50 protein-coding genes and 7 pseudogenes (1 of these 57 cut by a window edge) are annotated in these 55,492 nt (G+C 69.5%); 34 read left to right on the forward strand and 23 right to left on the reverse strand.

Annotated features, from left to right (window positions below; translation table 11 throughout):
• Positions 1-121: 121 nt before the first annotated feature.
• The 3 genes and pseudogenes from ACIQ9G_RS08730 (at position 122) to ACIQ9G_RS08740 (ending at position 3,910) form a co-directional block, all read left to right on the forward strand.
• A complete protein-coding gene (locus tag ACIQ9G_RS08730) occupies positions 122-901 on the forward strand; it encodes a D-Ala-D-Ala carboxypeptidase family metallohydrolase (protein WP_403607596.1) in 780 nt (259 codons plus the stop codon).
• A gap of 889 nt (positions 902-1,790) precedes the next feature.
• Positions 1,791-3,025, forward strand: a pseudogene (locus ACIQ9G_RS08735) (PP2C family protein-serine/threonine phosphatase).
• Between the two features lie 255 nt (positions 3,026-3,280).
• On the forward strand, positions 3,281-3,910 hold the full coding sequence (locus tag ACIQ9G_RS08740) for a class I SAM-dependent methyltransferase (RefSeq protein ID WP_403607597.1): 630 nt from the start codon (positions 3,281-3,283) through the stop codon (positions 3,908-3,910).
• A gap of 153 nt (positions 3,911-4,063) precedes the next feature.
• Here the strand turns inward: ACIQ9G_RS08740 and ACIQ9G_RS08745 are convergent, their stop codons facing one another.
• The gene (locus ACIQ9G_RS08745; protein ID WP_403607598.1) at positions 4,064-4,675 is read right to left on the reverse strand and encodes a DUF2269 domain-containing protein; all 612 of its coding nucleotides are present in this window, start codon (positions 4,673-4,675) and stop codon (positions 4,064-4,066) included.
• A gap of 122 nt (positions 4,676-4,797) precedes the next feature.
• Here ACIQ9G_RS08745 and ACIQ9G_RS08750 point away from each other — a divergent pair.
• Positions 4,798-4,887: pseudogene (locus ACIQ9G_RS08750) on the forward strand (repressor LexA); the annotation flags it as partial.
• Positions 4,888-5,032: 145 nt separating this feature from the next.
• A pseudogene (locus ACIQ9G_RS08755) lies at positions 5,033-5,284 on the forward strand (acetoacetate decarboxylase family protein); the annotation flags it as partial.
• 234 nt (positions 5,285-5,518) lie between these two features.
• On the opposite strand, the gene ACIQ9G_RS08760 reads toward ACIQ9G_RS08755, so the two are convergent.
• The 3 genes and pseudogenes from ACIQ9G_RS08760 to ACIQ9G_RS08770 all read right to left on the reverse strand — a co-directional run bounded on the left by ACIQ9G_RS08760 (position 5,519) and on the right by ACIQ9G_RS08770 (position 10,275).
• Positions 5,519-6,934 carry a phytoene desaturase family protein gene (locus ACIQ9G_RS08760; protein ID WP_403607599.1) on the reverse strand — a complete coding sequence of 472 codons (1,416 nt, stop codon included), beginning with the start codon at positions 6,932-6,934 and terminating at the stop codon, positions 5,519-5,521.
• A 29-nt stretch (positions 6,935-6,963) separates the two neighbouring features.
• Positions 6,964-8,729 (reverse strand): annotated as a pseudogene (locus ACIQ9G_RS08765) (DUF3556 domain-containing protein).
• A gap of 94 nt (positions 8,730-8,823) precedes the next feature.
• Positions 8,824-10,275 carry a class I adenylate-forming enzyme family protein gene (locus tag ACIQ9G_RS08770; protein ID WP_403607600.1) on the reverse strand — a complete coding sequence of 484 codons (1,452 nt, stop codon included), beginning with the start codon at positions 10,273-10,275 and terminating at the stop codon, positions 8,824-8,826.
• Between the two features lie 225 nt (positions 10,276-10,500).
• Here ACIQ9G_RS08770 and ACIQ9G_RS08775 point away from each other — a divergent pair, with 225 nt between their 5' ends.
• Positions 10,501-11,730: a PucR family transcriptional regulator gene (locus ACIQ9G_RS08775; RefSeq protein ID WP_403607601.1), complete on the forward strand. Its 1,230-nt coding sequence runs from the start codon at positions 10,501-10,503 to the stop codon at positions 11,728-11,730.
• A 127-nt stretch (positions 11,731-11,857) separates the two neighbouring features.
• On the opposite strand, the gene ACIQ9G_RS08780 is transcribed toward ACIQ9G_RS08775, so the two are convergent.
• Positions 11,858-12,376, reverse strand: a complete 519-nt coding sequence (locus ACIQ9G_RS08780) for a hypothetical protein (RefSeq protein WP_403607602.1) — start codon at positions 12,374-12,376, stop codon at positions 11,858-11,860.
• 616 nt (positions 12,377-12,992) lie between these two features.
• Between ACIQ9G_RS08780 and ACIQ9G_RS08785 the strand changes: the two genes are divergently transcribed.
• Positions 12,993-13,163, forward strand: coding sequence for a hypothetical protein (locus tag ACIQ9G_RS08785; protein ID WP_037661814.1), 171 nt, complete (start codon positions 12,993-12,995; stop codon positions 13,161-13,163).
• Between the two features lie 721 nt (positions 13,164-13,884).
• On the opposite strand, the gene ACIQ9G_RS08790 is transcribed toward ACIQ9G_RS08785, so the two are convergent.
• A complete protein-coding gene (locus ACIQ9G_RS08790; protein ID WP_403607603.1) occupies positions 13,885-14,850 on the reverse strand; it encodes a helix-turn-helix transcriptional regulator in 966 nt (321 codons plus the stop codon).
• A 63-nt stretch (positions 14,851-14,913) separates the two neighbouring features.
• Between ACIQ9G_RS08790 and ACIQ9G_RS08795 the strand changes: the two genes are divergently transcribed.
• The 6 genes from ACIQ9G_RS08795 (at position 14,914) to ACIQ9G_RS08820 (ending at position 18,340) form a co-directional block, all read left to right on the forward strand.
• Positions 14,914-15,300, forward strand: a complete 387-nt coding sequence (locus ACIQ9G_RS08795) for a VOC family protein (protein WP_403607604.1) — start codon at positions 14,914-14,916, stop codon at positions 15,298-15,300.
• A gap of 17 nt (positions 15,301-15,317) precedes the next feature.
• A complete protein-coding gene (locus tag ACIQ9G_RS08800) occupies positions 15,318-15,803 on the forward strand; it encodes a putative quinol monooxygenase (RefSeq protein WP_403607605.1) in 486 nt (161 codons plus the stop codon).
• On the forward strand, positions 15,707-16,282 hold the full coding sequence (locus ACIQ9G_RS08805) for a YdeI family protein (protein WP_403607606.1): 576 nt from the start codon (positions 15,707-15,709) through the stop codon (positions 16,280-16,282). The genes ACIQ9G_RS08800 and ACIQ9G_RS08805 overlap by 97 nt, the downstream gene beginning before the upstream one ends.
• Positions 16,283-16,452: 170 nt before the next feature.
• Positions 16,453-16,836 carry an ester cyclase gene (locus ACIQ9G_RS08810; protein ID WP_403607607.1) on the forward strand — a complete coding sequence of 128 codons (384 nt, stop codon included), beginning with the start codon at positions 16,453-16,455 and terminating at the stop codon, positions 16,834-16,836.
• A 141-nt stretch (positions 16,837-16,977) separates the two neighbouring features.
• Positions 16,978-17,766 (forward strand): ArsR/SmtB family transcription factor, encoded by a 789-nt coding sequence (locus ACIQ9G_RS08815; RefSeq protein WP_403607934.1) that lies wholly within the window; start codon positions 16,978-16,980, stop codon positions 17,764-17,766.
• Between the two features lie 61 nt (positions 17,767-17,827).
• Entirely contained in the window at positions 17,828-18,340 is a 513-nt protein-coding gene (locus tag ACIQ9G_RS08820; protein WP_403607608.1) for a hypothetical protein, read from the forward strand.
• Between the two features lie 490 nt (positions 18,341-18,830).
• On the opposite strand, the gene ACIQ9G_RS08825 is transcribed toward ACIQ9G_RS08820, so the two are convergent.
• Complete coding sequence (locus ACIQ9G_RS08825; RefSeq protein ID WP_403607609.1) at positions 18,831-19,238, reverse strand: DUF6223 family protein; 408 nt, start codon at positions 19,236-19,238, stop codon at positions 18,831-18,833.
• 197 nt (positions 19,239-19,435) lie between these two features.
• On the opposite strand from ACIQ9G_RS08825, the gene ACIQ9G_RS08830 reads away from it, so the two are divergent.
• The 3 genes from ACIQ9G_RS08830 (at position 19,436) to ACIQ9G_RS08840 (ending at position 21,881) form a co-directional block, all read left to right on the forward strand.
• Entirely contained in the window at positions 19,436-20,563 is a 1,128-nt protein-coding gene (locus ACIQ9G_RS08830; RefSeq protein WP_403607610.1) for a sensor histidine kinase, read from the forward strand.
• Positions 20,560-21,222 (forward strand): response regulator, encoded by a 663-nt coding sequence (locus ACIQ9G_RS08835; protein WP_403607611.1) that lies wholly within the window; start codon positions 20,560-20,562, stop codon positions 21,220-21,222. The genes ACIQ9G_RS08830 and ACIQ9G_RS08835 overlap by 4 nt, the downstream gene beginning before the upstream one ends.
• Positions 21,223-21,569: 347 nt before the next feature.
• The gene (locus ACIQ9G_RS08840; protein ID WP_403607612.1) at positions 21,570-21,881 is read left to right on the forward strand and encodes an ArsR/SmtB family transcription factor; all 312 of its coding nucleotides are present in this window, start codon (positions 21,570-21,572) and stop codon (positions 21,879-21,881) included.
• Between the two features lie 17 nt (positions 21,882-21,898).
• On the opposite strand, the pseudogene ACIQ9G_RS08845 reads toward ACIQ9G_RS08840, so the two are convergent.
• Positions 21,899-22,061, reverse strand: a pseudogene (locus ACIQ9G_RS08845) (IS5/IS1182 family transposase); the annotation flags it as partial.
• Between the two features lie 113 nt (positions 22,062-22,174).
• Here ACIQ9G_RS08845 and ACIQ9G_RS08850 point away from each other — a divergent pair.
• Positions 22,175-25,186, forward strand: coding sequence for a trypsin-like peptidase domain-containing protein (locus ACIQ9G_RS08850; protein WP_403607613.1), 3,012 nt, complete (start codon positions 22,175-22,177; stop codon positions 25,184-25,186).
• A gap of 16 nt (positions 25,187-25,202) precedes the next feature.
• On the forward strand, positions 25,203-25,814 hold the full coding sequence (locus ACIQ9G_RS08855) for an NUDIX hydrolase (protein WP_403607614.1): 612 nt from the start codon (positions 25,203-25,205) through the stop codon (positions 25,812-25,814).
• Positions 25,815-25,826: 12 nt separating this feature from the next.
• Here ACIQ9G_RS08855 and ACIQ9G_RS08860 read toward each other — a convergent pair whose 3' ends face one another.
• Positions 25,827-26,030 (reverse strand): hypothetical protein, encoded by a 204-nt coding sequence (locus ACIQ9G_RS08860; protein WP_403607615.1) that lies wholly within the window; start codon positions 26,028-26,030, stop codon positions 25,827-25,829.
• A gap of 6 nt (positions 26,031-26,036) precedes the next feature.
• On the opposite strand from ACIQ9G_RS08860, the gene ACIQ9G_RS08865 reads away from it, so the two are divergent.
• The 5 genes and pseudogenes from ACIQ9G_RS08865 to ACIQ9G_RS08885 form a co-directional block, all read left to right on the forward strand.
• Entirely contained in the window at positions 26,037-26,177 is a 141-nt protein-coding gene (locus ACIQ9G_RS08865) for a hypothetical protein (protein ID WP_403607616.1), read from the forward strand.
• 960 nt (positions 26,178-27,137) lie between these two features.
• Positions 27,138-27,506: a CU044_2847 family protein gene (locus ACIQ9G_RS08870; RefSeq protein ID WP_403607617.1), complete on the forward strand. Its 369-nt coding sequence runs from the start codon at positions 27,138-27,140 to the stop codon at positions 27,504-27,506.
• Between the two features lie 567 nt (positions 27,507-28,073).
• On the forward strand, positions 28,074-28,310 hold the full coding sequence (locus tag ACIQ9G_RS08875) for a hypothetical protein (protein ID WP_403607618.1): 237 nt from the start codon (positions 28,074-28,076) through the stop codon (positions 28,308-28,310).
• Entirely contained in the window at positions 28,310-28,687 is a 378-nt protein-coding gene (locus ACIQ9G_RS08880; RefSeq protein WP_403607619.1) for a toxin Doc, read from the forward strand. The genes ACIQ9G_RS08875 and ACIQ9G_RS08880 overlap by 1 nt, the downstream gene beginning before the upstream one ends.
• Before the next feature lie 189 nt (positions 28,688-28,876).
• Positions 28,877-29,213: pseudogene (locus tag ACIQ9G_RS08885) on the forward strand (LD-carboxypeptidase); the annotation flags it as partial.
• Between the two features lie 471 nt (positions 29,214-29,684).
• On the opposite strand, the gene ACIQ9G_RS08890 reads toward ACIQ9G_RS08885, so the two are convergent.
• Positions 29,685-30,032: a CoA transferase gene (locus tag ACIQ9G_RS08890; protein WP_403607620.1), complete on the reverse strand. Its 348-nt coding sequence runs from the start codon at positions 30,030-30,032 to the stop codon at positions 29,685-29,687.
• 441 nt (positions 30,033-30,473) lie between these two features.
• Complete coding sequence (locus tag ACIQ9G_RS08895; protein ID WP_403607621.1) at positions 30,474-30,896, reverse strand: PPOX class F420-dependent oxidoreductase; 423 nt, start codon at positions 30,894-30,896, stop codon at positions 30,474-30,476.
• A 389-nt stretch (positions 30,897-31,285) separates the two neighbouring features.
• On the opposite strand from ACIQ9G_RS08895, the gene ACIQ9G_RS08900 reads away from it, so the two are divergent.
• The 4 genes from ACIQ9G_RS08900 (at position 31,286) to ACIQ9G_RS08915 (ending at position 33,552) form a co-directional block, all read left to right on the forward strand.
• Positions 31,286-31,849: a dihydrofolate reductase family protein gene (locus ACIQ9G_RS08900; RefSeq protein WP_403607622.1), complete on the forward strand. Its 564-nt coding sequence runs from the start codon at positions 31,286-31,288 to the stop codon at positions 31,847-31,849.
• Positions 31,850-31,925: 76 nt separating this feature from the next.
• A complete protein-coding gene (locus ACIQ9G_RS08905) occupies positions 31,926-32,342 on the forward strand; it encodes a helix-turn-helix transcriptional regulator (protein WP_403607935.1) in 417 nt (138 codons plus the stop codon).
• A 4-nt stretch (positions 32,343-32,346) separates the two neighbouring features.
• Positions 32,347-33,012 carry a glyoxalase gene (locus tag ACIQ9G_RS08910; protein WP_403607623.1) on the forward strand — a complete coding sequence of 222 codons (666 nt, stop codon included), beginning with the start codon at positions 32,347-32,349 and terminating at the stop codon, positions 33,010-33,012.
• A gap of 138 nt (positions 33,013-33,150) precedes the next feature.
• Positions 33,151-33,552, forward strand: coding sequence for an iron chaperone (locus ACIQ9G_RS08915; RefSeq protein ID WP_403607624.1), 402 nt, complete (start codon positions 33,151-33,153; stop codon positions 33,550-33,552).
• Between the two features lie 749 nt (positions 33,553-34,301).
• Here the strand turns inward: ACIQ9G_RS08915 and ACIQ9G_RS08920 are convergent.
• Both ACIQ9G_RS08920 and ACIQ9G_RS08925 read right to left on the reverse strand, forming a co-directional pair.
• Positions 34,302-35,018, reverse strand: coding sequence for a GNAT family N-acetyltransferase (locus ACIQ9G_RS08920; protein WP_403607625.1), 717 nt, complete (start codon positions 35,016-35,018; stop codon positions 34,302-34,304).
• 7 nt (positions 35,019-35,025) lie between these two features.
• Complete coding sequence (locus tag ACIQ9G_RS08925; RefSeq protein WP_403607626.1) at positions 35,026-35,433, reverse strand: hypothetical protein; 408 nt, start codon at positions 35,431-35,433, stop codon at positions 35,026-35,028.
• A gap of 176 nt (positions 35,434-35,609) precedes the next feature.
• On the opposite strand from ACIQ9G_RS08925, the gene ACIQ9G_RS08930 reads away from it, so the two are divergent.
• The gene (locus tag ACIQ9G_RS08930) at positions 35,610-35,993 is read left to right on the forward strand and encodes a hypothetical protein (protein WP_403607627.1); all 384 of its coding nucleotides are present in this window, start codon (positions 35,610-35,612) and stop codon (positions 35,991-35,993) included.
• Between the two features lie 34 nt (positions 35,994-36,027).
• Here the strand turns inward: ACIQ9G_RS08930 and mgtA are convergent, their stop codons facing one another.
• Entirely contained in the window at positions 36,028-38,754 is a 2,727-nt protein-coding gene (gene mgtA / locus ACIQ9G_RS08935) for a magnesium-translocating P-type ATPase (protein WP_403607628.1), read from the reverse strand.
• Between the two features lie 675 nt (positions 38,755-39,429).
• On the opposite strand from mgtA, the gene ACIQ9G_RS08940 reads away from it, so the two are divergent.
• Positions 39,430-39,960 (forward strand): phosphate-starvation-inducible PsiE family protein, encoded by a 531-nt coding sequence (locus ACIQ9G_RS08940; RefSeq protein ID WP_403607629.1) that lies wholly within the window; start codon positions 39,430-39,432, stop codon positions 39,958-39,960.
• Here ACIQ9G_RS08940 and ACIQ9G_RS08945 read toward each other — a convergent pair.
• The 3 genes from ACIQ9G_RS08945 to ACIQ9G_RS08955 all read right to left on the reverse strand — a co-directional run bounded on the left by ACIQ9G_RS08945 (position 39,934) and on the right by ACIQ9G_RS08955 (position 45,079).
• A complete protein-coding gene (locus ACIQ9G_RS08945) occupies positions 39,934-42,111 on the reverse strand; it encodes an FUSC family protein (RefSeq protein WP_403607630.1) in 2,178 nt (725 codons plus the stop codon). The genes ACIQ9G_RS08940 and ACIQ9G_RS08945 overlap by 27 nt on opposite strands.
• Before the next feature lie 353 nt (positions 42,112-42,464).
• Entirely contained in the window at positions 42,465-43,640 is a 1,176-nt protein-coding gene (locus ACIQ9G_RS08950) for a glutathione-independent formaldehyde dehydrogenase (protein ID WP_403607631.1), read from the reverse strand.
• Positions 43,641-43,945: 305 nt separating this feature from the next.
• The gene (locus ACIQ9G_RS08955; RefSeq protein WP_403607632.1) at positions 43,946-45,079 is read right to left on the reverse strand and encodes a hypothetical protein; all 1,134 of its coding nucleotides are present in this window, start codon (positions 45,077-45,079) and stop codon (positions 43,946-43,948) included.
• 424 nt (positions 45,080-45,503) lie between these two features.
• Here ACIQ9G_RS08955 and uvrA point away from each other — a divergent pair, with 424 nt between their 5' ends.
• Positions 45,504-47,972, forward strand: a complete 2,469-nt coding sequence (gene uvrA, locus ACIQ9G_RS08960) for an excinuclease ABC subunit UvrA (protein ID WP_403607633.1) — start codon at positions 45,504-45,506, stop codon at positions 47,970-47,972.
• Between the two features lie 26 nt (positions 47,973-47,998).
• On the opposite strand, the gene ACIQ9G_RS08965 is transcribed toward uvrA, so the two are convergent.
• From ACIQ9G_RS08965 to ACIQ9G_RS08975, 3 genes are all read right to left on the reverse strand, one after another.
• On the reverse strand, positions 47,999-48,133 hold the full coding sequence (locus ACIQ9G_RS08965) for a hypothetical protein (protein ID WP_403607634.1): 135 nt from the start codon (positions 48,131-48,133) through the stop codon (positions 47,999-48,001).
• A gap of 159 nt (positions 48,134-48,292) precedes the next feature.
• Positions 48,293-48,859 (reverse strand): type 1 glutamine amidotransferase domain-containing protein, encoded by a 567-nt coding sequence (locus ACIQ9G_RS08970; protein WP_403607635.1) that lies wholly within the window; start codon positions 48,857-48,859, stop codon positions 48,293-48,295.
• A gap of 184 nt (positions 48,860-49,043) precedes the next feature.
• A complete protein-coding gene (locus tag ACIQ9G_RS08975; RefSeq protein ID WP_403607636.1) occupies positions 49,044-49,493 on the reverse strand; it encodes a DUF1931 family protein in 450 nt (149 codons plus the stop codon).
• A gap of 775 nt (positions 49,494-50,268) precedes the next feature.
• Between ACIQ9G_RS08975 and ACIQ9G_RS08980 the strand changes: the two genes are divergently transcribed.
• From ACIQ9G_RS08980 to ACIQ9G_RS08990, 3 genes and pseudogenes are all read left to right on the forward strand, one after another.
• Entirely contained in the window at positions 50,269-50,646 is a 378-nt protein-coding gene (locus tag ACIQ9G_RS08980; RefSeq protein ID WP_403607637.1) for a DUF2267 domain-containing protein, read from the forward strand.
• A gap of 94 nt (positions 50,647-50,740) precedes the next feature.
• A pseudogene (locus tag ACIQ9G_RS08985) lies at positions 50,741-51,007 on the forward strand (glycogen debranching N-terminal domain-containing protein); the annotation flags it as partial.
• A gap of 43 nt (positions 51,008-51,050) precedes the next feature.
• Positions 51,051-52,133 carry an LLM class oxidoreductase gene (locus ACIQ9G_RS08990; RefSeq protein WP_403607638.1) on the forward strand — a complete coding sequence of 361 codons (1,083 nt, stop codon included), beginning with the start codon at positions 51,051-51,053 and terminating at the stop codon, positions 52,131-52,133.
• 11 nt (positions 52,134-52,144) lie between these two features.
• On the opposite strand, the gene ACIQ9G_RS08995 is transcribed toward ACIQ9G_RS08990, so the two are convergent.
• From ACIQ9G_RS08995 to ACIQ9G_RS09005, 3 genes are all read right to left on the reverse strand, one after another.
• The gene (locus tag ACIQ9G_RS08995) at positions 52,145-52,756 is read right to left on the reverse strand and encodes an NADPH-dependent FMN reductase (RefSeq protein WP_403607639.1); all 612 of its coding nucleotides are present in this window, start codon (positions 52,754-52,756) and stop codon (positions 52,145-52,147) included.
• Positions 52,757-52,769: 13 nt separating this feature from the next.
• A complete protein-coding gene (locus tag ACIQ9G_RS09000; RefSeq protein WP_403607640.1) occupies positions 52,770-53,615 on the reverse strand; it encodes an aldo/keto reductase in 846 nt (281 codons plus the stop codon).
• 102 nt (positions 53,616-53,717) lie between these two features.
• Entirely contained in the window at positions 53,718-54,905 is a 1,188-nt protein-coding gene (locus ACIQ9G_RS09005) for an MFS transporter (protein ID WP_403607641.1), read from the reverse strand.
• Between the two features lie 290 nt (positions 54,906-55,195).
• Between ACIQ9G_RS09005 and ACIQ9G_RS09010 the strand changes: the two genes are divergently transcribed.
• On the forward strand, positions 55,196-55,492 hold the start of the coding sequence (locus ACIQ9G_RS09010; RefSeq protein WP_403607642.1) for a LysR family transcriptional regulator. 594 nt of this gene lie beyond the right edge of the window; only the first 297 of its 891 coding nucleotides appear in the window; the start codon lies at positions 55,196-55,198; the stop codon falls past the right edge of the window.

The raw sequence follows: 55,492 nt of genomic DNA on the forward strand, positions 1-55,492 counted from the left end.
ACCGTCGACGGCATCGTCGGCTCCAACACCTGGCAGGCGCTGGTCGCCTGACGCGGACCGCCCGCACCGGCAGGCCGGGAGAGGGCGTCGAACGGACCGGACGTCGAGACAAGGAGAACTCATGAATCCAGCAGGACACCCGGGCCGCCCCGTCGGCCGACGCACCCTGTTCCGGGGCGCCGCGGGCGTGGCGGCCGCGCTCGGTCTGGCGGTCGCGGCCGACCTCGGCTCGGCCGGACCGGCCTCGGCCTACGGGTGGAGCCGTACCCTCCAGCAGGGCGATTCCGGCTCCGATGTGGTGGAGTTGCAGATCCGCGTGGGCGGCTGGGCCGCCTCCACCGCCCAGCAGACGTATGTGGCCTGGGACGGCGCGTTCGGCCCGGCTACGACTGCCGCCGTGCAGCGCTTTCAGTCGGCCTACGGCCTGACCGCGGACGGCGTCGTCGGCCCGCAGACCCAGAGCGTGCTCAACAGCCTGGAGAGCAGCGACGGTTCGACCGCCCACTTCGACTGGAGCGAGTTCTACTCCGCCGACGGCTCGGGCTTCAGCGGCGGCAAGGTCGGGTCCACCGAGGTCAAGGAGAACGTGCGCCGGCTGATGTACAAGCTGGAAGCCGTGCGCAAGAAGGCGGGCAACAGCGCCATCACCATCAACTCCGGCTTCCGCAGCGTCTCCCACAACGCGGCCGTGGGGGGCGCGTCCAACAGCATGCACGTGTACGGCGTCGCCGCCGACATCGTGGTCTCCGGTTACACCACCCTGCAGACCTACCGGATCGCCGAGACCTGCGGCTTCTCCGGCCTGGAGGCGTACACGCACTCGTGGCAGCACGTCGACAGCCGCGTCCAGTACCCCTCGTACGGCTCGGGCTCGTGGTGGTGGGAGAGCGGCGTGGTGTGATCCGCGGTTCGCGAACCGCCGCCCCTGCGGTCCGCCGCGGCGGGTCCGGCGGTTCGCGCCGCCGCGGCGGGCTGCGGTCCGAGGTGTGCGACGGCCATCCGTCCCGGACCAGGCACCCCGTGATGCCGGCAGGAGCTCGACCACGGCCGCCCGACGGCTGAGGCGTCAACCGCTGCGGGGGCGCACGGCAGCCGTCCGGCAGCTCAACCACCAGAGCCCGCGGCCGCGCCGGCGGGTCTGTGTAGCCGACCACTGCGGCACCTATCGGCTCAGCGTGCCGGACCTTCCCCCATATCCTCGACGGCCGGTGGGTCGACCGCGCGCTTGGCGACCACCCCCTTCTCCCCGCTGTGCGCAGGAGTCGTTCCACTCACGCCGCGTGGCGATCTCGTCGGATGTCGGTACGGCCTGAATGGGCGGCCCGACGCCCGAGGGGACGTCGAGCCTCAGCGTGCGCCGCTCGACTGACGGCAGCACCCGTTGATTACCAGCTCGCTGACCACGAAGTGCATCCGGCCCATCGCACGGACGGATACCGGCAGCCCGTGCACGGTCTGGACATGGTCGAGGAAGCTACGCCCACATCAGGGGCGACGGCGATCTCCTCGCTGACCTCGAACGCCCCGCGACACCGATACGAGGCTCTGCACCAGCGACTGGCCACGCCCTCACCACCCGGTGTCCGCTCCATGCCTCAGCCCCCTCGGGTGCCCAAACGTGCTTCGGCCCGTATCCCCCCAACTTGACCTCAGGCGTGCGGGGGTCAGGCAGGAATTTGGCGTCTCTGGGCCCTTCTCGTCCTGGCGGTACGGGCTGAGGCATGTCTCACAGATGTGCCGTACCTGGCGGTTCGGCGGGAAAGCGAATGCGTAACCGCAGGGAGGCTGACGTGTCACGCGATCGGATGGGACTCGCCGAGGTTCTGGCCGCGGCCGAGGATGCCGCGCCGGTGGGTTCCCTCGGCGTCGTGGCGCGCAATCTGCACGACCGGTTCGGCGCACGATACGTGTCTTTCCTGTTCGTCGATGTCGTCGGCCGGCGCCTGCTGCGGGTCAGCGAGGAGGCGGCAACGCAACAGGAGCGCCGCGCCGAACACGTTCCCTTCGACGACAGCGTCTACGACGAGGTTCTGCGCACCCAGAAGCTGGTGCAGGTCCCGGAGGACGATCGCGTCCGGCGGGTGCTCGCCCCCGTCACCAACCGAGGCGACACCATAGGCGTCCTGGAGCTGTTCCTCACCCAGGTCACGCCCGACGTGCTGGAACAGGTCGAAGAGGCCGCGCATGCCTGGCGTACATCATCGTCACCGACCGCCGGTTCACCGACCTCTACCACTGGGGCAACCGCACCACCTCGGTCAGCCTGGCCGCGGAGATCCAGCGCCAACTCCTGCCCTCGGCCCCTTCCTGCCAGGCCCCCGAGTTCGCCCTCGCCGGCTCCCTGGTCCCGGCCGCCGACATCGCCGGTGACACCTTCGACTACACCCTTGACCACGACACCCTGCACCTGTCCGTCACCGACGCCATGGGCCATGACGTCGACGCCGCCCTTATGGCCACCCTCCTGGTCAACGCCTCCCGCGGCGCCCGCCGCGCCGGTTGCGACCTCGTCGAACAGGCCCGCCAGACCCACCAGGCCCTCCTCGACCACGGCCGACATACCTTCGCCACCGGCCAGTTGCTGCGCATCGCCCTGGATGGGACCAGCGCCCAAGTCGTCAATGCCGGCCACCCTTGGCCCCTACGGCTGCGCGACGGCACGGTGACCGAACTTCGTCTGGCCGTGAACCTGCCTTTCGGCGTCGCCGCGCACAAGGGCCCGTACCAGGCGCAACACCTCGACCTGCGCCCTGGTGACCGCCTCGTGCTCTACACCGATGGAATGCAAGATCGCCAGGCGGGAAAAGTCGACCTGCCCGGTCTCATCCGTGACACCGCCGCCGAGCACCCGCGCGAGGTCGTGCGCACTCTGGCCGCCGCGGTCACCGACGCCTGCAACGGTCACCCGTCAGACGACGCCACCGTCCTGTGCCTGGACTGGCACGGCCCGCAGTATCCGCAGGCCGTCGCGCGAACCCCGACGCGGGGCCCCGGGCGAGGGCCGGCCAACGGAACAGGAGGCTGATACTGGTGTGATCGCCTGATCGCCTGATCGCCTGATCGCCTGATCGCCCGATCGGCTTCGCCGGTGTGCTGAGGAACCCAGCCAGCTGGTGACCGACTGTGGTCGCCGGCGCCGTATCGCTCCAGGTCCTACTGGCCTCGTGGCGGGCCCGGGTGGGGGGCTTGTCGTGGTGGCCGAGCGAGTCCACTACGACGGCGCGGTATTCGGCACGGGGTCGGAGGACTGCTGCGAATGGAGGGTGTTAGCTTCCTTCCCGTGGCGGAGCACCAGGATGAGACCAGGGCGGCCTATGACGGGGTCGTCGAGCTGTATGCGTCGCTGTTCGCCAATGGGCTGGAGACGCGGCCGTTCGCGCGGAACATGATCGGCACTTTCGCCGAGCTGGTGGGTGGGACGGGGAATTCGCGGGTGGCCGACGTCGGCTGCGGGCCCGGACATCTGACGGCCATGCTGCACGATCTGGGGCTGGATGCCTTCGGGCTCGACCTCTCCCCAGCCATGGTCGACCACGCCCGGCGGGCCCATCCGGCGCTGCGGTTCGACGAGGCGCGGATGGAGGCCCTCCCGGTCGAGGACGGCACGCTCGGCGGAGTGCTGGCCCACTACTCGATGATCCACACGCCTCCTGGGGAACTACCCGCGCTGCTCGCCGAACAGGCGCGTGTCCTGGCACCAGGGGGCCTGCTCCTGGTCTCGTTCTTCGCGACCGACGCACCGGAGCCGGTCCGCTTCGACCACAAGGTGACGCCCGCCTATAGCTGGCCGGCGGACCGGTTCGCCGAGCTGCTGGCCGGGGCCGGGCTCGTCACATTCGCCAGGCTGCTCCACGACCCGGCCTCCGAGCGGGGCTTCCTCGACGCCCACTTGCTGGCCCGCCTCCCCTAGAGCATGGCTTCTACTGGCGGGCTCTCGTCGTCAACCGTCGCTGGCTCCCTGAGCGAACCAGCCTGTTGGTGACCTTGCGGGATCTCCTAGGGGCGTCTTGCGGGATCTCCTAGGGGCGTGGGGCGTGGGTGCGGAAGAGTAATTTGTCCGAGTTCACCTCGGGGTGGGCCTGCGGCCCCATGGTTTGAAGACGGACAGGGTGACGTTGATGAGATAGAGCAGGAGCGCGACGGCCGGGACGATCACCATGTTGTAGCGGATGAATCCCAGATCCATGCCGGAGATGGGGCCCACCGGATGCCGGGCGACCGCGTCCGCCGCGTCGTGCAGTCTGGCGGTGAGGGCGAAGATCGAGGCCGCCGTCGCCGCGAGGGTCAGCCAGAACTTGGCGCTGACCCAGTAGTAGCGAAACAGCCCCCAGGGCGTGCCGAGCGCCAGTGCCACGCCGCTGGCCAGCGTGAGCAGGCTCAGCGGGATGATCAGAACGTCTCCCAGCATCTCCATCGCCCGGTAGGCGGTCCGCAGTGTGTCGGCATCGTCCGTCGCCAGCGCCCACGTCCCCAGGGTGAGCAAGCAGAGCATCAACGCCAACCAGCTGACGGAGACGACCACATGCACGACGACCAGGCTCTTACGGGCCTTCTGAGACAGCCGGGGGCCTGAACGCCGCCGCGAGCCGTCGCCGGCGGGCGTGGCCACCGGCCGCGATCCGGCGGAGGGAGGCATGCGCACCTCAATCAGTTCGGGGGACAGGTGCCCGGCCATGTTCTCCCGCCCGGCCGCTTGGGTCATCCGCCGGCGGAAGTAACTCCCGCTGCTCCGAGGTGAGTACGGTCGGCGCTCCCAGCAGCTCAGCGGATGGACCCTTCGGGTCCCCGAAGCCGGAGATGGTCGACCGGCAGGGCTACCCGGCGTGGATGCGGGAGGTCGGCCAGGCCTTGAAGCTCGCCGGTACGTCCTCGGTCGCCCACCAGCTGCCGGCCCTCGAGCTCAGTACAAGAACGTCCGCCCCGGCTACTTCACCAAGCTGCGGGACCTGGTCAGATGGGAAGACGTCACCGCCCGCCACACCGCGGCCGCCGGCACCTGACTACCTTGTCGCCGCAGGGCCGGGAAGCCTCCCCCACCATCGCGGTCAAGATCGTTCCCGGCCTCGACGGGCCGCTCGCAGACCTGCCGGCTGGTCCGCACCGAGATCAGCGACGTCACGGTCAAGGAGGCCTACGCCGGCCCCGCCCGCCTCCAGTTGTCCGCCCACGTCATAGCCCCCTTGGCCGACCTCCCCGTCCTTGACATCGTCTCCGCCAGCCACATCGTCACGGACCTCACCCTGGCCCCATGACGCCCGTGCACGACTACCTCGACGCCCAGTAGTACTTCGCTACTCTCGGTCATACCTCCGGATGGCGGGCGGCCCTCTTCCTGTGAGGTGTGGAAAGACGAACACCTTCCGGGGGAGTCGGCGGAGCCCGCCGTGGCGTGAGCTCCCCAGCTTGCCCGCGGTCGCGCTCACCGTCATCCGCCCGGCCCGGTGAAGCAGGCGCGACGCCCCCAGCACCGCGCGTGCCGCGTTGACGGCGCCGGAGACGGAGTGCTGTGCGGGTCTGGTCAGCGGCGGAGGTGGGCGAGTGCGCGTGCGGCGGCGTGGGCTCCGCACATCCCGTGGGCTCCGGGGCCCGGCGGTGTCGCCGCCGAGCAGAGGAAGTGGCCCGGGAGCCCCGTGTCGTACGGGTTGAGCGTCGGGCGGGGACCGAACACGAGCTGAGAAATGGTCTTGGCTCCGGTCATGATGTCGCCGCCGACGTAGTTCGGATTGTGCTCGGCGAATTCCGTGGTGGTACGCACGGAGGTCCCGACGATCCGGTCCCGGAAGCCGGGGGCGAACCTCTCGATCTGGGCGGTGATCGCCTCCGTGGCGTCGCCGGTGTACCCGTAGGGCACGTGGGCGTAGCTCCACACCGGGTGGATGTCACCGACCGAGCGCTGCGGGTCGGCCAGGTACTGCTGTCCGACGAGCACGAACGGCCGGGCGGGCATGTGGCCGTCGTTGATCGCCCGTTCGTTCGCTGTGATCTCGGCGAAGCCGCCGCCGAGATGGACGGTGCCGGCACGGCGGGCGGGCTCGGCGGTCCAGGGGACGCCGCCCTCGACGGCGAAGTCGACCTTGAACGCGCCGGGCCCGCGCCGGAAGCGCCGGTAGGCGCGCGCGATTCGTGGGGGCAGGTGGTCGCCGAGGATGTCGGCGACGGCCGACGGCGCCAGGTCGTACACGGTCACGTCGGTCCGCGGGAGCTCCGACACCGACCGCACCCGTACCCCGGTTTCGATCTTCCCTCCCAGGTCGACGATGAGGGCGGCCAGCGCGTCGGTGATCCGTCGGGAGCCGCCCTCTGCGACCGCCCAGCCGTGCCGGTGCCCGGCGGTGAGGATGCCGAGCCCGATGCTGGCGCTGAGCGGATGGTGCAGCGGCCGGAACCCGTGGGCGGCGACGCCGCCGAAGAGAGCCCTCGTCTGCTCCCTGGTGAACGTCCTCGCCAGGACCGTCGCCGGGACGAGGGCCGGGATGCCGAAGCGCGCCAGCCGGATCGGGTGTCGCGGGACGCGCAGCAGCGGCCCGAGGATGTCCTCGCTGAGCGTGTCGTAGGCCGTCGACGGCCCTGCGAAGAGCTGTCGCCATCGCCGACCGTCGGCGCCGAGACCGACTGCGGTGTCGGTCACCGAGCGGTGCAGCACACCCGCCGAGCCGTCGTCGAGCGGGTGTACGCAGTCGATCTCGGGCAGCCGCCAGCGGAGTCCGTACCGCTGCAGGTCCAGGCTCTGCAGGAAGCCCGATCCGACGGCCATCGGGTGGATGGCCGAGCAGTGGTCGTGAAGGAGGCCGGGCAGGATCGCCTCGCCGGACCGGGTGCCCCCGCCGATCTCGTCGGCCGCCTCAAGGACGGTGACGTCGACCCCGGCCCGGGCCAGGGCGGCACCGGCGGCGAGCCCGTTGGGCCCGGCGCCGACCACGACCGCTGTGCTCATCTGCTCGACCCTCCGTTCCTGCGCGTCGCTCAGACCTGGGTGCCGACGGGTGCGTCGGTTTCGTCGTCCCGCGTGTCCGAGGTCGTCCGTACGGAGGGCGAAGCCTGCCAGGTGACGTTCAGCGGGATCGGGCCGTCGGGCAGCCAGGGCTGGGCGGCGACCGCGTCGGAGACCTTCCAGGTGCCACGCTCCACGACCCCGAGAGCGGCGTCGATGACCTTGTAGTGCTGGACCTTGGAGTGGATGGCCTGCGACTCGACCCAGACGACCACGAGCTCACCGGGGGCGAACCCGACCCGGCGCTGGACGGCCTGGACAAGGGTCTCGTCGTGGAGGTGGCCGTCGCCGAAGTTGAACCCGATCAGAGAGTTGCAGGTGAACTCCCCCTCGCGGACGGTGCGCTCGTCGAGGTCGTCGAGGTTCTTGGCGAGGACGGAGAACAGACCGCGTCCCTGACTGTGCATGGAGCGCCAGGCGATCGTCTGCTGCATGGTGATCTCGGCGACCGCCGGTGGGTAGCCCATCTCCCGCAACTGATCGACCTGGTTCCTGGTCGGGCGGTGGGCCATGGAGTTGAGCTTGTCCTCCGCGCCCGGTGCGAAGGCCCACAAGGCCGAGGCCCAGTTCCCGGCGTACTGCCGCAGGGAGGGCAGGAACGACACCAGGTCCGGACGGAGGTTGCCCAGGACCGGGAAGAACATCAGCGCGACGGCGATGGCCACGGCCAGCCAGGGCGACGACATGTCGGTCACCGCGTAGCCGTCCCAGGCCGGGTGGCCGAGGAACAGGAAGATCGCCAGGTAGCCGAAGAGGATGTTCCACTCCAGCGGCACGGCGAGCGGGAAGGTCGAGGTGATGAACAGGTGGAACACGACCATCAGCAGGACCGCCGCCAGGGTGAGCCAGTAGTTCTGCGAGAACAGCAGCACCAGCGGCGTGACGATCTCCACCAGGGTGCCGCCGACGTGCGCCATGAAGGTCGCGAGCTTCGAGGGGCGGATGTCGCGGGGGAAGTCCCTGTAGTGCGCACGCTTGAGCCACTTGGCCGGGACGCATGGGCTGTTGGAGACCATCGGTGGGACGACGTTGGTGAAGTGCAGGCCGAACTTCGATACCCCGGCGCCGATCCACACGGCGCAGATCAGCAGCTTCGCCGCGATGATCATGTCCACGAACGGCAGGAACGCGAAGAAGACCAGGGCGGGCAGGTACTGCTCACCGCGCGCCGCGAGGAACACCGTCTTGTCGCGCAGGCCGTTGAGTACGTACAGCACGATGGCGGCGATCATGAGACCCGGGGCGACCAGCCCGGAGCCGTTGTCCGGCAGCACGGCCGACAGCGACGCGGACGGCACTCCCGGCAGCACGACGCCGGCCAGCAGCGTGCCCAGGAACCCCAGGTACAGGACGACGTCGCCGACCGTCCGCCGGTCACCGCCCGTGAACGGCACCCGCTTCCACGGCCGGAGTCGGATCGTGCCGGGCCTGGCCCAGAACAGGATCCCTCCGGTCATGGGCTTGAACTTGCCGGCGATCGGCCCCCAGGAGCCGGCGACACCGACAGCTTCGAGGAAGACCAGAACGGGCCGACACCGGACGTCCAGGTGATCAGTGCGGTGCCGGCGAACAGGTAGAGGATCAGGATCTTGACGACATAGGTCGTCGGGATCATCTTCGGTGACCCGAAGCCGTACTCGACCCAGTGCAGGGCCAGCGCCTTCGTCCGCTCGAGGAGCGGCTTGTCGAGGAATGTGTCGAGATCGACCGGAGGAAAGTCCCCCGTCTTGAACCCCATCGTTCATTCTCCTTACGATTCCCTAGGTCGGATTGCGGACACAACGTCCGGCCCCTCGCTCCGGTGAAGAAGGGTTTCCGCGGCTTTTTCCGGCTCAGACGGCCGGGGTCACGACTCGGCGCAGCGACGGTTTGTCGATCTTCCCCACCGGGTTCTTCGGCAGTGCGTCGACGATCGCGATCCGGGTGGGCAGCTTGATCCGGGCGAGCTGGCCGCGGCAGTGCTCGAGCAGGCCCTCCGGCGTCGTCTGCGCGTTCGGGTACAGCGCGACGTAAGCGACCGGAACCTCGCCGAGCACCGGATCCGGCGCTCCGACGACTGCCGCCTCCGCTACGGCCGGGTGGCCGTGCAGGACGTTCTCGATCTCCTTGGGATAGAGGTTCTCCCCACCGCGGATGATCATGTCCTTGATTCGGTCGACCAGGACGAGATGGCCGTCGTGGTCGAACCGGCCGACGTCACCGGTGTGCAGCCAGCCGTCGACCACCGTCCGGGCCGTCTCCTGGGGCCGGTTGAGGTAGCCCCGCATCACGTTCGGACCCTTGATCACGACCTCCCCGGGCCCCTCGGTGACGAATCGGCCGTCCGCGCCCATCAGCGCCACCTGTTGACCAGGTAGGGGCACTCCCACCGTTCCCGGGCGGCGCGGCCCGTCCGGAGGGTTGAGCGTCGACGCGCACGTGCCCTCCGAAAGGCCGTAGCCCTCGACGATCGGGACTCCGTAGCGGTCCTCGAAGCGGGCGATCAGCTCGGCGGGCATCGGTGCCGCCCCGCAGATCACCCGGCGCAGCGACGACGAGTCCGGCTCGACCGAGTCGGGCAGGGCGACGAGCATCGCGTAGATCGCCGGCACGGCGGAGAAGTATGTCGGCCGCACGCGCTCCACGACCTCGAAGAAGGTCTGCGCCCGGAACCGGCCCGCGATCGTCGCGTGACCGCCTGCCAGCAGCGGCGACAGGACGCTGACCACGATGCCGTTGACATGGAACAACGGCAGGACCAGCAGACTGTGATCCGTCCGATCGAGGCCCAGCCCGGCGACGATCATCTCGCACATCGCGCGGACGTTGGTGTGGTCGAGCATCACACCCTTGGGTCGGCCGGTGGTGCCGCTGGTGTATATAAGCAGGGCGAGCGAGTCCTCCCTCGGCGATCCCGAGCCGAGATCCGGGGAACCCGCGCCACCTGCGAGGTCGGCCAGATCAAGCGTGACCAGGGAAGAGTGCGACCGTTCACCCACCACGACCCTTGCTCCGGCGTCACCGATCTGGAAACCGGCCTCGGACTCTGTCAGCGCCGGGTTGACCGGAGTGACCGCGGCGCCGAGCCGCCAGGCCGCGAACAACACCACGACCAGTTCGACCCGGTTCGCCAGCACGACCGCGACGACATCGCCCTCGCCGATCCCGTTCCGGCTCAGGACCGCGGCCGCGGCGCGGACGGACTCGAGGAAACCGGCATTGTCCAGAACGGCGGAGTCGTCGGTCACGCACGGGCCGGCGGGTGCCATTCGAGCCCGCTCGTCCGGAAGCCCCGCAAGATGCATGGAATCGCCCCTCCGCGTCGTCGTTGACCTGCGTAGGGGAAAGCTACGAGCCCCAGCGTGATCCGGAACATGGGCGTTGGCCACGAACCCGATGGCGCTCGTTGTGACGAGGGCACAACCAGCGCCCTGTGACTCACGCAGCTGTCGCGGGCCCGCGAGCCGCCCGCCCGGCCGAGTGAGCGGGAAGACCTGGCACCCGGAAGTCGTCGCGGCTACAGTCCCCGCATGCCCGCCGAAGTCGACGCCGTAGTCGCCGAGGTCGCCCGCGTCATCGACACCGGCCTGCCTCGGCTGACCACCGAGATGACGGACTATTTCGTCGAGGTCATCCCGGAGTTCCGGCACGACGAGACCGTACGCAGGCTCATGACCGCCAGCACGTCGGCGAACCTGGTCGCGATCGTCGACATGCTCGCGCACAGCATCCCCCTCGACCGGATCACCGTGCCACCCGCCGCGGCGGAGTACGCGCGCCGCTTCGCCCAGCACGACCTCTCCCTCGAGGCACTGCTGCGTGCCTACCGCCTCGGAGAGCATCGGTTCGTGCAGTGGGCGCTCGACGCACTCGGAGGCCTCGGCCACACCGACACCACCGCCGTGCTGGCCACGGTCTCGGAGCTGTCCGAGCGCACCAACTGCTACATCGACCAGGTCGTCGAGGGCCTCATCGACATCTACGAGACCGAGCGACGCCGCTGGGACAGCCGCACCGGAGCCGCCCGCGCCGCGCAGCTGCGCCTGGTCCTCGACAACGACCAGATCACCGAGGCGGCAGCGCAGGAGCTGCTCGACGTTCCCATGGGCGACTGGCACCAGGCCGCCACCGCGTGGGTTCCCAGCACGACCACGGACGCCGGGCGGATCCTGCAGAGCGCGACCCGGCTCCTTCAGGAGACAACCGGCCGAGCGCCCCTGACCATGCTCGCCGACGACCGCACCCTGTGGGCATGGATCAGCTCACCCTCGGAACCCGTCATCGACCGGGACCTGCTCGGAAAGCTTCTCGCGAAGAGCGAAGGCCTGCGCATCGCGCTCGGTGCTCCCGGACGCGGTCTGGCCGGCTTCCGGGGCTCGTTGCGAGAGGCACAGCGCGCCCGCGCCGTCGCCGAGACCGCACACGACCAGCGACACAGGCTGCTCGAATTCGACGACGTCGCCGTCGCCGCACTTCTGACCGAGCACTCCGAGGACATCAGCCGCTGGGTAGCCAGGGTCCTGCCGGGTCTCACCTCCAACGACGCGCCCACGCAACAGCTCCGCGAGACCCTGCGCGTCTTCCTGGAGCTCAACGGCAGCTACACCCAGGCCGCCAGCCGCCTCCACCTGCACAAGAACACCGTCCACTACCGGATCCGCAAGGCTGAGGAAATCAGGGGCAAGCCGCTCTCCGTGGGGCGACTGGAGGTCGAGGTCGCTCTGCGCGTGATCGACCTCCTCTACAGCAGAATCGGGTGAGGGTCGGTTACCCGGCGGGTGCGATCACCGTCGCTGCCGCCGGTCCGCTCACCGCCCCGGCTCGGTTGCCGCACTCCAGACCACTTGATCGTCGAACGGACGGGTGTCTGTGCCCAGCCGTCCAGGATCAGAAGATGGCCCAGGCTTCCCTCGGCAGGTAGTGGTAGACATCATCCATGGCCTCGGCGGCCAGGAAGACGGGTCGCGTGAGCAAATGATCGCCGGCTCGCTGCACGCAGAGCACCACGCCAAGAGTCAGCGATCCGGGCTCTGCGCCCGGCAGGTAGAAGAGCTCCGTAAATGCTTCCCGGCTTTCGGCGCGGTCGAACAGCCACTGTTCCAGCTCGGAGGGGACCTGTCCGACCAACGCCGTTTCATCCGCATGGACTTGTGGTCCCCGGCGGGCATCGAGCGAGATTCCACGCAAACGCTCAGCCGCGAAGTAGAGCTTCAGGCCCAATTTGGAGTACGGGTGACACACGACGTCCCAACGCGCGTAGTGCTCGCGCACGGCTGCAGGGACGCCGCCGAGTGCAGCGGAAGCCTCATCGGTAGTCATTCCAAACCGCAGAGGACCCGCGCTCACGAAGGGACCGAAGGTCCAATGCTGTCGTTCACTGTCCGGCAAGACGTCCCACAGGCCCATGTGCCGCAGCCTACGACGAGGCGCTCGGCCACTTTCCAGGGCTCCACTCAACGCGATCGCATGATCGGCCGGACAGCTCCTGGTGCGGCATCAGGGCGACGTTTGCCCCTCCCTGCGTTTGTGGGCATGCCTTGCTACCAGATCGAGGCGGTGGGAAGCTCTGCACATGTCGATCTTGGTCCGGCCCGCTGAACGCAGGGACGTACCCACTCTTGTCCGTCTGCGCATCACCGACTTCGGAATTTCTGCTGTTCAATGGCCTGGCGGTGGGGAGTTTAGCGAGGGCTTGGCGTGGGCGGGGCGGTCTTGCGCCGGCCGTCCCGCGAACGTGTGCCCACGCCGCATGTAATGACAACGTCGGGCAGGTGCTTGGCGGCGTCGTCGCCCTCGGGACCGTTCACCGCACGGTCGCGGAGTGCAGGAGGGCGGCGGGGTTCAGTTGCCAGCAGATGACGGATTTCGGCTGGTATGAGGGCCACGAGGTCGGGTGTGTCCGCCTGGCGCAAGGGGAATCGTGCACGGTGTGCGCATGCCCTTAGCCCATTGGAAGTAACTTGTATTTTGTGCGGTTGTAGGCCTGAAGTAAGGGCATCCGATGGCCAGGAGGTTGATAACGATGGTTCCCCTGCTTCTGGTTCTTCTGCTTGCTCTGATCCTCTTCGGCGCGGGCTTCGCACTGAAGGCACTCTGGTGGATTGCTGTGATCGTGCTCATCGTCTGGCTGCTGGGCTTCGTTGTCCGGTCTGCGGACAGCGGCGGACGAAAGGGCCGCTGGTACCGCTGGTAGGCGAGCGCGCCTGAGCTGGCGAAGCACGCTGCCCGCGAAAGCAAGAGTGAGGCCCGGCCGGAGCACGGTCGGGCCTCACTCGCTTGAGAAGACAGAAGCTGTGATGGCTGGAATAGATCGGGCGTATCGGACGCACCGCAGGGTACGCGTGAAAAGCAGCGGCCCCGCGGAATCAGCAGTGGAACCCTGCCTCCTAAATTCTGCGGGGCCGCCGACCCCGGCTCTCCCTCCGGAGCCGGCCCCACCGCTCGCGACGAACACGGCCCGCCTACCGTGTAGAGCTGCTTTCACGGCTGGCAGGCCCTCATCGAGGCGGGTGTCAGCCGGACGTCGACGTCGATGTTGCAGACAGCGTCCAGAACCTCGCCGCCGCTGGGCAAGAACGACGCCGAGTTCATGCCAGTCCGTTGACCGCTAGGTGGTGTCCGCACTGGGTGGGTAACGTCTGCCCAGCCTGCGCGTCGCGCACGCTGGGCAGCGCATGCATCTGGTGGGACTGGGCCGTGGTGGGCCTGACCGCTTCGCTGCGTGCCTGCGTGCCTGCGTGCCTGCGTGCCTGCGTTTCTGGGTCGGGGTGCCGTGACCGTCCGTCACCCCTCGCCGTCTGATTGCTGTTGCGCTGACCTGCGCGGCGATCTCCGGGACGATCGCCGCGCCCCGGCCGTTCCGAGGAAGCCCCGCACACCGGTTGAGGATCGGCGCTCATGCCCGGCCTGCCCCCCTACGAGGGCCGACGGCCCCCGTTGTCCTCGATCAGTTCTCGGGTGCGGCGCAGCAGTGCCTCCCGCACGTCGTCCGGGGACAGCACTCGTAGCGGGGTGCCCAGGCTGAGCAGGTATTTGGCGAGACCGTCCGCGTCAGGGCCGCCGATCTCGACGATGGTGTCCCCGGGGCCGTCCGAGCGGTGGGTGCCGACCGTGGGCGGGACCAGGCGCAGCGCCCGGTCCAGGGACAGCGGGAGGCGGACCGTCACGTAGAGCGGGTAGGCGCCGCCGGCGATGCCTCGCGAGACAAGAAGCGCCGGGTCGGGCGGGTCGACGAATTCCACCACCTGCCCCGTTGGCTGCGCTTGCGTCACCCGGTCGGCCCGGAACGTCCGCCACTCGTCCCGCGCCACATCCCGGGCGACGAAGTACCAGCGCCTCCCGGTGTGCACGAGGCGGTACGGGTCGACATCCCGGACGGTGGCCTTTCCTTCCCGGTCCCGGTACGACAGGCGAGTGCGCTCACCTCGGCGGCACACGGTGGCCAGTTCCAGCAGCATGCCCGGCGCGATCTGCCGCTCGTCGGGCCTGGGTGTGTGCACGAACGCGGCATCCAACTCGCCCAGCCGGTCAGCGATCCGCGGAGGCAGGCCCTGGCGCAGTTTCAGCAGCGCGGACAGCGAGGCCTGGTCGCTGCCTAGGACGCCGCTGAGCGCGGCCTCGCGCAGGGCGACGGCCACGGCGAGTGCCTCCTCGTCGTCGAGGACCAGCGGCGGCACCCGGGTGCCGCCGCCCAGACGGTAACCGCCCCACGGCCCGGGCTCGGATTCCACGCCGTAGCCGAGTTCCCGCAGCCTGGCGATGTCCCGGCGGACGGTGCGCTCGGTGACCTCCATCCGCCCGGCCAGCTCGCGGCAGGTCCACGACGGCCGCGCGGACAGCAGCGAGACCAGTCGCAGCAGGCGGGCGGAGGTGCTGATCACACCCCGAAGTCTCTCCCATGACCAGGACAGAATCCGTCCTGGTCCCGGCGTAGCGTCTTCCCCATGAGCACCGCAAACGCTTCCGCGCCCGCGATCCGCTACGCGGCCGTCACGTTCGACTGCCCGGATCCCGCCGAACTGGCCCGCTTCTACGGCGGTGTCCTCGGCCTGCCCGTCGTCTACTCCAGCGACGACTTCATCCTGCTCGGCCAGGAGGGGTCGGCCGGACTGGGGTTCAACCGGCTGGCCGACTACCGGCGCCCCACCTGGCCGGGCCCCTCTCAGGAGAAGCAGGCCCACATCGATCTGGGCGTCGACGACCTGGATTCGGCGCAGGCTCACCTGGTGGCCCTGGGTGCTGTCGAGCCTCCGACCCAGCCCCAGCCCGATCGGTGGAGGGTCCTACTGGACCCCGCCGGCCACCCGTTCTGCATCTCCACCTTGGTCTGAACCTGATCGGCCGATTGATGACCACGACCGCGCACCCGGGCAGGGGTGGCGAACTCGCCGCCGTCCTGCTGACAGTCGCGGAACGACTTCGCGGCTTCCCGGGCTGCGAGATCTACCTCATCAGCCAGGACGGAACAGACCCTGACACGGTCCACGTCGCCGAGGCCTGGCAGGACGACGCCGGCGCACAGGCCGCCCTCGCCTCCGCCTCCCGCCGACGGCCCCGCCCCCTCCGACGTCCTTGCCCTGCTGTCGGCCCCGCCGCGCCGCACGGACCTCACCGTCCTGGACGGCGTGGGCCTCCCGACCGAGGGCCGACCCTGACGAACGAGCCACCGACCACAGGCAAATGGGCCCCGGCACAGCCCATTCCCTGCTCGAAACCCTCTGAGAGCAAAGCTGAGACATGGCTGAAGACTTGGAAATCATCCTGTTCGAATCTGCCGAGGCATTCGAGCGCTGGCTGGACGAGCATCACTCCTCCTCGCCCGGCATCTGGCTGAAGCTCAGGAAGAAGGCTCCGGGCGTCGTGGCTCTGGACTACGCACAGGCCCTCGACGTTGCACTTTGTTACGGCTGGATCGACGGGCAGAAGGGCCGGTTCGACGACTCCTACTGGCTGCAGCGGCTCACGCCGCGCAAGCCGAAGAGCAAGTGGTCGAAGATAAACCGTGATAAGGCCGAAGCCCTGCTCGAACATGGACGAATGCGGCCGTCCGGTCTTGCCGAAGTCGAGCGTGCCAAGGCGGACGGTCGCTGGGACGCCGCGTATGCCGGGTGGAAGAGCGCCTCGGTGCCGGACGATCTGACTGAGGCGCTCGCTGCGAACCCCGCCGCTGCGGAGTTCTTCGCGACACTGGACGGCCAGAACCGATACGCGGTCCTGTACCGCGTCCAGGACGCCAAGAAGCCCGAGACCCGGGTGCGGCGGATCGAGAAGTATGTGGCAATGCTGGCTGAGCAGAAGAAGCTCTACCCCTGAGGTGAAGCTCTACCCCTGAGGTCCGCCGACCGGAGTCTGCACCTGGGGCGTGCCGGTGAACGGGATGCCGCCGTTGGGGCGTCCCGTTGCCAAGAACCTTCTTGCTTTGGGTCCGCTTCCGTTCTTCCCGTGAGTCGATCTTCTGTACATGTTCCGGACAGGATGTTGAGATGACGCACGCCGTAAGAGCCATCGCGCGGCGCATGTATGACGCATTCAATTCCCGTGACCCCGCCGCGGCGGAGACGATCTTCTCCGGCGACTTCGTGAGCCACCCACTGGGAACCATTGGTGTCGACAGCGTCGTGAAGGCGTGGAACGGACTCCACGCCGCGTTCCCCGACATCCAGGTCACCGTCGAAGACATGCTCGTGGACACAGACAGGGCCGCAGTCCAGGGGGAAGGCTGTCCCTCAGCATCCGCAGGGATCCCATGCAGGGGCGAGCGTTCCTCGATGATGGAGATCTTCCGGGTGCAGGACGGCCGCATCGCCGAATTGTGGGGCATGTCCACGCTCAACCGCTCAGCGGACGGCAGCGCGACCTCGGGGTGAGCGCGTGTGGGATGCGCTCAATCGTCACCGCGATCAACGAATGGCTCTGATGGTCGGCCTGAGATCAGGCCGAAGACGGCTCGCCTTGATTATGCAGGTAATTACCTGCATAATCGAAGTGTGAGCCTCGAAGCGAGAGCGATGGACTCGGTCTTCAAAGCGCTGGCCGACCCCACCCGACGACTCCTGCTCGACCGTCTGCGCGAGCACAACGGTCAGACGCTGAGCGAGCTGTGCGAACGCCTGGACATGGCGCGCCAGTCAGCGACACAGCATCTCGACCTCCTCGAGCGGGCCAACCTCGTGACCGTCGTACGGCGCGGACGGGAACGACTTCACTACCTCAACCCGGCGCCCATCCACGAGATCGAGGAGCGCTGGATCTCGGGGTTCGACAAGCCCCGCCTGCAAGTGATCAGTGCCATCAAGAACCAGGCAGAGGAGTACGCCATGACCAGCGGACCCACATCCGTGCCGACCTACGTCTATGTCACCTACATCCGCGCAAGCGCCGAGCAGGTGTGGCAAGCCCTGACGGACGCAGACCTGACGGCGCGCTACTGGGGCCACGCCAACGTCTCGGACTGGCAACCGGGCTCGACCTGGGAGCACCGGCGCACCGACGGATCAGGCGCCGTCGACGTGGCCGGACGAGTCATCAAGGCCGAGCCGCCGACGCGCCTGGTCATCACCTTCGACGACGCCCCTGACGCCGAATCGCCGAGAGAGCCGTCGGTTGTCACCTTTCTCGTCGAACCGCACCACGACATCGTCCGACTCACCGTGACCCACGAGAATCTCGCCAACGCGGAGATGTTCAGCGGGATTTCGCACGGGTGGCCGGCCGTGCTGGCGAACCTCAAGTCGCTGCTGGAGACCGGCGAGGTCCTCCCACAGGCGCCATGGGAGATGTACCGCGCACATGACTGAGCCGGAGCCCCCACAGGCCGTCCCCCATTCACTCTGCGCACGACCGCAGAAGGAGGAAGACATGATGGACACCACCCCGCTTCGGGACGCCTACCGCGCGCTGCTGGACGCGGCCGCCACCGTGGCCGACTCCGGCGACACGAGCCCCATCCCGCCGGCCGGCGAGTGGAACGCAGACCAGATCCTCGCGCACGTCGCCATCGTCACCGCCGCCACCATCACCGCCGTCTCCTCTGCCGCTACGGGAGCAACGGCGACGTACGACAACCGCATAGCGCAGGACACCTGGACCCTCGAACGCGTCATCGCGCTCGCCGGCAGCAACACGGGGCTCCGGGACCGCCTCCGCCTCCAGGCAGACGCCCTGTGCGCACTCGGCGGACCGATGCTGAGCGAGGCCGAACTCGACACCTTGGTGCCCGCCCTGCTCCTGTCCCACGGCAAAGCCCTGGTCGACCAGCCCGTGCCGCTGAGGGACCTTATCGCCGGCCTCGCAGAAGTGGAGCTGCCCGGCCACACGGAACAGCTCCTGGCCCTACTACCGGAAGACGCCCGGGCCGAAGCCACAACCTGATCTTCCGACGTGAGGCGACGGACAGTCCGCAAGTGCCGGCCGGAGTGCCGGCAGACGAGGGCATCGCACGGTCATCGCCCAAGGCCGTGACAACACCGACGCTCACCGGCCCGCGCACCGAGACCACCTGGGATACGGGATGGGCCCCGACCATGGGCGCCGAGGGAATCGCGCTCTCTGAAGAGGCCTTACTCGGCCTGATTTTGGGGGGTGTGGCCCGGGCGCGTGTCGGCGCGTACTCCTGCACTGTGGAGGGGCCGGTACGTAGCTTTCGATACCCGGCTGCCGGCCCCGACCTTTTGAAATCATGTGAGCCGCAAGACCGCGTGGTGGCGGTCTAGTTCGGTGGGGTGGGGGAGGGGTGCACGGATGGAGCGGCCGGTGAGTTAAGGCTGTGCCTGCCTTCCAAGGCTGGCGGGCGTTCAGCCGAACAGGGTGGTGCCGATACCGGAGCCGGGAACTTCCACGTGAGGGCGCACGTCGTGGTCCGCTACGACAAGGACGCCCCACACCGGTTTGCGGCAGTGCGGCGCGAACGGGCCCGAGCCAGCCCACCGAGGACCATGGCGATCAGCCCCAGCACCAGGGCCACCGCGCCACCGACTACTCCGTTGCCGGTGCCGGGACCACCGTCGGCGACGGCCAGATTGACCGCGCCGCCGACCACCGCGATCAGCCCCGATACCAGGGCCACGATGGCCCCATTTTTCCCACCGCTGCCGATACGACGGCTGGAGCGGGCTAGCGCCAGTCCACCGATGACCACGCCGACCAGCGCCAGCAGCGCGGCCGAGGTGGCCCAGAATCGCGCGGCGGTCAGGGTGTATGCACCGACGTCGCCCGACTGGGCCAAGGCGTGCGCGGCCGCCGGTGCGGCAAGCGAAAATCCGACGGACATGAGGTCCTCTCCTTTTCATCCTGCGACTGGTTATGGCCTGAGCATGTCCGACAGACCCATCGCCGGTCGTCCGGCAGACGCAGACACTTTGACTACCGCCGATGCTGCAGGCGCCGCGCGGGTACCGCGTGTGCGGTAGGCGGCCGCTCGTCCGCAAGCGGGATTCGCCCTCAGAGACATCCGGCTAGGGTGCGCGCATGGACAAAGGGCGGATCCGTGTCCTGGCCGGTGTCACTGACTGGGCGGTCGCTGCCGGGGTGGCGGCGCTGCTGCTGGGTACCGGGCGGTCCGGGGAGCACCCCGGCACGGGGCCCGATCTGCTCGGCTACGTGCTGCTGGCGGCCGGTGGCCTGGCGCTGGCCGCGCGCCGCCGGGCTCCGCTTGTTGTCCTGGCCGTCACCGGGCTGTGCGCGGTGGGGTATCTGGCGGCCGGTTTCGACGTGCTCGCCGTCTCGTACCTGGTCGCGGTATACGCCGCAGTGCGGGCCGGGCACCGTGCCATCACGGTGGCGACGTCCGTGACCATGCTGGTCGCTCTGCACCTCACGGCCCTGGTCTTCCACGACGGGCCCGTGGGCGAGGCGTTCGCGCAGGCCCGCGGCACCCTGGAGGTGGCTTGGCTGATCGCGGCCTTTGCCGCGGGGGAGGCTGTGCGGCAGGCCGAGCGGCGGGCGGACGAAGCCGAGCGCACCCGGGAGGAGACCGCGCTGCGCCGCGCCGATGAGGAACGGCTGCACATAGCACGGGAGCTGCACGATTCGCTCACCCACCAGATCTCGATCATCAAGGTGCAGTCCGAAGTCGCCGTCCACCTGGCCCGACGGCGCGGCGAGCAGGTGCCGGAGACCCTACTGGCGATCCAGGAAGCCGGACGTGAGGCGACTCGCGAACTGCGCGCGACCCTGCAAGCTCTGCGCAACGACGACGCCACCCCGCCCCGTGGGCTCGACCACATCCCGGAGCTGGTGGAGCGGGCCGGCAACACCGGCCTGAAGGCGACTCTCACCATCGAAGGACAGCGGCACGATGTACCGGCCGCGGTGGGCCGGACCGCCTACCGGATCGTTCAGGAGTCGCTGACCAACATTGCCCGCCACGCCGACGCCGCCACGGCGTCGGTCCGGATCGACTGCCGGCCCGACGCCCTCGCGATACGCATCGACGACGACGGCAAGGCCACGCCGCACACCGCGCCGACGCCCGGCCTCGGGCTGCTCGGCATGCGCGAACGTGTCACCGCCCTCGGCGGCCGGCTGCGCGCCGAACCGCGCAGCGAGCGCGGCTTCACCGTCCAGGCCGAACTCCCCGTGGAGCAGATGTCATGATCCGCGTCCTGCTGGTCGACGACCAGCCGCTCATTCGCAGCGGATTCCGCGCGCTCCTCGACCTCGAAGACGACATCGAGGTGGTGGCCGAGGCCGCCGACGGACAGGAGTGCCTGGCGCTGGCCAGGGAGCACCTGCCCGACATCGTGCTCATCGACATCCAGATGCCCATCGTCGACGGCATCGAGGCCACCCGGCGCATCGCCGCCGACCCGGCCCTGACCCGGGTGCACGTCGTCATTTTGACCAACTACGGCATGGACGAATACGTCTTCAACGCGTTGCGTGCCGGCGCCGCCGGATTCCTCGTCAAGGACATCGTCCCCGAAGATCTCCTGCACGCCGTACGCGTCGCCGCCCGCGGCGACGCTCTGCTCGCACCGTCCATCACCCGCAAGCTGATCCACCGGTACGTCACCCAGCCGATCCACACTCACACCGGCACCGGACTGGAAGAGTTGACCAACCGCGAACGCGAGGCTGTCGCACTTGTCGCGCAGGGCCTGTCCAACGACGAGATCGCCGACCGCTTGGTGATCAGCCCGCTGACCGCGAAAACCCACATCAACCGGGCCATGGGCAAGCTCCACGCCCGCGACCGCGGTCAACTCGTCGTCCTCGCCTACGAATCCGGCCTGGTAGCCCCGCGCAACTCCTGACATCCACGGTCCGGGCGCAGGCCTGCACATTCGACCGCATCTGTCCGGCGGGCCGCTCGCCGGCCGGCGCGACCGAGGAGGAATCGCCCAGGTTCTCGTGTGAACCGCTCTCACCACGACCGACGCCTCCTTACGTGAGGGATGGGCACCCTGCCTGGGTCAGAGGGTCATGAAGGGCGAGTACTCGATGAGCAGGAGCCTGCGCAGCGCATTGCGGATGCGCGACAGGACTCGGCGGCGCGGCGACGCGGGTACAGACATGACTCCCCCAGCGGCGGTAAGGTACGCCTAGCTGCGTACCTCATGCAAGGTACGCAGCTAGGCGTACCTTGTCGAGGGGTGAAGTGATGGCGGAAGGCGAATTGGTGCACCCTCGCGCTGAGGAGTTGGAGGTGGGGCCCATCCTTTTGGCGCTCGCTGACGCGAACCGGCGTCGAGTCGTGGCTGAACTAGCCGCACAGCCGAATAAAGAGCGGCTGTGCGCTTCCTTCGACCTGCCGGTGGGCAAGTCCAGTCGCACACGTCACTGGCGAGTACTGCGCGAGGCAGGGCTGGTGTATCAGCGCGACGCGGGAAACGGTCTGTACATGCGCCTCCGCAAGGAGGACTTGGACCGCCGATTCCCCGGCCTGATCCAGGCCGTGATCGACGCAGGCTAATCGAGCGATGAGCTGGGTCAACGTGCTGTAGGACGGCGATAGCCGATGAGGACTGCGGCTATGCCGACGAAGGCGAGGAAGTGTTCGGCCTTGCGTTCATAGCGGCGGTGGAGCCTTCGGCAGGCGGCCAAACCAGGACACGGTCCTCTCGACCACCCGGCGGTGACGGCCCAACCGGTTGCAGTCGCCGCGCCGCCGGAATGACCCGCTGCCGTAGCTGACGGGACGGCAGAATGCTGTCGGGAAGTCACCTGACAATGAGTCTGTTGTGCGGGGCCACTCGGGGGAGATCGATGACGACACACAAGGGCCTGGACGGTGAGGCACTGGAGCGGCTGCGCGTCCTGACCGAGCAGAACGTCGTGGGCATCTGGGCCGGCGAGGCTTTCTGCGGGACCGGGTTCTTGGTGACGCCTGACACCGCCCTCACGTGTGCGCACGTGGTGGCCGGGCGCGAGGAGGGCAGCCTGACGGCGACGGTCGGGGGGCACACCGTCGCGATCGAGGTCATCAGTCTTATGCCCGAGACGAAGGGCGCAGGAAGCACTTACGGCTTTCCGGATCTCGCCGAAGTGCGGCTGAGCGAGCCCGCGCACGATTTGCACGGGGTGTGGCTTGCCAGTGCGGGTCCGACGCAGGCGGCGTCGGTGTCCATCCACGGATTCAGCGGGCACACGTTGGAACCGGGCGTCCAGCCCGACACCCTGCACCTCACGGTGGCCGGTCGAAGCGGGCGCTTCGTGCGGCTTCAGTGGGACCAGGTGGTCCAGGGATTCAGCGGCGGTCCGGTGCTCGATACGACGACGGGGCGTGTGTGCGGGGTGCTCAAGGCGTCACGCCACGAGAAGGGAATGTCTGGGGGGTGGCTGATTCCCGTCGACGCCGTGGAGGAATGCTCGCCGGGGTTGCTGGAACGTAACCATGCCGCGCACCGGCCCGGGACGGTCTGGTTCGATCTCGCCCGCAACCGCAGGGGACGGCAGGCAGACCTCTTCGGTCCCGAGCCAGGCGGTCCGAGTTCGGGGAACACGCCAGCGCAGATGCTGGCACGCGGAGCAATGCCGTTCGTGGACCGCCCAGAGCTCAGCGAGCTCCAAAACTGGTGCTATGAACTTGACGATCAGTTGCTGCGCCTGTTGTACGCGCCGGGCGGTTCGGGCAAGACCCGCCTGTCCGCCGAACTGTGCCACCGACTGCGGCACATGGGCTGGATCGCGGGATTCGCAGACAGGGAGTCGCTTGGCAACCCTCTGCGCCGACCCCAGTGGCTGGAAGGCCTCACCGCCGCGCTCGGCGCGGGTTTCCCCTGCTTGGTGGTGTTCGACTATGCCCAAGCACGGCTCGGCGACATCAGCGCTCTCATGACGCATGTCCACCGGCACCGACCTGATGGCATCACCCTGCGCGTGCTGCTGCTGGCACGTTCCGAGGAGCCCTTGTGGCATGCGCTGAAGGAGGAGTTCGAAACACACTACATCGAGGACTGGGCTTTGAGGGGTGCGAGCTCACAGAGGCTGCCCAACACGCTGAGCGCCAAGGACCCCGGCACCCTGGTCATTGAGGCGTTCGGGGAGTTCGCACGCCTGCTGGAATGCCCGTGGGTGCTCATGCCACCGTCCCTCGCGCGCCGGGCCGGCCAGCAGGACTCGATTCTGGGAATGCTTGCGGCTGCCCTCGACGCCGTCCTTACCCTGCGCCAGGGCGAGGAGTGGAGGGAAAGCGACGATCCGCTGGCACGGATCTGTCGGCACGAGATCACGGGGTGGTACACGCTGCTGGAGGACCGTCTCGGGGCGGGCGGTGTCCTGGCGGGGCGGACCGGCCGGATGATGGCAGAAGGTCTGTTGCTGGTGCCGACCCTGGCCCAGCGGCGAGACGGGGGTGACCTGACCGCGCTGTTGACGTCCGTGCGCAGGACTGCCTTCCCCGGGCAGCCGCCCGTCAACGCCCCTGCAGTGCATTCCTGCTTACGCGCGCTGTATCCCGCAACGGACGGTGACCACGTCGCACCCCTTGAGCCTGACCGGCTGGGCGAGATCCTGGTGCGGCGTGTGCTGGCGGAGCCCGAGAGTTCAGGCGACGTCGTCGCCTACCTCGGGGCTGTTCTGGATGTGTCCGCGCTTCGGAACAAGCAGGCGCGGACCAGGGCCGTGTTGGAGACACTCGACGTCCTGGCCCGGGCCCGTGGCTGCACGGCCGTGGGCCGGGTTGCGGACCATCCTGCCCACACGGTCCTCGACCGGGCGCTTGCGCAGGTCGTGCGCGATAATCCCCGAGTCCTGGTGCCGGCCCTCGTAACCGTCGGCGCCCGCGTGCCGCACGCCGAGCCCTTGGTGGACCTGATCCAACCAGTGCTGGAGACCTGCGAGACCGACCTGCTCTGCCTTGTCGAACCCTGTCTTCCCGGCTATCCGTCCAGCCTTTCCGCGTTGTCGGCGCTCGTGCTTCAGCGGCTGCTCCAAATGCCTGACGCGGGGAGCGACCACACCAGTCGGCACATCCGTCTGAGGCGTCTGCGTAGGTACAGCCTGCGACTGGAGGAGAGCGGACACCGGGAGGATGCCGTGCGGGCAGCTGACGAGGCGGTCCTGCTCAGCCGCGATCTTGTCCGCAGGTCCGCGCAGTATCGGTCCGACTACGCCGCGGCGTTGCACAACCTGAGCCTGCTGCGGCACCGGTCCGGGGAGACGGAGTCGGCGTTGGGGCTCAGCGTCGAGGCTGTGTCCCTATACCGGGAGCTCATAGGCAGCAATCCCGATATGCGGCATCGAACCCTCATGGACATGGCAGGTGCGCTGAGCACGCTGGCCTTGCTGCGGCTTGGAGATACACAGGTCAACGGCGCGGCCCGTGATGCCGCCGAGGGCGTCATGCGGTGCGAACAGGTGCCGGAAGGAGCTCGTGAAGACGAGGTGTACCTCACCTGCCTGGAAACCCTGGCCGAGTGCCGCCACCGCATAGGCAAGACCGAGGAAGCACTCACCTCCAGCATGCAGGCGGTCGAGCGGCTGGAGGAGTTGCTCAGGCTCCGGCCCGGCCGCTATCTCGCCCGGCTGCCCGAGACCCTGCAACGCCATGGCTTCGGGCTGATCCGGGCCGGGCGTTTCAGCGAGGCCTACCAGGCGCTGAGCCGGGCGGCGACGGAGCGCGCGGCGCTGTCGTTACGTACCTCGCCGCGACTGCGTGAGCAGCAGGCGATGGTGCTCCAGGTGCTGCTCCAACTCAGTGACGAATTCGATGAATTCACACACGAGCACTCATCATGGGTGCAGATGAAGACCGTGCTGGACGGTTGCATGAGCTGAAAGGAGCCCGGCGCCGATGGACAACGTAGCGTCTGCCCACGCCGAACCCCCACCCATCCGGCGGCAGCGGGCAGTGGAGGTCTTCCGGAACCGCTTCGGTGCGCTGTTCAACGATGAAGTGCTCTCGCCGTCGGGCAAGCAGGGCCGCTATCTGCGCTGGCAGTGGTCCCACAGCGGAGTGGTGATCGTCCCCATGGGGCAGGACGGTTTCGCGTTCGTTCCCACGTACCGATACCCGATCGGCGAGGTCTCCCTGGAGTTCCCCCGGGGCGGTTGCGAAGCGGATGAGGATCCAGCTGTGGCGGCCGTACGGGAACTACGGGAGGAGACCGGCTTCGACTGCGCCCCGTCCGCACTGCGCCCACTGGGCGTCATTCACGCCGAGACGGGCTTGATCGAATCGGACGTGCATGTTTTCGCCGCCGAAGTCCGCCCCACCGGATCAGCAGGCACCCCGTCGGCCGCCGAGCCGGAGGCCATGGAGTCGGTGGCCGAGCCGGTCTGGGCCTCGCGTACGGAGGTGGTGAAGTGGCTGCAGAGCGGCAGCGTCACCTGTGGCGTGACGCTGGCTGCCCTGGCGCTTGCAATCGCAGACGGCTCCGGCACCGGCTCCGAGCCGCCGATGTGAGCGGCGTCCGGCTCAGCCGACGTACGCACCCGTGATCACGCGCTGCCGCATCTGCTGTGCGTCGAGTTCTCCGATGCCGGCCGCGCCGTCTGCGGCCGGCACACTCCGGTCGACGACCTGCAAGTCGAGGTAGTCCTCGTCCCCGTCGGCCGCCGGCACATCGAGTCCGGCGCCGAGCGCGCCGGTCAGCGAGTCCTGGGAGATGCCGAAGCGCATCAAGTTGTGGTTGCCGTCCAGGACCGCCCGCGCGCGTTCGTCGGTATCGCGGAAGGCACGCACGAAGGCCTCCTGCATCCACGTGCTGAACTCAGCCATGGCCTCCATCAGCTGGGACAGGTCTGGTTGGCTGCCTCGACGCAGTAAGCCCAGTTGGCGAACGAGGACGCTGCGGGACGGCTGCTCGGTGGCCTCAAGGAACACCTCGACCGGCAGTCGACCCAGCAAGAAACCGTCGAGAATGCTGGCGGGCAGCGTGGTGCGCTCCAGGACCTTGCGGGTGGCAACAGCGGCGGGTAGCTCGACACTGCGCGGGGCAGCGGTCCCGGCTCCCAGCACATGGGGGAGTGCCTGGCGGTACGACTCGCCCGCGGCCCGGTCTACGGCGGCCACGGCGAGCACGACCTCCGTGCTTCCCGACGAGCCGGTCCGGAAGGACTCCTCCCAATCTTTGAGGGCTTTGAAGTACAGCGGCTCCTGCCCTCTCACAAACTCCAGCGCGGCTTCAACCGTTCCACGCGTCTCTCCCCCGGCGTTCCGCGTCTGCTCCTCCAGCAGCCGGATCACTCCGGACTTGAAGGCAGCCGATACGGCGTCAAGGCGGTAGGTGACCGCGTGGGCATGCGTCATGCCGTCCATCAGCTCCGCGTATGCGGCACTGGGCACGTGTTCGACCTGCCGTAGCTTTTGAGCGTCCCGGACGGCCGTCAGCGTCTGCCCGTCCCGGCACGCGACCCGGATACGGCCGCTCCGCAGGAGCGGCGCGAGATCCGACCTTACGGCTTGGCCGTCGGCTTCGTGAGAGGACACCAGAGCACGAAAGAGGGGAGTGTTGAGCGACTGCGAATCGCCAACGAGCAGAGTGTCGGACAGTAGAACGTGGAACAGCACGCGTGCCCGGAGATCCTCGGGGCTTGCGATGGGGGACTGCCGATGGATCTCGACGTCGGAGAGGTAAACCTTCTCTGACGATAACCGGGCATGCTGGTTGACCATGACCACTTCCTTCTGTGACCGTGAGGTGATTGTAGGTGACCGGTCGCGCCGGACGTCCCGAACCGGGCATCCTTTCGCCGGGAGGCGACGAGCCAAACAAGAGGAGGGCACGTGTCCGATGCGGTCCAGGCAGTCATGCCGGACGGAACCTCGATATGGGTGCGCGTCAACGACGAAGACGAGGGCCCCCGGGACACCGGCTTCGGTGACCGCCTGTCACGGCAGCTCGGCGATCTCCCCCAGACCCTGGAGACCGTCACGCGCAGCGTCAGGTCGGGACTGCGGCGCGCGGCCCCGGACGAGGTGACGCTCGAATTCGGCATCGAAATCGCAGTCAAGAGCGGCCAACTGGTGAGCGTCGTCACGGAGGCCGGGGGCAAGGCCACCCTCAAGGTGACAGTTGCCTGGCGCAAGGGGGAGCCCGCAGTGAGCGCCGTCACGGAAACACCCTGCGAGGATCCCGAGGAGGACCCCGAATAACAGGCAGGCACGCGCTGCTCGTACCCGTGCGGTACGCCGATGGCCGCTCCGTGCCCGGCGTACCATCGAACCCTCCTCCACCGTGAACGGTCCGGCGTCGCAGCCGTCACAAGCCGGCGCTGTCGCGGGCCATCCGATAGTCATTGCCGCCGCGCAGTTGCCCGTCTGCAACCCGTCCAGAACCGGAGCTGCTGGTGTCCTCGGCTGATCTTTCACAGCCGCTCCCGGAGCGGCTGCACGCCCCGCCGTCCCAGCAGGCGTGCCTGGATCACCGTCGCCGCGGTCGCCGTGTTCGCCGCGTCAGCCACGGCAGTTCAAGAAGCTGGTGTGGACGGAGGCGGGCTACCCCGACCAGCTCACGCCGGGCGACCGGGCGAGAGAGGCGGAGCTGCCGCCCGACGTGCTGCCCTGGCGGTCATGACGGCGGATGTCCGCTCCGGGAGAGTCTGGTCGGGTCCGCAGGTGGCCCGGCACCGCGCCAGGTACCGGCCCCGACGTCGATGCGGTGTTTCGCATTCGGGGGAGGGACCGCTTCCGCCCCAGGTACCTACTAGGTACCATTCGGGTATGCCATCGCTGAATGTGTCCTTCACCGACGAGGAACTCGAGGGCGTGCGGGCTGCCGCCGCCGCCGAGGGCAAGAGCCTGAAGCAGTACCTCCACGACCTCGGGGTCCGCGAGATGCAGCGTAAGCAGTTCGTCTCCGGCGCCGCCGGATGGGCGGAGCGGCTGCGGGAGGAGTTCGACGCCGCCTTCCCCGACGAGGTGCCGCCCGGCGCTCACGGCAACGAAGTCGCCGCCTGATGCACCTCTACGTCGACGTTTCCTGGCTGCTCGACGTCCAGGAGACCGCGCTCGGCCACGACGACCTCTCCGTCGCCGACTACTCGGCGCTGGTCGCCGCCGTCGCCCGACACAGGACCCGGCTGCCCACTCTCGCGGCCGCCGACCCCGATGCCGCCTGGCGCGCGGCAGCCCTCATGCACACCATCGTGCGCCTGGAGCCTCTCCCGTACCGCAACAGCCTGTACGCCGCCTTCATCGCCGCTCAGTACATGGACCAGTCCGGCGAGGGCATCGACCCGCCCTACGGCGCCCCGTCCGACCTCGTCCGCAAGATCCGGGACACCGGCATCCGGATCCAGGAGGTCGCCGACCAGCTGCGCGCCTGGAGGGTATAGCGCCTCAGTCCCCTGCGAAGCGGGGCCGCGATCACTCTACCGACCAGGCGCCTGGCCGCAGCCGGACCCCACCGTCGGCCGTGCCGGCCGCTTCCGTCCAGCGGGCGGCGTGCTCTACGAGTGGAAGCCCCCGTCGGAAATGGAGGTGATCAACAAGAAGTCAGGTCCCTATTCTCAATTCTCACCCGCATGGGACCACCCGCGTATCCGCCCCAGCTCGTGCCCGGCGACCGCATAGCGGCCATCTCACCCTCCTCCGGCCTCCCCGGGGCTCTTCCCACTCCTGTACGAGCTGGGAATCAAGCGGCTACGTGAGGAGTTCGACCTGGAAACGGTGGAATAACCGACCACCCGCAAGATGGGCGCCACCTCCAAGGAGCGCGCCGACGACATCCACGCCGCGTTCGGCGACCCGACGATCAAGGGGGTGAGGGCCGGCGTCGGCCAGATCACGGTGCTCTCCTTACCGGACCGCGAGTTGATCCGTCCCCACCGCAAGCCCTTCTTCGGCACCAGCGACAACACCGCGTCCGGGGCGGAGTCCCAGGTGGGCGCCCTGGAAGTCGGCCGTCGAGGTCGAGGTGCCAGTCGCCGGACCGGCGCTGGACCGGTAGGCGTTCGGCACCGGGGCCCTCGCGGACTTGCCTTCCGCGGAGGCGGCCCCGGGCGGGAGGCCCGGGTCGAGCAGGTCGGTGTGGATGGTGCGGGGCACGGGTTCTGCGGTCGCGGGGTGAGCGGCTGCGTGAGGCAGTTGTCGTGGGGGTCGCAGTTCCTCTGCGCCGGCTCTGGGGCACCCGCCGGGCCGAGACGAAGGAAGCGGCCTCGATGGTGCGCAGGTCGGCCGCCGCCAAGGCATCGGCGAGGTCGCAGCGGTCGGCCGCGGGTACCACGACGGGTTCATCCTGGAGGCCGTCGCGAAGTACCACGTCGGTGAGCCGGACGTTCGCCTGCGTCACCTCAGATCACCCCGGCGGCGCGAAGTTCCGCCGACCGGGCGTCACCGATGCGGAGCGTTCCGCCGAGCAGCTTGTCGGTGTGCTCTCCAGTTCCGGGCCGATCCGCTGGACTGCCGGGACTGTTGGGCAGGGCGGGAACGACCGGGGAAGCGCACCCTCTGCACCTGCTCATCGATGAAGACCTCGAATTCCTGTACCGTTCCGCGCGCCAGATACCGCGGCTCCTCGACGATGCTGGTGGCGTTGTGGACCGGGCCCGCGGGGAAGCCGGCCTCGGTGAGGGCGTCCAGGGCTTGGCGCAGGTTGCGACGAGAGGTCCAGTCCGTGATGGCCTGATCCCCCGTTCCGGCGCTCGGGTACAACTGCGGCGCCGCTGCGGGCCGACGCACCGTCAACCCCCGGGGGCCGGCGCACGTCAGACCCGGTCTCTGGCCCGCGCCGAGGCGGCCTACGAGCGCGCGGGCGGGGGGGGGGGGAGAGAGAGCCGGACGCCTGGCTGTCGTTCCTCAGGCCGGCCGAGCTCACCGGCCTGGCCGACGCCGCCCATCACGCTTTTGGCCTTGGTCCGGCGACGTCCTCCCGCTCCCCGACGCACCCCTGTACGACGCTTCCTGCAACTGCGCCGAGACTGACTTCATCGTGCGACCGGCATGCCATGCCACCGGCCGGGCTTGCCTTCGACGGCGCCCTTCTCGTCCAGCCGCTCAGTACATCGGCGCGCGAGTGACGCGGTCCGCGGCGGTCCGCGAACTGCGGACGGCTGCGGCGGCCACGACCGCGTCCACCAGCATGTTCGGGGCGTGGTGTACCTCAGGAGGGCCGGACGCTGATCAGCCCGCCTGGCTGCTGTCCTTGTACGCGCCCCAGCCGTGCCAGCGCTCGATCTCGATCCAGGCGCTGACCCGCGCCCGGTCTCGTTGCGCGTAGGGCTTGCCGGTGTACTGCTGGCTGAGCCGGTCGATACCGGTGAGGTCTGAGTCGTTTCGCATCTCGGCGACCCGGCCGATGAGGCTGATGTGGTTGTACCAGTTGGCTTCGTCCAGCACCGTGAGAGCGACCCGTGGATCGTTGCGCAGATGGTCCAGACGCTTGCGGCCCTCGTCCATGTTGACCAGGACGCGGCCGTCGTCCTCCCACAGGTACCAGGTGGCGGTGGAGACGGGCTGGCCATCCGGCCGGAGCGTGGTGATGACCGCCGGATTGGCCTTTTTGATCATGGCGATCGCATCGGGGGTAAGCGGAGGCTTCGACATCGTGCTTCTCCTCGACAGCTGTATTGGTTGGGGGCCCGTCTGCTGTGGCCTCGTACACGCTGTCACATTTCACGCGAGAGGAGCTGTCGCACGACGCTCGCCGCCCAGATGGTGCCCGTGTGGGCGAACGGCGCCCTCCCACAGTCGCAGTGAGGTCTCTGAGGATCTGGCGAGCCCGCTTCTCTTGCTTTCGCCGGACCCCATCGCCATGTCCGGCATCCCGGAGCGCGGTACCGCTTTCCCAGTGTCCCGCGTACCGCCAAGAGAGCGGACGGGACTGGTCGAGGCGCTCGAGCGGGTGACTCGGCCCAGGAGATCCCGCGAGCCGCGATGAGTCCTGCGGCGTCCGGCGGTCCTAAGGTGGAACCCGTCGCCGAGGAGGACTTCTGATGCGCAGCGTGACGTATTCGATGGGTGTCTCACTTGACGGCTACATCGTGGGGCCGGACGGCGCCTTCGACTGGACGGCGCCCGACGCGGAGGTCTTTCGCTTCTGGATCGACGAGATTCGAGGGGTCGGCGTTCACCTCTTGGGACGACGACTGTACGAGACGATGCTGTACTGGGAGACCGCCGACCAGGATCCATCGCTTGACGACTCAATGCGCGAGTGGACCTCGCTCTGGAAGCCGCTCCCGAAGGTGGTGTTCTCCACCACGCTGTCGGCGGTGCAGGGCAATGCCCGCCTGGTCTCCGGCGGCCTGGCGGAGGAGATCGAGCAGTTGCGAGCCGAGCCGGAGGAGGGCGACATCGCGATCGGCGGCGCCACTCTCGCCGCCGAGGCGGCCGCGATGGGGCTGATCGACGAGTACCGGGCCATGGTCTACCCGGTGCTGGTTGGCGGTGGAATTCCGTTCCTTCCTCACGGCGAGCGCCGGGTGGATCTCGAACTCGTCGAGACCCGCACCTTCAGCTCGGGGGTCGTCTACCTCCGCTACCTCGTGGCGCGTTAGTCGGTTCGTCCGCCGAGTTTTCCGGCACTCGGACGATGCTGTCCGTGATGCGGGCCAGGGTGGGGGAGGGTGATGCATCGGAACGAAAGACCCGGCGGCGCTCGCACGTGATGTGAACATGTCCGCCGGTCACCTGAGTCGGCAGTTCCGGGCCGCCTATGGTGAGTCGCCGTACGCGTACCTGATGACGCGTCGCATCGCGCGGGCGACGGCGCTGCTGCGGCGGGGCGACCCCGCCGTCACCGAGGTCTGCTTCGCGGTCGGCTGCGCATCGTTGGGCACGTTCACCACCCGCTTCACCGAACTGGTCGGCATGCTACCCGGGGCCTTCCGGCCCCAGGCGGCGGATGCGGCGGTCGGCCGTGCCGATGCTGAGCGTACGGCCCGCGAGGCGGGGTCGGCCGTCGAGGTGGAGGGGATGCCGGCGTGCGTGGCGAAGCAAGTCTCGAGACCGGTCAGGAATCGAGAAGCCCCGGCGGCCGCGCAGCCCTAGCGTGATGGTCATGGCAACCACTACTTCCACCGCAGCCGCCACGGCCCTGGCGTCCGTCACCCTTGAGGTGGCCGACCCCGAGGCCGCCCGCCGCTTCTACAGCGCCTTCGGGGTGGACACGTACGTACGCCTGCGGGTGTGCGAGGCACACTCCACCGGATTCCGCGGCTTCACTCTGGCGCTCACTGTGTCCGGGCCGGCCACCGTCGACAGCTTCGTCGGCACGGCCCTGGACGCCGGCGCCACGGTACTGAAGCCCGCCGCGAAGTCGCTGTGGGGCTACGGCGGCGTCGTCCAGGCCCCGGACGGGACGATCTGGAAGATCGCGACCTCGGCGAAGAAGGACACGGGTCCCGCCACCCGCGAGATCGACGAGGTCGTCCTGCTGCTCGGCGTCGAGGACGTGAAGGCCACCAAGCAGTTCTACGTCGGCCGGGGCCTGACCGTGGCCAAGAGCTTCGGTGGCAAGTACGCCGAGTTCGCCCCCGGTCGGTCCAGCCCCGTCAAGCTGGCGCTGTACAAGCGCCGTGCCCTTGCCAAGGACCTCGGAGTTCCCGCCGACGGCACCGGCTCGCACCGCATCGTCCTCGGCAGCACCGTCGGCACCTTCACCGACCCGGACGGGTTCGTCTGGGAGGCTGCCGCCTCGCTCGCGCCGACGCCGTCCTGACGTCCGGTCCCCGCCCTCCCGCCCGGCCCCACCCTGTACGAGAGGAAACCTGCCACGCCGTCCACGAAGTCGTCCCCCGAGGACTCCGGCACGACCACCGAGAAGCACAACGGATTCACCGCCGAGGAGCGGGCGGCGATGAAGGAGCACGCACGCGAGGAGAAGAAGGCGGCCGCGCGGCGCGGTTCGTCCCGGGCGGAGAAGGATGCGGCGGCGGAGCGGGACGTGCTCGCGAAGATCGCCGAGATGCCTGAGGCGGACCGCGTGCTCGCCGAGCGGATCCACGAGATCATCAAGACCACCGCTCCGGACCTGGCTCCTAAGCTCTGGTACGGGATGCCCGCGTACGCCAGAGACGGCAAGGTCGTCTGCCACTTCCAGAGCGCGGAGAAGTTCAAGTCGAGGTATGCCACGCTCGGCTTCAGCGACCAGGCGGCACTCGACGACGGCACCATGTGGCCGACCGCTTACGCCCTGAAGGAGCTGACAACGGCCGACGAACAGCACATCAGTGCGCTTGTCAAAAAGGCGGTGGGCTGAGGCCGGCCGGGGCAGAACCGGCGGCGAGAGCGACCGAGCCGTGGAAGATGTTCACACGCTTGGCACAACGCGTCGGCGCGGCCGGCTGGTCCCGCAGGAAGGCGCGCCGGGATCGAGGTCACGGCGGAGTTGGCCCGGGGCCGGCTGCGCGATCAGCACCCTGTCTTGGCCGGTCACTCGTTGAGGCTCGGCGCGCGTGGTTGGGACAACCAGCCGTGGCCTCCCGGTGACGACCTCGCCGTCCGGTTGCCGTGGGCGAAGCAGTCGGCGGATGCGCTGCTGCGCACGGAGGATGCCTGGCTTCCCACCCTCGCCCCGCGCCTTCCGCTGCCGGTCCCTGTCCCGCAGCGCCTCGGTGAGCCCTCCGAGTTCCGCGGCCGTGGATCGTCACGACCTGGGTGCGGGGCGCGAGCCCCGCTGACCGCGCCCCGGCCACGCGCGCTGCGAAGGCGGCCGACACATTGGCCGGCTCTCTGACGGCTCCTCACCACCCCGCTCCCGCGGGGGCGCCGTCCGGTCGTGACCGCGGGGGCCACTGGCTGGCCATGCCGAGCAGTTCGCCGAGCTTCTCACCCTCGGCCACCGAGCTGGGGCTGATCCCCGACGCGGCCCCCGTCCGCGCGGTCTGGGAAGACGCTGCCGCCGCGCCCGACTGGGCGGGTCCGGGGCTCGGGCTCCACGGTGACCTGCATCCGGCCTCTGACGGTCACCCCGCCACCCGGCGCCTCAAGTGATCCATTTCCGGTCGGTCATACATGGGCCTCCGCACAAGGAGACACGTCCTCACAGATGGAGGGAACCGCCGGCCCGCGGGCGATCAGGACGTCGGCTTTGCGGTGCCAGCCGAGGGAGGAGTAGAGGCGCTGGCCTTCCTCGCTGGCAATGAGAAGACCGGTACGGGCACCCTGGGACACGGCGGCCTCCGCCAGGGTGCTCATGATGGCGCGGCCCAGGCCGCGGCGGCGGTGCGCCGCGTCCGTCTCGATGCGATCGGCGATCGCGTCGCCGCCGACCACGGCAATGGCGCCGCGCGCTGCCACCTCTCCCGAGGGGCCATGGAGGGAGACGGTCGTGACCGGTCCCTCCGTGCGCACCTCGCGCTCGTACGGTGCGGCGGGCGCGTGCTGCGGGTGCACGGTCAGATCGGTCGTCATGAACCACTCGGACCGGTGGAGCAACTCCAGTCCGGCGGCTTCGACGACGGCTTCGACTGCGCCTGGACGCAGCGTAGGTACGGTGAGCCAGGTGATCTGCCGCGCGGCGGCGACGGCTGCCGCCAGCCGCGCCAAGGACTCGGGCTCCTCGTCCGCGCGCAGCGCGAACACCTCGACCTCTCGGCCGGGTTGGTCGCAATTGGACCGCAGGCCGTCCCCGGCGGGCTCGAGCGGCTCGGCCTCGGGCAGGGAGCGGGCGACGGTCCAGCCGTCCAGCCAACGTCGTATGAGCTCTGTCTCGATCCTCGTCATCCGGCGATTAGAGCATGACCGCAACCGGTGGGCCGGGGAACAGCCGTCCCTCGTTGTTCGCCGCCGCCCAAGGACCCGCCCTCCAGAACACCTGCAGCGGGTCGCAGTCGTCCGGCCCGGCCGGCAGGTCGGGGATGACCCTGCGGTACAGCTGCGCAAGCCCGATCAGCGGCAGTGGTGCGGTCGCAGCGGGCTCCTCGACGCGGTGTTCCTGCTCCAGTTTCTTCAGCAACTGCCGTTCCTCGTCCGTGGGGCCGGGGTTGGTTTCGCTGAGCCAGGTGGCAGCCAGGTTCCGCCGCCACCGGTGGATGTCCGCCGGGCGTCGGCCACGCGCGTGGCCATGGGGCTCGGTGCCCACCGGCCCCGGGTCGTCCGCCGGCCCCAGCAGCGGACCGCCCACGGAACCGTCCGCCACGTCCGGTCGGCCCGGGCGCGGATGGAGCCGGGTGGTGGTGCCACAGTGGGCCGACAGCTCGGGGAACAGCGCCTCGACCTCGAGCGGGCGCGGCGATGTAGTCCTGGAGATGCAGGTGACCTTGGACAGCTGTGACAGCTCGCCCGTGGGATGGGGTCGTTCTTCAAGGAGTGCGGTTGTGCCAGGCCGATCGCTGCCGGCACCGGTACGCGATCCGGTTCAGGGACGCTCTCGGCAAGCAGCGTGAAGAGGCCGGTTTCGGCACGCAGGACGACGCGATCGAGCGCCTGACGCAGAACTACGCGGAGAGAAAGAAGACAGCGCCATCGGTTGCCGAAGCCCGCCGCGAACTCGGCCGGCGGACGGTCGCGGAATACGCGAAGCAGTGGCGCCCCGGCAACGGAGATGACGGAGTACTCCACGGGGTCCGCTCCCGGTGCCTGACGGGATGTCGGGCCGGCCGCGAAAAGGACTGCGGTGACATGGGGAAGCGCCTTGTTGAAGCGAGGCGGATCATCGACTGCGTCGGCTGTAGAGGCTCGACCGGCCGAAAATGCTGAGTCGCTTGGCGTACGGGTGCGGGATTCCGGCGGGTCAGACAGATGAGGTTCGAGAAGTCGGCGAGTGGCCTGACGCGGTGGTGCCCGTCGGGTGTGGACCGTTCACCGGCGGACGGCGGAGGGCTTGCGGGTGCGGCAGGCGGGTCATGGTGCTGAACCGTGCTGCGCGGCGGCGCAAATGCCGGTGGCCGAGGGCGGGTTCGGGGGGAGCGGGTGGCCGCGTGGTCCGGTAGAAGATCCCTTTGCCGAGCTCGACGAGGAGCAGGTAGACGACGACCATGGCGGCTACCGCGGCGAAGAAGGCTGTCGGTAGGGGCTGGAAGCCGAGGACATTCGCCAGCGGGGTGGCCGGCAGGCCGGCGCCGAGGGCGACGACTCCCAGCGCGGTCAGTGTCAGAGGCAGGCTGGGGCGGCTGCGCCAGAACGGTATGCGGCGGGTGCGGATGGCGAAGATCACCAGGGTCTGGGTGGCGAGGGACTCCACGAACCAGCCGGTGTGGAACTGGGCGGCGTCGGCGTGGAAGACGCCCAGCATCACGGCGAAGGTGACGAAGTCGAACAGGGAGCTGATCGGCCCGAAGCAGATCATGAAGCGCCGGATGAAGGCGATGTCCCAGTGCGCGGGGCGGCGTACCTGCTCCTCGTCGACCTCGTCGGTGGGGATGGCGAGCTGGCTGGTGTCGTAGAGAAGGTTGTTGAGCAGGATCTGGGAGGGCAGCATCGGCAGGAAGGGCAGGAACAGTGAGGCTCCGGCCGCACTGAACATGTTGCCGAAATTGCTGGACGTGCCCATCAGGACGTATTTGATGGTGTTGGCGAAGATTCGCCGTCCCTCGGCGACCCCGTCCGCCAAAACCCCGAGGTCCTTCTCCAGCAGGATCACGTCGGCGGCGTCCTTGGCCACATCGGTGGCCGAATCCACCGAGATGCCCACATCGGCGGCGTGCAGTGCGAGGGCGTCGTTGACGCCGTCGCCGAGGAAGGCGACGTCGCGGCCGGTTCGCCGCTGGATCCGTACGATGCGGGCCTTGTGCTCGGGGCTGACCCGGGCGAAGACGGTGGTGTCGCGGATGGCGGTGGTGAGCCGCTCGTCGTCCATGGCGTCGAGGTCGGTCCCGGTCAGCACGGCGGCGTCGGTCAGCCCCAGGTCGTGGCAGACCTTGGCGGCGACCGCGGGGTTGTCCCCGGTGACGATCTTCACCGTGACGCCGAGCGCGTCCAGCTGCCCCAGTGCATCGGCCGCGTCGTGTTTGGGCGGGTCGAGGAAGACCAGCAGACCGGCCAGACGGAGGTCCCTCTCGTCGGCGGCGCGGAGTGCGGTGGCCGGGTGGGCGGGCCGGGTCGCAACCGCGACGACGCGGTTGCCTGCGGCGAACTCCGCGGCCAGCGCCTCACGGACTGGCCCGGGCACCTCCACGCAACGTTCCAGCACCGTCTCCGGGGCTCCCTTGGTGATGAGCACCGTGTCACCGGCGCGATCGGTGACGGTGACGGAGACCATCCGCCGCTCATGGTCGAAGGGCAGGACGCCGGTCCGCGTCCAGCCGCTCAGCCACGAGCGCTGAGCGGCGGCGGCCGGGGAGTCCCACAGGGCGTCGTCGAGCGGGTTTCCGCCCACGGGCCGGCCCTGGCCGTCCACGTCCGATTCGGTGCACAGCAGCCCCCGGCACAGCACTTCCTCCGCTGGGGTACCGGCGACGGGTACGGCCCGCATGAAATCGATGCGGCCCTGGGTGAGGGTTCCGGTCTTGTCGGTGAACAGCACATCGACGTCGCCGAGGTCCTCGATGCACACCAGCCGTTTGACCAGCACCTTGCGGCGGCTCATCCGCCGTGAGCCCGCGGCCAGGCTGGTGGAGACGACCGCGGGCAGCAGTTGCGGCGTGATGCCGACCGCGATGGCCAGTGAGAACAGCAGGGCGTCGATCAGCGGCTTGTGCAGTGCGACGTTGATGATGAAGATCGACGTGGTCAGTGCCCCGGCGACGTGGACCAGGAGCATGGAGAAGCGGCGCAGTCCCACCTGGAACTCGGTCTCCAACTGGTGTCCGCTCAGCCCGGCGGCGATCTTCCCGAACTCGGCTTCGGCGCCGGTGGCGACCACGACACCGCGGCCGCTTCCGGAGTGCACCACCGTGCCCATCAGGGCGCAGCCGGACAGGTCCGCCAGCGCCGTGCCGGCCGGCACGGCAGCGGTGTCCTTGGCGACCGGCAGCGACTCACCGGTCAGCACCGACTCGCTGCACTCCAGTCCCGCGGTCGCGAGCAGCCGCAGATCCGCGGGCACGATGTCGCCGAGCCGCAGCTCGACCACATCACCCGGGACCAGGGCGGTGACCTCCACCTCCTGTGGTCGCCCGTCTCGCAGCACGACCGCGCGGTGACGGATCTTCGCGTGCAGCGACTGGGCGGTCTTCTCCGCCCGGTATTCGTTGATGAAACCAAGGCCGACGGAGAGCGCCACGATCACCCCGATGATCATGGCGTCGCTGCGCTCCCCGACGAAGTACGACACGACCGCCGCGGCGAGCAGCAGGCCGAGCAGCGGCGACCGCACCTGATGCCACAGCACCAGCCAGGCCCGGGCCCGGTGGGAGTGGACGGCGTTGGGGCCCCAGCGCTTCAGCCGTCGTGCTGCCTCCTCCGACGACAGGCCGCCTTGCGGTACCTGGAGATCACGGAGCACCTGCGCGGTGGGCAGGGCGGCCGCGGAGACGGCACGTCCCGCGGCCGCCGGCTTCGCTCCGACAGTGGTCACCATCAGCGACCACCGCCCCGGCGTTCGCCCTCCCACACAGGGGAACGCGTCGGCGTAGAGCCGGAGGAATGTCCGGCAGTGCTCAGTGGCCGGGCGGACGGGCCCGCACCCGAATCACGGGTCAGTTGCCTCACCATCCCACCTTCCACCCTCCGCCGCTCACGTCCCAATGGGCCTTCGGGCCCTGTTACCGGGACCTGCTGCCCACCGTGCGGCGTGCTTCGGTCAGTCGGTGTGACGGCCATGAGAGCGCCCGACAAGTGAGGCCGCCCGCTGGACGACGGCCCATCCCGGCGGTCGCCATCCGGTGGGGGCGACGCCCGGCCGATGGCGGGGAACCCGTATCCGCAGCGTCCGGGGACTGATCCGGCACCGGACGGGAGTCCGCGGTCCTGCACCAGGGCGGCATACGCTCCGAACGACACGTTGCTGACACGGTCGCAGAATGGCTGAAGGATTTCCCCCACTCATATGCCGTTGTTGACGTGCGCGCCGTAAACGCGGCGTGACCGGGCGTGCCGCGCCCGCTCTGGCGTAGGAGGTCACCTTTCCCCCGCGTCGCTTCAAGACGAGGTTCCGGGCCATATCGGAGGGCAGGCCCCTCCTACCACCAGAGAGGGGTCCGCCGGTCCACCCGTTCGGCAGCACGCCGCGCCTGCGGGCCGGGGCACCCCTAGCATGCTGATTGTGCGACCCATTCTCCCGAAGATTGAGGGCGGCCGGGTACAGGGCCTCCTGCAGCTCATCGAGGACGGCATCCACCTCGTCGTCGCGGCGCTCCTCGTACTGCTCGCGGGGCTCCTGAGCGTTGGGGTCGTCCACGACGTCATCAGGTCGGTCCAGGGGCCGTACCGCGAGGAGACGGTCGTTCTCTCCGCCCTGGACAACAGCCTTGTGCTGTTCATCGTGGCCGAGCTGCTCCACACCGTCCGCCTCACCATCAGGAACCAGACCCTCGATGCGGAGCCTTTCCTCGTCGTCGGCCTGATTGCCGGCATCCGCAAGGTGCTCATCGTGACGGCCGAGGCGGAGAAGTCCTTCCGGTGGAACGTGGAGGGCATCGAACTGCTGATCCTGGCGGGTCTGATCCTCGTGATGGCGACAGCGGCGTACGTGTGGCGGCGCTCGACGCGGCCGGGAGACTATTTCCCGCTCGGGGAGGCGCGGCGCCCCCCGGCGCCGTCACCCACCTCGGTGCGCGGGTCCTGATCCGTCACCTTCCGCAGCCAGGGTCGCCCGCACCCGCTGGTCCTCGCGAGCAGAGCCGACGTCCCGTTCCAGGGGTGTGCGGCTCACGGCCGTCGCGAGGTCTTCCAAGGCCCGTTTTTGCAGTTCCGCCTCGCGCCGCCCAACCGGGCTCCCGTTGCCGGCGGCGGCGTCCTCCCACGCGTGGAGCGCCTCCTCCACGCGCCCCCAGTCCGGATTCCTGTGCTCGCGCACGTCGACTGCTGCCTTCGCGGTGTCCGTCTCCAGGGCCTCGGCGAACCGCTCCGCCTCGGGGACGAAACGGCTGTCGGCCCGTGGGACGTGGCTCTCCATGAGCATCGCCGCCCGGCCGAACCCCTTGAGCGCTTCCTGCGCCTCCCGCGCCTCGCGCGACGTCAGACCTCTGGGGCGGACCGGTTCCTGCCTTGCCTGTTCGTATGCCTCCTGCCAGGCGGCACGTGCCTCCCTGCTCGCCAGCAGTGCCCTGCGCATGTCGGCGTGATGCTCCCGGGTCGGTTCGGCGTAGTTGCGGAGCACCGCGGCCGCGTAGCGGCCGTTGGCGGCGAGCCAGTCCGCAAGCCGAGCGGGCAGCCGGGGTGTCTCCCATGCGGGGAACACCACGTACGCCAGCATTGCCAGGACCCCGCCGAGCAGGGTGAGCACCACCCGCTCCGGGACCGTCTGCTCCCATGCCTGGCCGCCCATGCCGAGCAGGAAGACGACGTACGCGGCAGTGAAGCACTGGGAGTAGGCGTAGCCGGTACGGATCAGCGTGTACGACAGGCCCGCCGAGACCACCGCCAGCGCGCCGAACACATGGGCGTCCGGTCCCAGGCCCCGCACCATCCCGGTGGCGAGCGCGACCCCCGCCAGGGTCCCGGCGAAACGGGCCACCGCACGCGCGTACGTCCCGTGGAAGTCCGGCCGCATCACCATCACCGAGGCGATGGGCGCCCAGTAGCCGTGGCCCAGGGGGAGCCGGGCGGCGATCAGATAGCCGAGCGTGGCCACCGCCGCGAGGCGGACGGCGTGCCGGAACACGGGCGAGTCCCGGCGGAGCTCACGGCGGACCGCCCGGACGACGACCGGGACCAGCCGGAACATTGTCGGGCGCACCAGGAACGGGGCGCCCGCGGGGCCGGGGGGCGTGGGCGTCCTCCCGCGCGCGCCGCCGCTCCCGGCGATCTCCAATGCCTCCCCGAGCAGTTCCACGAGCCGCTCGGCGGCTTGCCGCGCGGGGCCCTCCAGCACCTCGTGCTCCTCGTCGACGCGCAGGACGTCCGTGCTCGCGGGCCGCACCTCGGCGGGAGTGCCGCGGCGGATCGAACGGGCGGCCGCATCCAGGACGTCGGCGGCCGCGTCGAGCAACTCCCGCGCGCGGTCCCGCCCGGGTCCCTCCGCCGGGGCGCCGACGTCCGGGTCGGCGAGTGCGGCGACGACCGGCCGAATGCGCTCGGCGAGTCCCCGGGGGCCGTGGAGGACGGGGGGACGGGTGCGGGCCTGTGACGGCGTCACGGCGGCTGCGTCCCGGGCCGTCATCAACGGTTCCGGGTCGAACGGGGCGGTCGGGTCGTGCCGCAGCCGGCGGGCGTAGTCCGCCACGGCGGCCAGGGCGTCGGCGAGCGCGTCACGATGCGCCCCCCAACGCCGGATCGGGAACAGCAAGATCAGCACGGCCTGCACCACGCCCCCGAGCGCGATGACCCCGGCGTGCTCCAGGGCTCGCCCGACGCTCGTGGGCAGGGTGACGGTCACCAGCATGCTGCCCACGGTCGTCGCTGCGACGATCCCAGCGGTCGATCCGACGGCCCACGCCATCCCCGCGGCGAAGGCCCAGACGGCCAGCAGTGGGAGGAACGTCACGAGTCGCCCCGCCGCCAGGTAGCCCACGAAGGTGCTGAGCGCCAGACCCGCGCCCGCGGCGAGCGCGATCACCTTGCGTGGACGCCAGGTGCGCTGGAAGGTGGCCCCACCCGCGGAGTAGGCGCCGAGAGCGGCGGACGCGGCATACGCAGGGGAGACCAGCCACAGCGTCGGCCCGATGACGATCGCCACCCCAGCGGCCGTGCGCAGCGCGAGCAGGGGCTCCAGCCGGGTCTCCTCGATCGTGAGCCCAGATCGCACGACCTCCCCGAAGGCCCGCAGCCACGTCACGAGTGTGAGCCTAGCCGGAACGCCCTGCCGGACGCCCTGCCGGGTCGCGTCGGCCTGGTTGAGGTGCGGCAGCCGTCGGGCAAGGAAGCCTCCCACACCGCCCGCGAACCGGCTGGCGGCCGCAGCCGCTGGACGGGGTGCTGCCACTGCGGACCCTGCTGAGCGTCCACCGTCCGTCCTCCGGGCCGGAGCGCGCGCAATCGCCGTGGGTTCAGGTCTGGCCGGAGCGCGGGCGATTGCCCCAGCCCCGGCCGGAGGACGGGCAGATCCGCCCCGGCCGGAGGACGGGCAGATCGCCACCCGCCCCCCTCGGACCGGTCCGATGAAACAGGCGGGACGGCGGCCCCGGTGTCCTACCGCTTGTGGCCGTTCCCGTGTCCGTTCGGATGCAGGACCACCTTGGTCCAGCCCTCGTCACGGGCGTCGAAGTGCTCGTAGGCGGTGGGGGCCTCGTCCAGGCTGAGTTCGTGTGAGACGACGAAGCTCGGCTTCGCCTTCTCGCCGGTGATCAGATCCCGCAGCGCCCGGTTGTACCTCTTCACCGGCGCTTGCCCGGTGCCCATGCGCTGGCCCTTGAACCACATCATGCCGAAGTCGATCGGGACCTTGCCCTGCGCCTCCAGCTCGCCCTGGGCCTCCTCGCCTCCGGGGTCCTGGGGCAGGAACACGCCCACCACGCCGATGTCGCCCGTGAACCTGACCGAGTCGATCAGCCCGTTGAGCGTGAGGCTGGCGTCCTCGTGTCCGTCGGGGTCGTGCGCCTGGTAGCCGACGCACTCACAGCCGTTGTCGGCGCCCAGACCGAGGGTGGCCTCCTTGACGACCTCCGCCGGGTTCTGCTCGGTGGTGTTGATCGGGATGGCGCCGATCTCCTCCGCCTTGCGCAGCCGGTCGGGCTGGTGGTCGGCCACCCAGACGCGGCCGGCGCCCTTGATGAGGGCGGAGTAGGCCGCCATCAGCCCGACGGGACCGGCCCCGAAGACGATGGTCTGGTCGCCCGGTTTGACGTGGGCCATCTCGGTGGCGTGATACCCGGTCGGGAAGATGTCGGCGAGCATCACGTAGTCGGCCTGCCGCTCGGCGGCGTCCTCGCCCAGGCGCAGCGCATTGAAGTCGCCGTAGGGCACGCGCAGCAGTTCCGCCTGGCCGCCCTGGTAGGGGCCCATGTCGGCGAATCCGTAGGCGGCTCCGGCGAGGGCCGGTTCCGGCTGCATGGTCAGGCAGTAGTTGGTCAGACCCCGCTCGCACTGCTTGCAGAAGCCGCAGGCGATGTTGAAGGGCAGGACCACATACTCGCCGACCTGGACCTTGCGGACGGCCGAGCCGACCTCCACGACCTGGCCCATGTTCTCGTGTCCCAGGGTGCGGCCGGACTCGAACGAGGTGCGGCCCTCGTACATGTGCAGATCCGAACCGCAGATGTTGGTAGTGGTGATCTTGACGATGATGTCGCAGGGGTGCTCGATCTTCGCGTCCGGTACGTCCTTCACTGAGACCGTTCGCGGACCTTCATATACCGCTGCTTTCATGAGGATTCCTTCGGTGCCGCGGCATGACCGCGGCACGGCGGTGATGGAGACGGCGCAAAGAGCCTGACTCCCGGGAGTTGATGCGACGGGGTCCGTGGCTCCGGCATGCCTCTGCGGGCCGCTCACCCGGTTCAGGTGGAACGGGTGGTGCCGCCGTCGGCTGGCCAGGCGGAGCTTCGGCGCTCCGGCGGCGTGCCGTCCGAGTCCCCGTCGGCTCCCGACGCGAAACGACCACGCACCGATCCATCAGCGGAATCCTCGTACGCGCACGACCACCAACCACCAAGCACCAACGAATCTCCGACTCAGGTCACCAATTGGTCACCGCCGTCGTCCTGGAGCATGCGGCGGCGTTCCTGTTCGCGCTTGGAGTAGGCGGCTGCCCGGATCGCCTCGTCGCTCTCCAAACCGGATCCCAGCGCGCCGCCCACCGTGGCAACCGAAGCGACGAACCAGGACAAAGTCCAGTATTCCGCGGCACGCAGCGGGGTTCGTGTCGTGGAGGCGAACACTTGGTCGTTGAGGATGAACAGGGCCCACAGCAAGTTAATGACGATCAAACCCGCGTAACAGACGAGCACCCCGATACCCACGGTCATGACCGTCGAGGCGTTGTAGAGCCTCGCCCTCCGCCTCGCCTCCCGCGAGACCTCTGCTGATCGATGCCACAGCTGCGCGTCCACGATCAGCCAGCCGATCATGAGCGCGACGGACCCGACCGTGGCGATCACGAGACGTGGCGTGCTCAGGGACTCGGCCAGGTTCCAGATGGTGGAGTTCACGGTGGCGACTGCTCCCGTGGCGAGTGCGGCCGCCAGGGCTTTCGACAAGCCCGGCACCAAGCGCCACGGCCGGTTGGCGCGCACCATACCGAGGAGCACCCTCAGGTAACCGCGCGGCCCGCTGATGATGTACCGGAGATCAGTGGTCTCCTCCTCACCGACCTGGCCCGGGTGAATAGGCGCGAGACGACTGACGAAGGGCGCCAGAAGCGGCTGACTCTGCGGAGGTCCTTCAGCCCCGGTGGCCCGCGGGCCGGCCAAGCTGAGCACGGCTTCTTCCACGGCCCGCCGGGCCCTCGTCTGCAGACGCAAGCACCCCAGCGGGGGAAGAGACAGCAGCGCCAAGCCGTGTTCGTGACTCAGATCCACCACGAGCTTGCGCCCGTGTGAGTGCAGCGGAAGGTCGGTGAGGGCCACGACGATGTCCCAGCTCTCCGCACTTCCGCGGTCCATGATCCGGCGCATCAAGGTGGGCGGGTCCTCGGTTCCTGCGGTGAAGGGCTCACTGACCACCTCGACATCGAACCGTCGCCCCTGGCCCGACTTGTCGGCGAGCCGAGCAGGAAGTATCCGGGCCATGCGCTGCGCGATCTCCGTCGGTGCGTCCGGATCCGCCAGAAGAGCCACGACCGTAACGTCCTGAGACGACACCCGCATGACTCCTTCTCGTCGGCTGCCCCCGCGATCGCACGTGGCCACAGGATGCCCCCGAGGTAACGCCGACGCCGCGTGACACGCTGGCCCCCACGAGCAGGCGCAGGCGGTACGGTCGGATCTCCTCGTCCTCCCCGTGCGGGGCCTGCTCCACCACGGGGCCGCGGTGGCGTGCGCCACCGCGAACACCCGCTCCGCGACACCCCGGTCGGCACCGCACGCCGCGCCACCGGCCAACCCGCTTCGATGTCCGGCCCGGGAGCAGCGGCTCGATCCGCGCCCACGGCGCGTCGGTGGACGGCGTGCCCGGACCAGCAATCCAAGACGGTCGGCTGCGAGACGCCTACATCTCCGGATGCTCGTGTGAGCGGGGCCCGGTGACGGCGCCTGTCGCGCGGTTCCCGGCGCGATCAGGTAATCAGGAACGGTGAACAAGGACGCGACCGACCCCTTCGTGCATGTCCGGGGCGCCAGTGAGAACAACCTGCGGAACATCGATGTCGACGTTCCGCGGGACGCGATGGTCGCCTTCACCGGCGTCTCCGGGTCTGGCAAGTCCTCGCTCGCGTTCGGCACGCTCTACGCGGAGGCCCAGCGGCGCTACTTCGAGTCCGTAGCACCGTACGCCCGAAGGCTGTTGCAACAGGTCGGCGCACCGCACGTGCAGGAAATCACCGGACTGCCACCGGCCGTGGCCCTGCAGCAGCGCCGCGGATCGCCCAGCTCGCGCTCGACGGTCGGCACCCTCACCACGCTGTCCAATCTGCTGCGCATGCTGTACTCCCGCGCCGGCACCTATCCGCCCCGGGCCGCACGGCTGGAGGCCGAGTCGTTCTCACCCAACACCGCGGCCGGCGCCTGCCCGGAGTGCCACGGACTGGGCGTCGTGCACGACGTCGCCGAGGACCTGCTCGTCCCGGATCCCTCGCTGAGCATCCGCGAGGGGGCGATCGCCGCCTGGCCGGGCGCCTGGCAGGGCGCCAACCTGCGCAGTGTCGTGAGCGGCCTGGGGATCGACATCGACCGACCGTGGCGCCGGCTCAGGAAGAAGGACCGGGACTGGCTGCTGTACACGGACGAGCAGCCCTCCGTGTACATCGAGCCGGAGGAGGACCGCGTCGACTACGGCTACCAGGGCAAGTTCTGGAGCGCCCGCAAGCACGTCATGCACGTCCTCGCCGACTCCAAGAGCGAGAAGATGCGCGAACGGGCGCTCCGTTTCGTCAGGAGTGTGCCCTGCCCCGCGTGTCACGGCAGCGGACTGCGGCCCGAGGCGCTCGCCGTGACCTTCGCCGGACGTTCCATCGCCGAGATCAACGCGATGCCGCTCACCGAGGTCGTGGCGCTGCTGCGGCCCGTCGCGGGGCGGTCCGAGGCCGACGCCACCACGTCGACCGCCCGATCCGGGGAGACGACCGAGGTCGCGGTCCGGATCTGCGGCGATCTGGTCGCGCGGGTCGACGTACTGCTCGACCTCGGCCTCGGTTATCTCAGCCTCGGGCGCCGCTCGACGACCCTGTCGCCCGGCGAGGCGCAGCGCCTGCGGATCGCCACCCAGCTGCGCTCGGGGCTGTTCGGCGTCGTCTACGTCCTCGACGAACCCTCCGCGGGCCTGCACCCGGCTGACGCGGAACCGCTGCTGGACGTGCTGGAGCGCCTCAAGGCGGCGGGCAACTCGCTGTTCGTCGTGGAGCACGACATGGACGTCGTACGGCGGGCGGACTGGGTGGTCGACATCGGCCCCGGTGCGGGCGAGGGCGGCGGACGCGTGCTGTACAGCGGGCCGGTCGCGGGTCTTGAGCGGGTCGGGGAGTCGGCCACGAGCCAGTACCTGTTCGGGCGCGCCCAGCCGCTCGATCACCGCCCACGCACCCCGCGCGGCTGGCTGCACCTACGCGGCGTCTCCCGCCACAATCTGCACGACGTGTCCGTCGACGTACCGCTCTGCGTACTGACGGCGGTGACGGGCGTGTCCGGTTCCGGAAAGTCGACGCTGGTGACGCAGGTGCTCGCCGAGGTCGTCCGCGGCCACCTCGGACTCGTACCCGAGGAACCCGACGAGGCACAGTTGGAGGTCGACGTCCAGGACGCGTCGGGGGTCGAGTCGTTCGACCGGCTGGTCCGGGTCGACCAACGGCCCATCGGCCGAACTCCCAGGTCCAACCTGGCCACGTACACCGGGATGTTCGACGCGGTGCGCAAGCTGTACGCGGCGACGGACGAAGCCAGGGCGCGCGGCTACTCGGCCGGGCGGTTCTCCTTCAACGTGCCCGAAGGCCGGTGCGAGACCTGCCAGGGCGAAGGATTCGTCGCGGTGGAACTACTGTTCCTGCCCGGCACCTACGCGCCGTGCCCGACCTGCGAAGGCGCCCGGTACAACGCCGAAACGCTGGAAGTCACCTACCGCGGCAAGAACATCGCGGAAGTACTGGCGCTGTCCGTCGACGCCGCCGCCAAGTTCCTGTCCGCCGTCCCGGCCGCCTCCCGCAGTCTGGAGACATTGCGCGAGGTGGGACTGGGGTACCTGCGGCTGGGCCAGCCCGCGACGGAACTCAGCGGCGGTGAGGCGCAACGCATCAAACTGGCGACCGAACTGCAGCGAGCCCGCCGCGGGCACGCGCTCTACCTGCTCGACGAGCCGACGGCGGGGCTGCACCCCTCGGACATCGCGCTGCTGCTGCGACAGTTGCACCGGCTCGTCGACGCCGGCAACACGGTCGTCCTCGTCGAGCACGACCTGGACACGATCGCCACCGCCGACTGGGTCATCGACCTCGGTCCGGGAGGCGGCGAGGCGGGCGGGCGGGTGGTCGCGGCGGGCCTGCCGGCCAAGGTGGCGAGGGCCCGCCGCAGCGCCACCGCACCCTATCTCGCGGCCCGCCTCGCGCGCTCCTGACGACAGAGCGAGGGGCTGAGTACCGGTCAGCCGGCTTCGGGGCGCAAGGTCGCACGCGGTGCCATGCTGCGTTCCAGCTTGTGGCGGATATTGCCCAAGAGGTGTCCTGTCTGGGCCCGTTCCACGATGAGTTCGGCGACGTGGCGCATCTTGATGTTCACTTGAGCGTGCCGGCATTCGGCGGCTGCGCGATGCTACGGACGGCGGCCGTACGGAGGCGACCGCCCAGGCTGACCCGCCTGTGGGGTGGAGAGCGGGCCCAGCGGGCCCACCTCCACCGTGCACCGCCTGCTCCCACCGCCTGCGACCAGGCCCCCGGGTCAGCCGGGCATGGGGTGGTGCGCCCGGGCGAACTGCTCCACGACGGCGGCGCAGAAAGCGGGCAGGTCGGCCGGGCTGCGGCTGGTCACCAGCTGCCCGTCGACGACCACCTCCTGGTCGGCAACGACCTCCGCGCCGGCGTTGCGAAGGTCGGTGCGGATGCTGGGCCAGGACGTCAGGCGGCGGCCGCGCACGGCGTCGGCTTCCACCAGGGTCCACGGGCCGTGGCAGATCGATGCAACCGGTTTCCCGCTGGCCATGAAGTCCTTGACGAACTGCACCGCGTCGCGGTCCATGCGTAGCTGGTCGGGGTTCATGGTGCCGCCGGGCAGGAGCAGGGCGTGGTAGTCGTCGACGGAGGCATCGGCGACCAGGCGGTCCACCGGGAAGGTTCCGGCCGCGTTGAGGTCGAACTGGCGGGCCTGGATCTCGCCGTGGTGGAGCGAGACGATCTCGGTCTTCGCCCCTGCGCCCTGCAGCGCACCGCGCGGCTGATCGAGTTCCACGCGCTCGACGCCGTCGGTGGCCAGAATCCCCACCCGCATCCCCCGCAGTTCCTGTGTCATGGTATGGCTCCCTTCACGAGTCGCTGGTTGTGGGACGCGAGCGGTTGGGACACCCGGCAGGGCCTGTCCGGATCCGTGTATCGGTTTGCTGCCTTGTTCAGTACGAGTTCGTGGGAGACGATCCGGGGCGGCTCGGCCTTCCCGGTCTGAGACGAGTCCGGCGACACGCACCGGGGCGCGAGTGCTACAGCAGCCGGTCGAACACCGCGGTCACGCCCTCCCAGTGACTGGTCTGCGGGTTCTTGACATCCGGATACATGATTTTGAACGTCTCGGCGAGGGCGACGCTGAGACCGCCGATGATCTCGGGGTAGCGCTCTTCGGTCTCCTGGGTGGGTGTCCTGTCGAGGGGAGGGTGCGCGGCGAGCTGTTCCAGGATCGGCTTCAGCTCGACCTCCTCGTCGAGCCGCCGGAACCGGTGGATGCTCTCCTGGAGGCCCTTGGTGATCGGTAGGTCCCACGGTTCGACGGTATCCCGGCCGTTGGCCTTGGCCGACGCCTGGCCGACGACCAGGAGGTCGTAGAGCTTGGCGTCGACGAAATCGCCGTATCGCTTCAGGTCGTTCCTGTCCACGTCGAGGCTTGCGGCGGCGCGGAAGAACCTCTCGAACTTCGACACACCCATCACGGTCATGCCTCTCGCCTCCTCACCGGGAACCGGACGGCGTCGTTCGCTCCCGTCGGCGCCACCATCGGCTGTTACCGGTCGAGGTTGGCAGAGCCCGCCTGCTGAGCGCCTCCGCACCCCAGGCCGAAAAAGAACACCCCCTCCTGCCCTGGCAGAGCAGCATGAAATGCGCAGGCATCCCCCGGCCAGCCGTACGGCCGTCCCTTCGCAGGAAGCTGCGCGGCGTTGCAGCGCCTCGAACGAGAGCCGCTGACCGGACGACACGACCAGCTCGGGGAAGCGGGACTGTCCGGGCGCCCCGACGAGACGGGAACAAGGCCGGGCCCGGCGCAGGGGCCGGGCTGAAAAGTAGGCATCACTCCGCCCCAACGGTCCATCGACCTGGAAGTGTGGCTGATGGACATCGCCCGACAACTCGCCGCCGTCGAACACTCTCGACGCCGAACGGGCCGGCCGGAAACGCGACGGCGGGAAAGTCGACCGCGCCCACAGGCACGGCGCCCTGACGGACATCCTGCAGACCGGCGCCGGCGTCCCCTTTGCCTGGCGGAGGCCGTCTGCACTTGTGCTCGGAGGTCTATCGAGCCCGCCGCCTTTCCTCCCGCCGGGAGCAGGCCGGGTGTGGCCCACATCCGGAGCATGGAAATGTCGGATTGCACTCGGCCTCTGCTGAGGCGCATACACCATGACGCACGTCAGCCCACACCCCCATACGCACCCTTCCATGGCTGTCTCAGGTCCCACGCCGGGCAGTTGCAAAGCTTCCGAAAAAGGAGGGCTCATGGACTACCGCACCTTCCTCGACACCATCACCCGGCGCGCCCCTGTCCCCCCGGAGAAGGCGGAGCCCCTCACCCGCGCCACCCTGGAAACCCTGGCCGAGCGGCTCACCAGGGGTGAGGCGGAGGACCTCGCGTCCGAACTGCCCAAGCCGCTGAAGGAACCGCTGGTCTCTCCCACTCCGGAGGCCGAGCCCTTCGGACTCGACGAGTTCATCAATCGGGTGAGCAGGCGAGCAGGGGTGGGCCCGGACGAGGCCCGCGAGGGCGTACGGGCGGAGCTGAGCACCCTGAGGGACGCGGTCAGCGATGGCGAGTTCCGACACGTAATGTCTCAGCTGCCCCGGGACTTCGGGGCTCTCGTCGGCGCCCCGGGCTAGAAGGAGCCATGACCGACGAGGTCGGCGCCATCTCGAGGGGACGGAACCGGCCGTACTCACGGCGGCCACCGTCACACCGGTCGAGGGGCGGACGTTCTGCGTCCCGGGCACCTCGGGCGACATGGAGGCCGAGGTGCCGCAGGGGCTGTTCTTCCGCGACGTGCGGGTCATCTCCGACTGGCAGATCCGGGTGGACGGCCACCGGCCGCACCCCCTCACCGTGCTTTCGGACCCCTACAGCACCACGTTCGTCTCCTGCGTCCCGCCACTCGGCGCGCAGAGCGAATTCCTGTGGGAACGTCGGCGCTACGTCGGCGAGGGGATGCGCGAGGGCCTCCGGTTGCGCAACCTCAGCACGCGTCCGATGCGGACCCGGACACTGCGTGAAATCACCGGAGGATCGCATGACACAACCGACAGTTCCCTCAGCCGGCGCACCCGTGGACGTCGAAGGCCGGGCGCAGCGGCCGTTCTTCGAGCACGCGGCCATGGCCAGGGCGTATCCCGGCGGCAGGATGACCGTGGGCGCCATCACGCCCCTGGAGGGCTTCGACGGGCCCGTACCGTCCCTGGCCGGGCACATCGAGCGGATCCAGCAGGCCGAGCGGGCCGGCTTCGCCTCGGTGTGGGTCCGTGACGTGCCGCTGCTGGACCCGAGCTTCGGGGACGCCGGGCAGGTCTTCGACCCGTGGGTGTACCTGGGGCAGCTCAGTGCCCGCACCACCTCGATCACCCTGGGGACCGCCAGCATCGTCATGCCGCTGCGGCATCCATTGCACACCGCCAAGGCGGCCGCCTCGGTGGACCAGCTGTCAGGGGGACGGCTCCTGCTCGGGGTGGCCACCGGTGACCGGCCCGTGGAGTTCCCGGCCTTCGCTCAGGACCTGGGCGGCCGGGCCGAGAGGTTCCGGCAGTCGCTGGAGTACTTCCGTGTCGTCCTCGAGCACCGTTTCCCGCACGTGGAGTCGCCGCTCGGCCGGATGCTCGGCACCGATCTGCTGCCCAAGCCGGTGTACCGGCGGATCCCCGTACTGATGACGGGACGCGGCAGGCAGGACGTCCGGTGGATCGCCGACAACACGGACGGCTGGCTGTACTACACCCCGCCGCTCCAGCAGCAGGCCGAGAACATCGAGCGGTGGCGGGAGCTGACCCGCGGCGACGGCGGTGGGTTCAAGCCGTACGCCCAGGCCACTTATCTGGACCTTTCCGAGGACCCGCTGGCCCTGCCCCGGCGCATCCACCAGGGCTTCTCGGTGGGCCGGGTGTCGTTCCTGGCGATGATGCGGGCCTGGCAGGACATCGGCATCGACCAGCTGATGATCAACTTCAAGCACAGCCGCCGCCCGGTCGCCGAAGTGATCGACGAATTGGCCGAGCACGTGCTGCCGCACTTCCCGCCCGGGCGCTCCGGGGCGCGCGGCGAGCACCGGCGGCCCGTGGGGCGGGGCCCTGAGGAAGAACGGACCCCCGGCGCCCCTGCGTGACAGGGCCGGGCTCAGTCCCGGACGGCCCCGGACGGCCGCTCCTGCGCATAGTCGCACGTGCCCTCCGCGCGGAACTGCAGGGCCGCCCTGGTCACCTCCGCGCCGAGGCCGCGCAATTGGTCCGCGACCGCCTGGTCGGTGAGGCGTCCGTCGCCGTCGAAGACCCGGGAGGACCGCGGGACCGCGAACACCAGCGGCACGGCCCAGCCGCGCAGCGACCGGACGATGAACTCCATCGCGTTGATCGCCTGCAGGCCCTGCACTCCACCGGCGGTCGTCAGCATCCCCACGGGTTTGTTGCTCAGGTAGGGCGGGTCGTGGTCGGCCAGGAGGGCGAGCCAGTCCACCGCGTTCTTGAACGCGCCGCTGACCGACCCGTGGTATGTCGGGCTGCTCCACAGCAGGGCGTCGGCGGCCTGAACGGTGTGCGCAAGCCGGCGGGCGGACGGAGGGATCCCGTGCTCGGACGTGTAGAACGGAAGATCCAGCCGCTTGAGGTCGATCACCTGGGTGTCGGCGCCCGCCTCGGCGGCCCCCTCGACCGCCGCACACAGTGCGGTGAGGCTGGTCGACGGGGTGCGCAGCGAACCCCCCATTCCGACGACGAGCGGGGGGCGCGCCATCCTCTCAACTCCTTCAGAGCATCTCCAGAGGCGTGGGCCGGCTGGGCGGCGGGAACGCCTCGTCGAGGGCGTCGAGCGCCTCGGTGGGAAGGTGGAGGTCCACCGCGCCGCGGTTCTCCCGAACGTGGTCGGGTGATCCGGAACGCGGGATCGCGACCACCCCCTGTTCCAGCACCCAGGCGAGTGCCACCTGGGTCGGCGTGGCTCCGAGGGCCCGGGCCACGGCACCCACTGCCTCGACCTTCAGGAGCCGCCCCTGCTCGATGGGGGAGTAGGCCATGACCGTCACCCCGGCCTCGCGGCACCAGGGGAGCAGATCCCACTCGATGCCGCGCCGGGAGAGGTTGTACAGCACCTGGTCGACGGCCACGGCGTCGCCGCCGGGGAGGGTGGTCAGCTCGACCATGTCGGCGACGTCCAGATTGCTTACGCCCCAGTAACGGATCTTCTCCGCCTCCATCAGGTCGGTGAATCCAGCAAGGGTCTCCTCCAGTGGCCACCGTCCCCGCCAGTGCAGCAGGTACAGGTCCAGCCGTTCCGTACGGAGCCGCCGCAGGCTGCCCTCGCAGGCGGCGACGGTGCCCTTCCGGTCGGCGTGGCCGGGCAGCACCTTGCTGACGAGGAAGACCTCCTCCCGGCGTCCCCGGATGGCCTCTCCGACGAGCTCCTCGGCTGCGCCGGCGCCGTACATCTCCGCCGTGTCGACGACGGTCATGCCCAGGTCCATGCCCAGCCGCAGCGCGGCGATCTCCTGTTCACGCCGGGTCGGATCCTCGCCCAGGTACCAGGTGCCCTGCCCGAGTGCCGCGATCTCCTCGCCGGAGGGGAGCGCGATCGTTCTGGCCGATTCCGCAGACATCTCGGGCCTCCTGTCTGCCGCGGATCCGTGTCACGCGCACCCGCACCGAGTGCCCAGGTCCGCGCCTCCCAGACAACCGGTGCCGGATACGTCGCAGGGAGGTCAGGAGGGGCGAGCGGACTGCGCCGAGAGCTCGCCGGGACGGGGTGCGCGGTCGCGCAACGCGACGGCGACCGCCACAACGGCGCCGCAGGAGAGGACCGCCGCGAAGCCGATCATCGCGGTCTGCACGGCGAAGTGCCGCAGGGCGATGCTGAACAGGACGGACGGCAGGCCCATTCCGAGGTACGCGACGACGAAGAACACGGCGAGGACTCCCGCGCGTGAGGCGGGCTCGGCCACTGAAACGGCACGTTCGACGCCTCCCTTGAACAGCAGCCCGGAGCCGGCTCCCGACAGGGACACGGCGACCAGGTAGAGCCAGAGCGCCGGGTGGTAGAGGGCGACGGCGCACAGGACCAGGCCGACCGGGAAGACCACTGCCCCCACGGTCAGGACCCGGGGCAGTGGGAGGCGGCCCAGCACCAGCTGGGCGGCCGCCGCGGAACCGAACATGAGGAAGGCCGCCAGGCCGACCACGAGGTGCGAGTCGGTGTGCAGGGTGCCGTGGAGGACGCTCGCCCCTAGGGAGGAGATCAGGCCGAGGATCGCGAAGGCGAAGGCGCCCAACGCGCCGGCCGCGCCGAACGTCCGCCGGCCGCCGGGGCGCAGGACGAACCTGCGGGGCGGTTCGGCCGCGGGCAGCTCCAGGTCCACGGTCTCCGGGGTGGACAGTACCAGCGCCAGGCACACTGCCATGGCGAGCGTGAAGAACGCCTGGGTGGTGATCAGGGGCGCGGGAAGCCACTCGGCGGCGGCTCCGGCGACCAGGGGCCCCGAGGCCAGGCCGCCGAGGTTGGCGGCGGTGGCCACGATGCCGGGCAGCACCGAACCCGTCCGTTCCGGACGGGCCTCGTGGTGGAGGTCGTGCAGGTACGTCGTCGCGGTCGAGGCCATCAGCCCCAGTCCGACACCGTTCAGGATCCTGCCCGTGATCAGCCCCGGCAGGTCCTGCCACACGATCAGTACGACCGACGCGACGAGGCCGACCAGCAGCGCCGGGACGATGATGCGCCGCCGGCCGAGCCGGTCCGACAGGTGGCCCAGTCCGAGGAAGGCGGCCGCTGCGCCCACGACCATCGAGGCGTACGCCACCGTGACCGTGGTCGCGCCGAAGTGGTCCCGGGCCTCGTACAGCGGCCACAGCGGGGTCGGCGCGGTGCCGAAGGCCATCAGTACGGTGAAGGCCACCGCCACGAACCAAAAGCCGGTCGCGTGCGCGGCACGGCGCCCGGCGGGGGCACGGGGCGGCAGGTCGGCGGGGGCACGGGACGGCAGGTCGGCGGGAGCGGGTGCTGGGATCCGGTGGGTCGGGTCGCCGGGAGCGTCGGCTGTGGGACGGCTCAGCGGCGTCGGAACGGCAGGCAGGGGTACCCCTCCTCGGGTGGAATTGGATGGCGCTTTCCATCCTCCTCACCAGCGAGGATCAGTGCCAACGAATGTTTTTGCTGGGCTCGAGCAATGCGAGTGATACTTCTCCTGTGGAGCTACGTCAGCTGGAGCACTTCATCGCGGTCGCCGAGGAGCTGAGTTTCACGCGTGCCGCCCGTCGGCTGCACGTGGTGCAGTCCGGGGTGTCCGCCGCGATCCGCTCCCTGGAGCGCGAGCTCGGCTGCGCGCTGTTCGAGCGCACGTCGCAGCAGGTCCGGCTCACCGGGGCGGGCGCGGCGCTGCTGCCGGACGCTCGGGCCACCCTGCACGCCGCCCAGGCGGCCCAGGACGCCGTGCGTGCCGCACAGGACACGCTGCGCGGCACGGTGAACGTGGGCGCCATGGCC

Source organism: Streptomyces sp. NPDC096152, assembly GCF_044763235.1.
In the GTDB taxonomy this organism is placed as follows: Bacteria; Actinomycetota; Actinomycetes; order Streptomycetales; family Streptomycetaceae; genus Streptomyces.

Excerpts from the sequence above, each read along its gene's own strand:
- ACIQ9G_RS08910 (WP_403607623.1), top strand. The coding sequence starts at position 32,347 with ATGGTCATGGCAACCACTACTTCCACCGCAGCCGCCACGGCCCTGGCG.
- ACIQ9G_RS08785 (WP_037661814.1), top strand. The coding sequence starts at position 12,993 with ATGGTTCCCCTGCTTCTGGTTCTTCTGCTTGCTCTGATCCTCTTCGGC.
- ACIQ9G_RS08825 (WP_403607609.1), bottom strand. The coding sequence starts at position 19,238 with ATGTCCGTCGGATTTTCGCTTGCCGCACCGGCGGCCGCGCACGCCTTG.
- ACIQ9G_RS08805 (WP_403607606.1), top strand. The coding sequence starts at position 15,707 with ATGGCTGAAGACTTGGAAATCATCCTGTTCGAATCTGCCGAGGCATTC.
- ACIQ9G_RS08800 (WP_403607605.1), top strand. The coding sequence starts at position 15,318 with ATGACCACGACCGCGCACCCGGGCAGGGGTGGCGAACTCGCCGCCGTC.
- ACIQ9G_RS08980 (WP_403607637.1), top strand. The coding sequence starts at position 50,269 with ATGGACTACCGCACCTTCCTCGACACCATCACCCGGCGCGCCCCTGTC.
- ACIQ9G_RS08775 (WP_403607601.1), top strand. The coding sequence starts at position 10,501 with ATGCCCGCCGAAGTCGACGCCGTAGTCGCCGAGGTCGCCCGCGTCATC.
- ACIQ9G_RS08855 (WP_403607614.1), top strand. The coding sequence starts at position 25,203 with ATGGACAACGTAGCGTCTGCCCACGCCGAACCCCCACCCATCCGGCGG.
- ACIQ9G_RS08990 (WP_403607638.1), top strand. The coding sequence starts at position 51,051 with ATGACACAACCGACAGTTCCCTCAGCCGGCGCACCCGTGGACGTCGAA.
- ACIQ9G_RS08875 (WP_403607618.1), top strand. The coding sequence starts at position 28,074 with ATGCCATCGCTGAATGTGTCCTTCACCGACGAGGAACTCGAGGGCGTG.
- ACIQ9G_RS08745 (WP_403607598.1), bottom strand. The coding sequence starts at position 4,675 with ATGGCCGGGCACCTGTCCCCCGAACTGATTGAGGTGCGCATGCCTCCC.
- ACIQ9G_RS08840 (WP_403607612.1), top strand. The coding sequence starts at position 21,570 with ATGGCGGAAGGCGAATTGGTGCACCCTCGCGCTGAGGAGTTGGAGGTG.
- ACIQ9G_RS08880 (WP_403607619.1), top strand. The coding sequence starts at position 28,310 with ATGCACCTCTACGTCGACGTTTCCTGGCTGCTCGACGTCCAGGAGACC.
- ACIQ9G_RS08780 (WP_403607602.1), bottom strand. The coding sequence starts at position 12,376 with ATGGGCCTGTGGGACGTCTTGCCGGACAGTGAACGACAGCATTGGACC.
- ACIQ9G_RS08820 (WP_403607608.1), top strand. The coding sequence starts at position 17,828 with ATGATGGACACCACCCCGCTTCGGGACGCCTACCGCGCGCTGCTGGAC.
- ACIQ9G_RS08760 (WP_403607599.1), bottom strand. The coding sequence starts at position 6,934 with ATGAGCACAGCGGTCGTGGTCGGCGCCGGGCCCAACGGGCTCGCCGCC.
- ACIQ9G_RS08815 (WP_403607934.1), top strand. The coding sequence starts at position 16,978 with ATGGACTCGGTCTTCAAAGCGCTGGCCGACCCCACCCGACGACTCCTG.
- ACIQ9G_RS08860 (WP_403607615.1), bottom strand. The coding sequence starts at position 26,030 with ATGCGCTTCGGCATCTCCCAGGACTCGCTGACCGGCGCGCTCGGCGCC.
- ACIQ9G_RS08850 (WP_403607613.1), top strand. The coding sequence starts at position 22,175 with ATGACGACACACAAGGGCCTGGACGGTGAGGCACTGGAGCGGCTGCGC.
- ACIQ9G_RS08900 (WP_403607622.1), top strand. The coding sequence starts at position 31,286 with ATGCGCAGCGTGACGTATTCGATGGGTGTCTCACTTGACGGCTACATC.
- ACIQ9G_RS09000 (WP_403607640.1), bottom strand. The coding sequence starts at position 53,615 with ATGTCTGCGGAATCGGCCAGAACGATCGCGCTCCCCTCCGGCGAGGAG.
- mgtA (WP_403607628.1), bottom strand. The coding sequence starts at position 38,754 with ATGGTGACCACTGTCGGAGCGAAGCCGGCGGCCGCGGGACGTGCCGTC.
- ACIQ9G_RS08970 (WP_403607635.1), bottom strand. The coding sequence starts at position 48,859 with ATGACACAGGAACTGCGGGGGATGCGGGTGGGGATTCTGGCCACCGAC.
- ACIQ9G_RS08730 (WP_403607596.1), top strand. The coding sequence starts at position 122 with ATGAATCCAGCAGGACACCCGGGCCGCCCCGTCGGCCGACGCACCCTG.
- ACIQ9G_RS08950 (WP_403607631.1), bottom strand. The coding sequence starts at position 43,640 with ATGAAAGCAGCGGTATATGAAGGTCCGCGAACGGTCTCAGTGAAGGAC.
- ACIQ9G_RS08995 (WP_403607639.1), bottom strand. The coding sequence starts at position 52,756 with ATGGCGCGCCCCCCGCTCGTCGTCGGAATGGGGGGTTCGCTGCGCACC.
- ACIQ9G_RS08830 (WP_403607610.1), top strand. The coding sequence starts at position 19,436 with ATGGACAAAGGGCGGATCCGTGTCCTGGCCGGTGTCACTGACTGGGCG.
- ACIQ9G_RS08955 (WP_403607632.1), bottom strand. The coding sequence starts at position 45,079 with ATGCGGGTGTCGTCTCAGGACGTTACGGTCGTGGCTCTTCTGGCGGAT.
- ACIQ9G_RS08915 (WP_403607624.1), top strand. The coding sequence starts at position 33,151 with ATGAAGGAGCACGCACGCGAGGAGAAGAAGGCGGCCGCGCGGCGCGGT.
- ACIQ9G_RS08795 (WP_403607604.1), top strand. The coding sequence starts at position 14,914 with ATGAGCACCGCAAACGCTTCCGCGCCCGCGATCCGCTACGCGGCCGTC.
- ACIQ9G_RS08810 (WP_403607607.1), top strand. The coding sequence starts at position 16,453 with ATGACGCACGCCGTAAGAGCCATCGCGCGGCGCATGTATGACGCATTC.
- ACIQ9G_RS08770 (WP_403607600.1), bottom strand. The coding sequence starts at position 10,275 with ATGCATCTTGCGGGGCTTCCGGACGAGCGGGCTCGAATGGCACCCGCC.
- ACIQ9G_RS08895 (WP_403607621.1), bottom strand. The coding sequence starts at position 30,896 with ATGTCGAAGCCTCCGCTTACCCCCGATGCGATCGCCATGATCAAAAAG.
- ACIQ9G_RS08940 (WP_403607629.1), top strand. The coding sequence starts at position 39,430 with ATGCTGATTGTGCGACCCATTCTCCCGAAGATTGAGGGCGGCCGGGTA.
- ACIQ9G_RS08975 (WP_403607636.1), bottom strand. The coding sequence starts at position 49,493 with ATGACCGTGATGGGTGTGTCGAAGTTCGAGAGGTTCTTCCGCGCCGCC.
- ACIQ9G_RS08835 (WP_403607611.1), top strand. The coding sequence starts at position 20,560 with ATGATCCGCGTCCTGCTGGTCGACGACCAGCCGCTCATTCGCAGCGGA.
- ACIQ9G_RS08920 (WP_403607625.1), bottom strand. The coding sequence starts at position 35,018 with ATGACGAGGATCGAGACAGAGCTCATACGACGTTGGCTGGACGGCTGG.